Origin of the sequence: Rhizobium metallidurans (assembly GCF_014196505.1) — a bacterium.
GTDB lineage: Bacteria > Pseudomonadota > Alphaproteobacteria > Rhizobiales > Rhizobiaceae > Rhizobium > Rhizobium metallidurans.
Genome location: NZ_JACIDW010000009.1, coordinates 115344 through 170130 on the forward strand (window position 1 = coordinate 115344; position 54787 = coordinate 170130).

Annotated in this window: 60 protein-coding genes (2 of these 60 only partly in view); 32 read left to right on the forward strand and 28 right to left on the reverse strand. The window is 61.1% G+C overall.

Annotation, left to right across the window (positions count from 1 at the left end):
* Together fdhF and GGQ67_RS14925 are read left to right on the forward strand one after the other, a co-directional pair.
* On the forward strand, nucleotides 1-1656 hold the 3' portion of the coding sequence (gene fdhF, locus GGQ67_RS14920; protein WP_183900928.1) for a formate dehydrogenase subunit alpha. 1224 nt of this gene lie to the left of the window's left edge; the window shows 1656 of its 2880 coding nt (coding positions 1225-2880); its start codon lies off the left edge, out of view; it ends in the stop codon at nucleotides 1654-1656.
* Nucleotides 1657-1659: 3 nt separating this feature from the next.
* The gene (locus GGQ67_RS14925) at nucleotides 1660-1917 is read left to right on the forward strand and encodes a formate dehydrogenase subunit delta (protein WP_183900929.1); all 258 of its coding nucleotides are present in this window, start codon (nucleotides 1660-1662) and stop codon (nucleotides 1915-1917) included.
* A gap of 54 nt (nucleotides 1918-1971) precedes the next feature.
* Here GGQ67_RS14925 and GGQ67_RS14930 read toward each other — a convergent pair whose 3' ends face one another.
* The gene (locus tag GGQ67_RS14930; protein WP_183900930.1) at nucleotides 1972-2163 is read right to left on the reverse strand and encodes a hypothetical protein; all 192 of its coding nucleotides are present in this window, start codon (nucleotides 2161-2163) and stop codon (nucleotides 1972-1974) included.
* Between the two features lie 202 nt (nucleotides 2164-2365).
* On the opposite strand from GGQ67_RS14930, the gene GGQ67_RS14935 reads away from it, so the two are divergent.
* Entirely contained in the window at nucleotides 2366-2839 is a 474-nt protein-coding gene (locus GGQ67_RS14935; protein ID WP_183900931.1) for a hypothetical protein, read from the forward strand.
* Nucleotides 2840-2847: 8 nt separating this feature from the next.
* On the opposite strand, the gene GGQ67_RS14940 is transcribed toward GGQ67_RS14935, so the two are convergent.
* Nucleotides 2848-3861, reverse strand: coding sequence for a YeiH family protein (locus GGQ67_RS14940; protein ID WP_246400191.1), 1014 nt, complete (start codon nucleotides 3859-3861; stop codon nucleotides 2848-2850).
* 180 nt (nucleotides 3862-4041) lie between these two features.
* Here GGQ67_RS14940 and GGQ67_RS14945 point away from each other — a divergent pair, with 180 nt between their 5' ends.
* A complete protein-coding gene (locus tag GGQ67_RS14945) occupies nucleotides 4042-4236 on the forward strand; it encodes a hypothetical protein (protein ID WP_183900932.1) in 195 nt (64 codons plus the stop codon).
* A gap of 116 nt (nucleotides 4237-4352) precedes the next feature.
* On the opposite strand, the gene katG is transcribed toward GGQ67_RS14945, so the two are convergent.
* The gene (gene katG, locus GGQ67_RS14950) at nucleotides 4353-6527 is read right to left on the reverse strand and encodes a catalase/peroxidase HPI (protein ID WP_183900933.1); all 2175 of its coding nucleotides are present in this window, start codon (nucleotides 6525-6527) and stop codon (nucleotides 4353-4355) included.
* A gap of 160 nt (nucleotides 6528-6687) precedes the next feature.
* On the opposite strand from katG, the gene GGQ67_RS14955 reads away from it, so the two are divergent.
* The gene (locus tag GGQ67_RS14955; protein WP_183900934.1) at nucleotides 6688-7629 is read left to right on the forward strand and encodes a hydrogen peroxide-inducible genes activator; all 942 of its coding nucleotides are present in this window, start codon (nucleotides 6688-6690) and stop codon (nucleotides 7627-7629) included.
* Between the two features lie 187 nt (nucleotides 7630-7816).
* Entirely contained in the window at nucleotides 7817-8272 is a 456-nt protein-coding gene (locus tag GGQ67_RS14960; RefSeq protein ID WP_183900935.1) for a DUF2721 domain-containing protein, read from the forward strand.
* 50 nt (nucleotides 8273-8322) lie between these two features.
* Here GGQ67_RS14960 and GGQ67_RS14965 read toward each other — a convergent pair whose 3' ends face one another.
* From GGQ67_RS14965 to ltnD, 3 genes are all read right to left on the reverse strand, one after another.
* Nucleotides 8323-9075, reverse strand: a complete 753-nt coding sequence (locus GGQ67_RS14965) for a phosphatase PAP2 family protein (protein WP_183900936.1) — start codon at nucleotides 9073-9075, stop codon at nucleotides 8323-8325.
* A 129-nt stretch (nucleotides 9076-9204) separates the two neighbouring features.
* Complete coding sequence (gene otnI, locus GGQ67_RS14970; RefSeq protein ID WP_183900937.1) at nucleotides 9205-9996, reverse strand: 2-oxo-tetronate isomerase; 792 nt, start codon at nucleotides 9994-9996, stop codon at nucleotides 9205-9207.
* Between the two features lies 1 nt (nucleotide 9997).
* Nucleotides 9998-10912: an L-threonate dehydrogenase gene (gene ltnD, locus GGQ67_RS14975; RefSeq protein ID WP_183900938.1), complete on the reverse strand. Its 915-nt coding sequence runs from the start codon at nucleotides 10910-10912 to the stop codon at nucleotides 9998-10000.
* 193 nt (nucleotides 10913-11105) lie between these two features.
* On the opposite strand from ltnD, the gene GGQ67_RS14980 reads away from it, so the two are divergent.
* The 3 genes from GGQ67_RS14980 to otnC are packed head-to-tail and all read left to right on the forward strand — an operon-like array spanning nucleotide 11106 to nucleotide 14049.
* Entirely contained in the window at nucleotides 11106-12110 is a 1005-nt protein-coding gene (locus GGQ67_RS14980; protein WP_183900939.1) for a LacI family DNA-binding transcriptional regulator, read from the forward strand.
* Between the two features lie 32 nt (nucleotides 12111-12142).
* Entirely contained in the window at nucleotides 12143-13408 is a 1266-nt protein-coding gene (gene otnK / locus GGQ67_RS14985) for a 3-oxo-tetronate kinase (protein WP_183900994.1), read from the forward strand.
* On the forward strand, nucleotides 13405-14049 hold the full coding sequence (gene otnC, locus GGQ67_RS14990) for a 3-oxo-tetronate 4-phosphate decarboxylase (protein ID WP_183900940.1): 645 nt from the start codon (nucleotides 13405-13407) through the stop codon (nucleotides 14047-14049). The genes otnK and otnC overlap by 4 nt, the downstream gene beginning before the upstream one ends.
* Before the next feature lie 44 nt (nucleotides 14050-14093).
* Here the strand turns inward: otnC and GGQ67_RS14995 are convergent, their stop codons facing one another.
* Nucleotides 14094-14243, reverse strand: coding sequence for a hypothetical protein (locus tag GGQ67_RS14995; protein ID WP_183900941.1), 150 nt, complete (start codon nucleotides 14241-14243; stop codon nucleotides 14094-14096).
* 116 nt (nucleotides 14244-14359) lie between these two features.
* Here GGQ67_RS14995 and GGQ67_RS15000 point away from each other — a divergent pair, with 116 nt between their 5' ends.
* Entirely contained in the window at nucleotides 14360-15394 is a 1035-nt protein-coding gene (locus tag GGQ67_RS15000) for an Ldh family oxidoreductase (protein ID WP_183900942.1), read from the forward strand.
* 71 nt (nucleotides 15395-15465) lie between these two features.
* On the opposite strand, the gene GGQ67_RS15005 is transcribed toward GGQ67_RS15000, so the two are convergent.
* Together GGQ67_RS15005 and GGQ67_RS15010 are read right to left on the reverse strand one after the other, a co-directional pair.
* Entirely contained in the window at nucleotides 15466-16428 is a 963-nt protein-coding gene (locus tag GGQ67_RS15005) for a dihydrodipicolinate synthase family protein (RefSeq protein WP_183900943.1), read from the reverse strand.
* A gap of 117 nt (nucleotides 16429-16545) precedes the next feature.
* Nucleotides 16546-17247, reverse strand: coding sequence for a GntR family transcriptional regulator (locus tag GGQ67_RS15010; RefSeq protein WP_283193479.1), 702 nt, complete (start codon nucleotides 17245-17247; stop codon nucleotides 16546-16548).
* A 273-nt stretch (nucleotides 17248-17520) separates the two neighbouring features.
* Here GGQ67_RS15010 and GGQ67_RS15015 point away from each other — a divergent pair, with 273 nt between their 5' ends.
* Both GGQ67_RS15015 and GGQ67_RS15020 read left to right on the forward strand, forming a co-directional pair.
* Nucleotides 17521-17874 carry a PAS domain-containing protein gene (locus GGQ67_RS15015; protein WP_183900945.1) on the forward strand — a complete coding sequence of 118 codons (354 nt, stop codon included), beginning with the start codon at nucleotides 17521-17523 and terminating at the stop codon, nucleotides 17872-17874.
* A gap of 196 nt (nucleotides 17875-18070) precedes the next feature.
* Nucleotides 18071-18808, forward strand: a complete 738-nt coding sequence (locus GGQ67_RS15020) for a Crp/Fnr family transcriptional regulator (RefSeq protein ID WP_246400192.1) — start codon at nucleotides 18071-18073, stop codon at nucleotides 18806-18808.
* On the opposite strand, the gene GGQ67_RS15025 is transcribed toward GGQ67_RS15020, so the two are convergent.
* The 3 genes from GGQ67_RS15025 to GGQ67_RS15035 form a co-directional block, all read right to left on the reverse strand.
* Nucleotides 18792-19031: a DUF6894 family protein gene (locus tag GGQ67_RS15025; protein WP_183900947.1), complete on the reverse strand. Its 240-nt coding sequence runs from the start codon at nucleotides 19029-19031 to the stop codon at nucleotides 18792-18794. The two genes, GGQ67_RS15020 and GGQ67_RS15025, sit on opposite strands and share 17 nt — an antisense overlap.
* A gap of 21 nt (nucleotides 19032-19052) precedes the next feature.
* Nucleotides 19053-19784 (reverse strand): Crp/Fnr family transcriptional regulator, encoded by a 732-nt coding sequence (locus tag GGQ67_RS15030; protein WP_183900948.1) that lies wholly within the window; start codon nucleotides 19782-19784, stop codon nucleotides 19053-19055.
* A gap of 93 nt (nucleotides 19785-19877) precedes the next feature.
* Nucleotides 19878-20267, reverse strand: coding sequence for a response regulator (locus GGQ67_RS15035; protein WP_183900949.1), 390 nt, complete (start codon nucleotides 20265-20267; stop codon nucleotides 19878-19880).
* 191 nt (nucleotides 20268-20458) lie between these two features.
* Here GGQ67_RS15035 and GGQ67_RS15040 point away from each other — a divergent pair, with 191 nt between their 5' ends.
* On the forward strand, nucleotides 20459-20962 hold the full coding sequence (locus GGQ67_RS15040) for a sigma-70 family RNA polymerase sigma factor (RefSeq protein WP_183900950.1): 504 nt from the start codon (nucleotides 20459-20461) through the stop codon (nucleotides 20960-20962).
* A 194-nt stretch (nucleotides 20963-21156) separates the two neighbouring features.
* On the opposite strand, the gene GGQ67_RS15045 is transcribed toward GGQ67_RS15040, so the two are convergent.
* The gene (locus GGQ67_RS15045; RefSeq protein ID WP_183900951.1) at nucleotides 21157-22236 is read right to left on the reverse strand and encodes an alanine racemase; all 1080 of its coding nucleotides are present in this window, start codon (nucleotides 22234-22236) and stop codon (nucleotides 21157-21159) included.
* Nucleotides 22237-22424: 188 nt separating this feature from the next.
* Here GGQ67_RS15045 and GGQ67_RS15050 point away from each other — a divergent pair, with 188 nt between their 5' ends.
* From GGQ67_RS15050 to GGQ67_RS15075, 6 genes are all read left to right on the forward strand, one after another.
* Nucleotides 22425-23267, forward strand: coding sequence for a transporter substrate-binding protein (locus GGQ67_RS15050; protein ID WP_183900952.1), 843 nt, complete (start codon nucleotides 22425-22427; stop codon nucleotides 23265-23267).
* A gap of 98 nt (nucleotides 23268-23365) precedes the next feature.
* Nucleotides 23366-24028, forward strand: coding sequence for an amino acid ABC transporter permease (locus GGQ67_RS15055; RefSeq protein WP_183900953.1), 663 nt, complete (start codon nucleotides 23366-23368; stop codon nucleotides 24026-24028).
* A gap of 5 nt (nucleotides 24029-24033) precedes the next feature.
* A complete protein-coding gene (locus tag GGQ67_RS15060) occupies nucleotides 24034-24693 on the forward strand; it encodes an amino acid ABC transporter permease (RefSeq protein ID WP_183900954.1) in 660 nt (219 codons plus the stop codon).
* A 12-nt stretch (nucleotides 24694-24705) separates the two neighbouring features.
* The gene (locus GGQ67_RS15065) at nucleotides 24706-25476 is read left to right on the forward strand and encodes an amino acid ABC transporter ATP-binding protein (RefSeq protein ID WP_183900955.1); all 771 of its coding nucleotides are present in this window, start codon (nucleotides 24706-24708) and stop codon (nucleotides 25474-25476) included.
* A 27-nt stretch (nucleotides 25477-25503) separates the two neighbouring features.
* Nucleotides 25504-25893, forward strand: coding sequence for a RidA family protein (locus GGQ67_RS15070; protein ID WP_183900956.1), 390 nt, complete (start codon nucleotides 25504-25506; stop codon nucleotides 25891-25893).
* Nucleotides 25894-25968: 75 nt separating this feature from the next.
* Nucleotides 25969-26775 (forward strand): IclR family transcriptional regulator, encoded by an 807-nt coding sequence (locus tag GGQ67_RS15075; RefSeq protein WP_183900957.1) that lies wholly within the window; start codon nucleotides 25969-25971, stop codon nucleotides 26773-26775.
* 14 nt (nucleotides 26776-26789) lie between these two features.
* Here the strand turns inward: GGQ67_RS15075 and GGQ67_RS15080 are convergent, their stop codons facing one another.
* The 4 genes from GGQ67_RS15080 to GGQ67_RS15095 form a co-directional block, all read right to left on the reverse strand.
* On the reverse strand, nucleotides 26790-27119 hold the full coding sequence (locus GGQ67_RS15080; RefSeq protein ID WP_425503790.1) for a RidA family protein: 330 nt from the start codon (nucleotides 27117-27119) through the stop codon (nucleotides 26790-26792).
* Between the two features lie 164 nt (nucleotides 27120-27283).
* Nucleotides 27284-27802: a DedA family protein gene (locus GGQ67_RS15085; RefSeq protein WP_183900959.1), complete on the reverse strand. Its 519-nt coding sequence runs from the start codon at nucleotides 27800-27802 to the stop codon at nucleotides 27284-27286.
* Between the two features lie 286 nt (nucleotides 27803-28088).
* Nucleotides 28089-28493, reverse strand: coding sequence for a hypothetical protein (locus tag GGQ67_RS15090; RefSeq protein WP_183900960.1), 405 nt, complete (start codon nucleotides 28491-28493; stop codon nucleotides 28089-28091).
* Nucleotides 28494-28795: 302 nt separating this feature from the next.
* The gene (locus GGQ67_RS15095; RefSeq protein ID WP_183900961.1) at nucleotides 28796-29677 is read right to left on the reverse strand and encodes a MurR/RpiR family transcriptional regulator; all 882 of its coding nucleotides are present in this window, start codon (nucleotides 29675-29677) and stop codon (nucleotides 28796-28798) included.
* Nucleotides 29678-29982: 305 nt separating this feature from the next.
* Between GGQ67_RS15095 and GGQ67_RS15100 the strand changes: the two genes are divergently transcribed.
* Nucleotides 29983-30867: a metallophosphoesterase family protein gene (locus GGQ67_RS15100; RefSeq protein WP_183900962.1), complete on the forward strand. Its 885-nt coding sequence runs from the start codon at nucleotides 29983-29985 to the stop codon at nucleotides 30865-30867.
* A 102-nt stretch (nucleotides 30868-30969) separates the two neighbouring features.
* Here the strand turns inward: GGQ67_RS15100 and GGQ67_RS15105 are convergent, their stop codons facing one another.
* A complete protein-coding gene (locus GGQ67_RS15105) occupies nucleotides 30970-33405 on the reverse strand; it encodes an autotransporter domain-containing protein (RefSeq protein ID WP_183900963.1) in 2436 nt (811 codons plus the stop codon).
* Nucleotides 33406-33681: 276 nt separating this feature from the next.
* Here GGQ67_RS15105 and GGQ67_RS15110 point away from each other — a divergent pair, with 276 nt between their 5' ends.
* Together GGQ67_RS15110 and GGQ67_RS15115 are read left to right on the forward strand one after the other, a co-directional pair.
* Nucleotides 33682-33906 (forward strand): hypothetical protein, encoded by a 225-nt coding sequence (locus GGQ67_RS15110; protein WP_246400193.1) that lies wholly within the window; start codon nucleotides 33682-33684, stop codon nucleotides 33904-33906.
* 555 nt (nucleotides 33907-34461) lie between these two features.
* On the forward strand, nucleotides 34462-35157 hold the full coding sequence (locus tag GGQ67_RS15115; RefSeq protein ID WP_183900964.1) for a L,D-transpeptidase: 696 nt from the start codon (nucleotides 34462-34464) through the stop codon (nucleotides 35155-35157).
* 319 nt (nucleotides 35158-35476) lie between these two features.
* Here GGQ67_RS15115 and GGQ67_RS15120 read toward each other — a convergent pair whose 3' ends face one another.
* From GGQ67_RS15120 to GGQ67_RS15150, 7 genes are all read right to left on the reverse strand, one after another.
* A complete protein-coding gene (locus GGQ67_RS15120) occupies nucleotides 35477-35908 on the reverse strand; it encodes a MerR family transcriptional regulator (protein WP_183900965.1) in 432 nt (143 codons plus the stop codon).
* A gap of 161 nt (nucleotides 35909-36069) precedes the next feature.
* A complete protein-coding gene (locus GGQ67_RS15125) occupies nucleotides 36070-38151 on the reverse strand; it encodes a heavy metal translocating P-type ATPase (RefSeq protein ID WP_183900966.1) in 2082 nt (693 codons plus the stop codon).
* Nucleotides 38148-38369 (reverse strand): copper ion binding protein, encoded by a 222-nt coding sequence (locus tag GGQ67_RS15130; protein ID WP_210279649.1) that lies wholly within the window; start codon nucleotides 38367-38369, stop codon nucleotides 38148-38150. The genes GGQ67_RS15125 and GGQ67_RS15130 overlap by 4 nt, the downstream gene beginning before the upstream one ends.
* Before the next feature lie 506 nt (nucleotides 38370-38875).
* Nucleotides 38876-39529 carry a DsbA family protein gene (locus GGQ67_RS15135; protein ID WP_183900968.1) on the reverse strand — a complete coding sequence of 218 codons (654 nt, stop codon included), beginning with the start codon at nucleotides 39527-39529 and terminating at the stop codon, nucleotides 38876-38878.
* Entirely contained in the window at nucleotides 39526-39966 is a 441-nt protein-coding gene (locus GGQ67_RS15140) for a disulfide bond formation protein B (protein ID WP_183900969.1), read from the reverse strand. The genes GGQ67_RS15135 and GGQ67_RS15140 overlap by 4 nt, the downstream gene beginning before the upstream one ends.
* Nucleotides 39967-40259: 293 nt before the next feature.
* Complete coding sequence (locus tag GGQ67_RS15145; protein ID WP_183900995.1) at nucleotides 40260-40448, reverse strand: hypothetical protein; 189 nt, start codon at nucleotides 40446-40448, stop codon at nucleotides 40260-40262.
* Between the two features lie 78 nt (nucleotides 40449-40526).
* A complete protein-coding gene (locus GGQ67_RS15150) occupies nucleotides 40527-41150 on the reverse strand; it encodes a TetR/AcrR family transcriptional regulator (RefSeq protein ID WP_183900970.1) in 624 nt (207 codons plus the stop codon).
* 130 nt (nucleotides 41151-41280) lie between these two features.
* Between GGQ67_RS15150 and GGQ67_RS15155 the strand changes: the two genes are divergently transcribed.
* A complete protein-coding gene (locus GGQ67_RS15155) occupies nucleotides 41281-41490 on the forward strand; it encodes a hypothetical protein (RefSeq protein ID WP_183900971.1) in 210 nt (69 codons plus the stop codon).
* 143 nt (nucleotides 41491-41633) lie between these two features.
* Here GGQ67_RS15155 and GGQ67_RS15160 read toward each other — a convergent pair whose 3' ends face one another.
* Entirely contained in the window at nucleotides 41634-43580 is a 1947-nt protein-coding gene (locus GGQ67_RS15160; RefSeq protein WP_183900972.1) for a methyl-accepting chemotaxis protein, read from the reverse strand.
* Between the two features lie 469 nt (nucleotides 43581-44049).
* Here GGQ67_RS15160 and GGQ67_RS15165 point away from each other — a divergent pair, with 469 nt between their 5' ends.
* Nucleotides 44050-45093 (forward strand): SMP-30/gluconolactonase/LRE family protein, encoded by a 1044-nt coding sequence (locus GGQ67_RS15165; RefSeq protein WP_343056518.1) that lies wholly within the window; start codon nucleotides 44050-44052, stop codon nucleotides 45091-45093.
* A 52-nt stretch (nucleotides 45094-45145) separates the two neighbouring features.
* On the opposite strand, the gene rhaI is transcribed toward GGQ67_RS15165, so the two are convergent.
* Nucleotides 45146-46438, reverse strand: coding sequence for an L-rhamnose catabolism isomerase (rhaI, locus tag GGQ67_RS15170; protein WP_183900973.1), 1293 nt, complete (start codon nucleotides 46436-46438; stop codon nucleotides 45146-45148).
* Nucleotides 46439-46521: 83 nt separating this feature from the next.
* On the opposite strand from rhaI, the gene GGQ67_RS15175 reads away from it, so the two are divergent.
* The gene (locus GGQ67_RS15175; protein ID WP_183900974.1) at nucleotides 46522-46680 is read left to right on the forward strand and encodes a YqaE/Pmp3 family membrane protein; all 159 of its coding nucleotides are present in this window, start codon (nucleotides 46522-46524) and stop codon (nucleotides 46678-46680) included.
* A 3-nt stretch (nucleotides 46681-46683) separates the two neighbouring features.
* Here the strand turns inward: GGQ67_RS15175 and GGQ67_RS15180 are convergent, their stop codons facing one another.
* Nucleotides 46684-48780, reverse strand: a complete 2097-nt coding sequence (locus GGQ67_RS15180; protein WP_183900975.1) for a bifunctional rhamnulose-1-phosphate aldolase/short-chain dehydrogenase — start codon at nucleotides 48778-48780, stop codon at nucleotides 46684-46686.
* A 197-nt stretch (nucleotides 48781-48977) separates the two neighbouring features.
* On the opposite strand from GGQ67_RS15180, the gene GGQ67_RS15185 reads away from it, so the two are divergent.
* The 7 genes from GGQ67_RS15185 to GGQ67_RS15215 form a co-directional block, all read left to right on the forward strand.
* Nucleotides 48978-49787, forward strand: a complete 810-nt coding sequence (locus tag GGQ67_RS15185; RefSeq protein WP_112435443.1) for a DeoR/GlpR family DNA-binding transcription regulator — start codon at nucleotides 48978-48980, stop codon at nucleotides 49785-49787.
* A gap of 50 nt (nucleotides 49788-49837) precedes the next feature.
* Nucleotides 49838-50833: a rhamnose ABC transporter substrate-binding protein gene (gene rhaS / locus GGQ67_RS15190; RefSeq protein ID WP_183900976.1), complete on the forward strand. Its 996-nt coding sequence runs from the start codon at nucleotides 49838-49840 to the stop codon at nucleotides 50831-50833.
* 71 nt (nucleotides 50834-50904) lie between these two features.
* Nucleotides 50905-52440, forward strand: a complete 1536-nt coding sequence (locus tag GGQ67_RS15195) for a sugar ABC transporter ATP-binding protein (protein WP_183900977.1) — start codon at nucleotides 50905-50907, stop codon at nucleotides 52438-52440.
* Between the two features lie 9 nt (nucleotides 52441-52449).
* Nucleotides 52450-53451 carry an ABC transporter permease gene (locus GGQ67_RS15200; RefSeq protein WP_183900978.1) on the forward strand — a complete coding sequence of 334 codons (1002 nt, stop codon included), beginning with the start codon at nucleotides 52450-52452 and terminating at the stop codon, nucleotides 53449-53451.
* Nucleotides 53448-54461 carry an ABC transporter permease gene (locus GGQ67_RS15205; RefSeq protein ID WP_183900979.1) on the forward strand — a complete coding sequence of 338 codons (1014 nt, stop codon included), beginning with the start codon at nucleotides 53448-53450 and terminating at the stop codon, nucleotides 54459-54461. The genes GGQ67_RS15200 and GGQ67_RS15205 overlap by 4 nt, the downstream gene beginning before the upstream one ends.
* Entirely contained in the window at nucleotides 54458-54778 is a 321-nt protein-coding gene (rhaM, locus tag GGQ67_RS15210) for an L-rhamnose mutarotase (RefSeq protein ID WP_112973071.1), read from the forward strand. The genes GGQ67_RS15205 and rhaM overlap by 4 nt, the downstream gene beginning before the upstream one ends.
* Nucleotides 54775-54787, forward strand: the beginning of a protein-coding gene (locus GGQ67_RS15215) for an FGGY-family carbohydrate kinase (protein ID WP_183900980.1). 1370 nt of this gene lie beyond the right edge of the window; only the first 13 of its 1383 coding nucleotides appear in the window; the start codon lies at nucleotides 54775-54777; its stop codon lies off the right edge, out of view. Before rhaM ends, GGQ67_RS15215 begins: the two co-directional genes overlap by 4 nt.

Consider the following 54787-nt stretch of genomic DNA (forward strand, 5'->3'; position numbering starts at 1 on the left):
AAGAGCGATGTCGTCGTCATCATCGGCGCGAACCCGACGGACGGACATCCGGTCTTCGGCTCGCGGTTGAAGAAGCGGCTGCGGCAGGGCGCCAAGCTGATCGTCATCGATCCGCGCCGTACCGATATCGTCCGCTCTCCGCATGTCGAGGCGGCCTATCATCTGCCTTTGAAGCCCGGCACCAACGTCGCGGTCATGACCTCGCTTGCGCATGTGATCGTCACCGAGGGCCTGTTCGACGAGCGCTTCATCCGCGAGCGCTGCGACTGGTCGGAATTCGAGGACTGGGCCGCCTTCGTCGCCGAGCCACACCATAGCCCGGAGGCAACCGAGACGCTGACGGGCGTGCCGGCGGACATGCTGCGCGGTGCCGCCCGCCTCTATGCCACCGGCGGCAACGGTGCGATCTATTACGGGCTTGGCGTGACCGAGCACAGCCAGGGTTCGACGACCGTCATGGCGATCGCCAACCTAGCGATGGTGACCGGCAATATCGGCCGTCCCGGCGTCGGCGTGAACCCGCTGCGCGGTCAGAACAACGTGCAGGGCTCCTGCGACATGGGCTCCTTCCCGCACGAGCTGCCGGGCTATCGCCACGTTTCCGACGACGCGACGCGCGATATCTTCGAGAAGCTCTGGGGTGTCAAAATCAGCGACGAGCCGGGCCTGCGTATTCCCAACATGCTGGATGCGGCCGTCGACGGTTCCTTCAAGGGGCTCTATGTCCAGGGCGAGGATATCCTGCAGTCCGACCCCGATACCAAGCACGTGGCGGCGGGGCTGGCCGCGATGGAATGCGTCGTGGTGCACGATCTCTTCCTGAACGAGACCGCGAACTACGCGCATGTCTTCCTGCCGGGTTCGAGTTTCCTCGAAAAGGACGGCACCTTCACCAATGCCGAACGACGCATCAACCGCGTGCGCAAGGTGATGAGCCCGAAGAACGGCTATGCCGACTGGGAAGTGACGCAGAAGCTGGCGCAGGCGATCGGCCTTGCCTGGAACTACAAGCACCCGTCCGAGATCATGGACGAGATCGCCGCGACGACGCCGAGCTTCGCCATGGTTTCCTACGACTATCTGGAAAAGATGGGCTCCGTGCAGTGGCCGTGCAACGAGGCGCATCCCGAGGGATCACCGATCATGCATGTCGATGGTTTCGTTCGTGGCAAGGGCAAGTTCATCCGCACCGAATATATCGCGACCGACGAACGCACCGGCCCGCGCTTCCCGCTGCTTCTGACGACAGGGCGCATTCTCAGCCAGTACAATGTCGGGGCGCAGACACGGCGCACGGAAAACGTTGTGTGGCATTCCGAGGACCGGCTGGAAGTCCATCCGCACGACGCCGAACAGCGCGGCATCCGCGATGGCGATTGGGTAAAGCTGATGAGCCGGTCGGGCGATACGACGCTGAGGGCGCTGATCACCGACCGCGTTTCTCCCGGTGTCGTTTATACCACCTTCCACCATCCGGATACGCAGGCCAACGTCATCACCACCGACTTCTCCGACTGGGCGACCAACTGTCCGGAATACAAGGTCACCGCCGTCCAGGTCTCACCGTCAAACGGGCCGACGGATTGGCAGGTCGAGTATGACGAGCAGGCGCGGCAGAGCCGCCGGATCTCGGGCAAGCTCGAGGCGGCGGAATAAGCGATGTCACACGGCACCCACGACAAGCTTGTCTACATGGCCAACCAGATCGCGGGCTTCTTCGCGACGCAGCCCGATGCCGAGGCCGCGCAAGGGGTGGCCTCGCATATCAACAAGTTCTGGGAGCCACGCATGCGCCGGCAGCTGTTCGAGATCATCGAACACGAGGACAACACGCTCAGTCCGCTGGTGCTGCGGGCGGCTCCCCTGATCAAGAAGCCGGCGCCGGTCGCGCCGCCCAATCCGGAGACGATCGGCTGACGGCATGGCACCTCAGTGTCTGCGGGCCTTGTCTAGAACGCCCTGCCTGCGGCATCAATCCGGCGTTGCCGCCGGATCGCGCTTCGCCTCGCCTGTTCGCGGTGCATGAGATGCGCCGAAGGATCGGACGCGAGCGGCGCTTTGCATGAGCTGGGCGAACGACCGCTCGCTTATTCCGTCCGCCTTGTTCAATTGGGCGATCATCAGATCGTCGAGCACTTCCGAAACCGTAAAATCCAGATCCACTGTTTGATCCTCCGCCAGTAGACAAATCACTATCAGCGGAAAGCGGCGGAGACGTGTACCGGAAAGTCACATCTAGGTTACCCGTTTGACAGTTATGCCGGTGTGCTCGGTCATGGGCGCTCTTTTTCGCGACACGTGTCGTGTACCGAGCTTGCCTCCTGAGGGAGGCTGCTTTAGCTCCTTGGTGGAATGGAGCAGGCAAATGATATTTCTGGTAATTGCGGTCCCGATCGTCGTCGTGTGTTTTCTTCTGGCTCCCCGACCGACATTGATCGCCGTAGCGTGCATGCTTCTGGTGGGCGCCGGCGTTGGCTTCTACGTTTACTTCCAGCAGACCGACCGCAATAGTCTTGCAGCGCTCGTTTCGGGAACAAGTACCGGCGGTCAGGGCTGCCCCGATCCGGCCAAGTCGGTTTTCGTGACGTTGGCGAACGCTTCCGACAGGCAGGTCAACGTGGTCCGCTTCAGGTTGATCGCCAAGCGCTCGGGCCATAGCAGCGAAGTCTATTCGGACTACTTCACGACCGACAAGATCATCGAGCCGCGCAGCGAGTTCGGCAACTGCTGGACGCTCAACCCCTATCGCGGCCTCGACACATTGCCGGGCAAGCCCTCCCCCGCCGATTTCGACTGGTCGGTGGAGATCTCGTCGGTCGATTTCGCGGCCAAGCCATAGCGCACCGGCTATCGGGCTTGCAGAATAAGGAGCCCCACCACACCGAGAAGGCTCAGGGCCGCGAGCGAGAGGATGCCGGCCAATAGAACGCGGCCACCGGAGGCGAACACGGTGCGCATATTCACCGACAGGCCAAGCGCCGCCATGGACACCGTCGTCAGGAGCGTCGATGCCGATTTCGCGGTGTCGACCGCTCCCGGTGGAATAAGGCCGAGGCTGCGCAGGCACATCATCGCGAAGAAGCCGATGATGAACCAGGGAATGAGGCGAGTGGCGGAAAGCCAAGCCCCGCCAGTGCGTTGGCCGCCGTTTTTCAGCCGCAGCAGCAACACCACGGGACCGAGCATGAGAACGCGCATGAGCTTGACCAGCGTGCCGACTTGGACGCTGGCGGCGCCGATGGGCGCGGTGGCGGCCAGAACCTGGGGCACGGCATAAACCGTCATTCCGGCGAACACGCCATATTGCCACTGCGTCATCCCAAAGGCCGAAAACAACCACGGCAGCAACAGGACGACCAGGATTCCAAGCGCCGCGGTAAAGGCAATGGACGAGGCCACGTCATCGAAGTCCGCTCCGATCACGGGAGCAGCCGCGACGATCGCCGAATTGCCGCATATGGAATTGCCGCAGGCAACGAGCGTCGCCAGATGATCCGTCAGGCCGAGCAGGCGACAGATGCTGTAGCTGATGACCAGGGAGAGCATGACAGTGGCGAACACGACGGCGACCATCATCGTTCCCGCATCGACAACCGTCCGGACACTGATCGAAGCGCCAAGGAGCACGATCGCCATTTCGAGCAGGAGTTTGCTCGAAAAGTCCACGCCGGCGCGCAGTGAAGGCGCAAGCCCGACGACACTGTGATAGATCGTGCCGAGCAGAATGGCGAAGACGAGCGCATCCATCAGTTCATAGCCGAATACCGCTTTCTCCGTGAAAGCGATCGCCTGCGACATCAGGGTGACAATGACGCTAACCCCCACGCCGGGAAGAATTTCCACCAAACCAGACCTGCGCAATTGAAACTCTCCGGCATTGATCGTCCGGAGAAAATAAAGCTCCTATTCATTCCTATCCATAGAATAATAAATTACATTTCATTCGACATAAATGAACGGTTCGTGAGCGCTGGCGAGCCATGGAACAAGCGGCGTGCGCGATCATTAACCTCCGATCAGCCGTGACAGGAGACGGAAGCAATGGCAAAGGACGTTACAAATCGCAGGTCGAAGGAACATGTCGACGATGACCAGAATGGTGTGATCGTTGCTGGACCCGAAGCGCATGCGCGCGAGCACGCCGGAAAAGACCCGGCGCACAAGATATCGCCCGAGAAAGACAAGGCCACCGCGAAGCCTGTCGCGGGCGGGCGTGGTTCCGAAAACGCCAGATAGGCTGGCAGGCGCCGAGACGATGCGACGAGAGGCGACCTGTCCAAACGTAAAAACCTCCCGTACGCTATCCGCGCGCGGGAGGTTCCTTTTCAAGGCCTGCTGTAGGCCGTTTCGCTTCAGGCGGTCAGGTCGAAGCGGTCGGCGTTCATCACCTTCGTCCAGGCAGCGACGAAGTCCTTCACGAACTTCTCCTTGCTGTCGTCCTGGGCATAGACCTCCGCATAGGCACGCAGCACGGAATTGGACCCGAAGACGAGATCGGCACGCGTCGCGGTAAAGCGGACGGCACCGGTCTTGCGATCACGGATCTCGTACGAGTTACGACCGGTCGGGACCCAGGAATAGGCCATGTCGGTCAGCGTGACGAAGAAGTCCGTGGTGAGCGCTCCAACCTGGGACGTGAAGACGCCATGGTTCGAGCCGCCATGGTTGGCACCGATGACGCGCAGGCCGCCGACGAGAGCCGTCATTTCCGGCGCCGTCAGACCCATCAACTGGGCGCGGTCGAGGAGCAGTTCCTCGGCGCTGACCACGTAATGCTCCTTCTGCCAGTTGCGGAAACCGTCGGCCAGCGGCTCGAGCGGCGCGAAGCTCTCGGCGTCGGTCTGCTCGGCGGTGGCGTCCCCACGGCCGGCCGCGAACGGCACCTGGATGTCGAAGCCGGCAGCCTTGGCCGCCTGTTCGACACCGTAATTACCGGCCAGCACGATGACATCGGCAACCGAAGCGCCGCTCGCCGCAGCGATCGGTTCCAGCACGGCGAGAACGCGGGCAAGGCGTTCCGGCTCGTTGCCGGCCCAGTCCTTCTGCGGCGCCAGGCGTATGCGGGCGCCGTTGGCTCCGCCGCGATTGTCCGAACCGCGGAAGGTGCGGGCGCTGTCCCATGCCGTGCTGACGAGGTCGGAGACGGCAAGACCGGACGCGGCAATCCTGGCCTTGACCGCCGAGACGTCGTAGCTCGTGCTGGCCGACGGGATCGGGTCCTGCCAGAGCAGATCCTCGGCCGGAACATCCGGGCCGAGGTAGCGCGCCTTCGGGCCCATGTCGCGGTGGGTCAGCTTGAACCATGCGCGCGCGAAGGCATCGGAGAATGCGGCGAAGTCGTCGCGGAAGCGCAGCGAGATCTCGCGGTAGATTGGGTCAACCCTGAGCGCCATGTCTGCGTCCGTCATCATCGGGTTGAGACGGATGCTCGGGTCTTCCACATCGACGGGCTTGTCGGCATCGGCGATCGAGATCGGTTCCCACTGGGTGGCACCGGCCGGGCTCTTGACCAGATGCCATTCGTGCTTGAACAGCATTTCGAAGAAGCCGTTGTCCCATTTGGTCGGCTCGGTTGTCCAAGCGCCCTCGATGCCTGAAACCACGGTATTGCGGCCGATCCCGCGTCCCTTGGTGTTCAGCCATCCGAGGCCCTGGGCTTCCGGGCCCGCCGCTTCAGGATCGGCGCTGAGGTCGGCGGGGTTGCCGTTGCCGTGGCTCTTGCCGATGGTATGACCGCCAGCGGTGAGTGCAACGGTTTCCTCGTCGTCCATGCCCATGCGGGCAAAGGTCTCGCGCATCTGCGCGGCGGTGGCGAGCGGATCCGACTTGCCGTTGACACCCTCGGGGTTGACGTAGATCAGACCCATCTGGACCGCCGCGAGCGGGTTCGAAAGCGTTGCGGGCTTCGCGACATCGCCATAGCGACCATCACTCGGCGCAAGCCATTCCTGTTCGTCGCCCCAATAGACATCCTTTTCCGGCTGCCAGATATCTTCGCGGCCGAAACCGAAGCCGAAGGTCTTCAAACCGGCGACGTCGTAGGCGATCGTGCCGGCGAGCGCGATCAGGTCGGCCCAGGAGATACGGTTGCCGTACTTCTTCTTGATCGGCCACAGCAGGCGGCGGCCCTTGTCGGTGTTGACGTTGTCCGGCCACGAATTCAGTGGCGCGAAACGCTGGTTGCCGGTGTTGGCGCCGCCACGACCGTCGGCCGCGCGATACGAGCCGGCCGCGTGCCAGGTAACGCGGGCCATCATGCCGACATAGCTGCCCCAGTCGGCCGGCCACCACTCCTGGCTTTCGGTCATCAGCGCCCTGAGATCGGCTTTCAGTGCCTCGACGTCGAGCTTCTTCAGCTCCTCGCGATAGTTGAAATCCTTGCCGAGCGGATTGGTCTTGGTGTCGTGCTGGCTGAGAATGTCGAGGTTCAGCGCGTTGGGCCACCATTGCGTGACGGATTTGCCGAGTGCCGTGTTGCCACCGTGCATGACCGGACACTTGCCGGCCGATTGTGTCTTCGTGTCCACGTTAACTCTCCCTAAAATTCGAACTCGGGTTGACGTCGCGTGCCAATTGTTCTTCGCGGGCCAGGGAACCGGCTGTCGGTTCAAGCCCCGAGATAGGGAATAAGCAACTCGCTCGATAAATTCCAATTGTATATTCTAAAGAGTCTGATAGGTTTTAATTATGATTGGCCTGTCCATGAAGCATCTCCGCTATTTCGAGGCTCTGGCAAGGCTTGGGCATTTCGGCCGCGCCGCCGAAGCCTGCGCTATTTCCCAGCCGGCGCTATCCGTGCAGATTCGCGAACTCGAGGAGTTGATCGGCGCGCCCCTCGTGGAACGTGGTGGCAGGCAGATCAGACTTACCAGCCTCGGCGAGGAATTCGCCGAACGCGTGCGCGGCATTCTGCGCTCCGTCGATGATCTCGCGGAACTGGCGCGCGCCACGCGGACAACGCTTGCCGGGCGGCTTCGTATCGGCGTCATTCCGACGATTGCCCCCTATCTTCTGCCAGATGTCATCAAGACTTTGACGCAGCGTTATCCCGGGCTCGACCCGCGCCCGCGCGAGGCGGTCACCCAGCGGCTGATCGAGGATTTGCACGAGGCGAGGCTCGATGCGGCCATCGTCGCCCTGCCCGTCTCCGAACCGACGCTCGAGGAGATCCCGCTCTTCAACGAGGAGTTCGTTCTGGTGCGTCCGCTAGAGGACGCCGGCAAGCCGGTTCCAAGTTCGGAAATGCTGCACGCGATGCGCCTGCTTCTTCTCGAAGAGGGCCATTGTTTCCGCGAGCAGGCGCTGTCGTTCTGCAACATCGCAGCCGCGCCGCCTCGCGAACTCATGGAAGGAAGCTCGCTGACCACGCTGGTGCAGATGGTGGGCGCCGGCATCGGCGTCACCCTGCTGCCGCAGATGGCGGTGCGCACGGAGACACGCTCGGCCGATGTCAGCGTGTTCCGGCTGCTGGAGCCCCGCCCCTTCCGCACGATCGGCATGATCTGGCGCAAGACCAACCCGCTGGTATCGCAATTCGGGCCAATCGCCGAAATCGTCCGCGAGGCCGGTGCTCGCAGAACTTACGAATTCGAGGATCTGTCGCCAGTCACCGCCCGCGGTTATGTTTGATGTGTCCAGTCAGAACTGAAAATCAGGCTCGGCGACGATGCGGAAGACTTGACGGAGACAGGCCGGCCCTTGCCCTGCCAACGGCGTTGGCGGTAGTGTCGCCCGGCATCGCGACGGCAACCCTTGCGGCATGACAGGCCTCTTACGGGGACGCGCGCGTATGGTGCGTGACTTGCGAGGAAGCGTTGTGGATACACCTCCTGTTGTGATCGACTATGCCGGCGTCATCCAGACGTCGCTCGCGCCAGTCTTTCTGTTGGCGGGTACCGCGGCCTTTGTCGGAATCTACGCCACCCGCCTCGGACGCGTCTCGGACCGGTTGAACGAGGTCGTCGAGAAAGACATTCCGGACGACAGGCGGCAGCGGCAACTCATCTATCTTCGCCGGCGCACGCTGGTTCTGGAGATCGCCGTCATTCTCGGTGTCGTTGCCGGCATCAGCACCTGCGGAGCGATCCTCAATCTCCTGTCCGGCGCGCTCGATATCCGCATCCGGCCTTTGAACCTTTTCTGGTTCTTCGGCACTGCTATCGTCGCGCTCATGCTGTCGCTCATCGCCTTCCTGCTGGAATTGATCGCAGCTGGCCGCAGCATCCTCCTCCAGATCCGCGACAACAATCGCGACCCCGGGGTGGGCTCCTAGGAGCCGATTTGCTCCGCACGCGGAAATACGGAATTTCCGACGAGTGAGCTTCAGCCGATACGGATGCCGCCCTTGCGCTCGTCGATCGCCTCCTCGAGAGCCAGCATACCCGCGAAGACGGTGACGGAAACGAGCACGCCGAGCGTGGCGTCGGATGCATAATGAGCCCCGACCACGACGCGAAGGGCGGCGGTCGTGACCGAGGCGATGATCACCGGAGGCGCTATCCATGTGCGATATCGCGGCGGCAACAGAAGGAGAAGGCCGATCAGCCACCCCGCCCCGGACGCCTCGCCGGAGATGAACGAGCAATTCCGTTCGCATGCCCCCCCGAACGATCCCGCTGGCATGAATGTCATCTGCCCACCAAACAGATCTGTTTGCGACGGACGCGGACGGCCGAATTGCTCCTTGAAAAGCAGGCTCGTGATCAAGCCGGCGCTCACACCCAGGCTTGCCAGAGAGAGCCAGAGCCGGCGCACCGGCAGGTAATTACGGACCCTACGCGACACCCCTGCCAAAACCAGGGCGGCCAGGATCGTCGCTGCAGCCACGTAGGGCAAAGCGTAAAGGGTCCAGCGAAGGGTTCTCGCCCAGGTCTCGGCGCCGATGGTGAAGGACCCGCACGAGTTCCCCGGCGATAGTTCCATGCAGAGCGGGCTGCTGAAGAACAACGCCGAAATTCTGATGTCGATCATCGGCCATGCGTGAAAAATCGCCAGCAGCGAGAACCATAGCGCCACCAGGATGAAAAACGCCTCCGCGTATGTCCGCCGACGGGCAGCGATTTGCAATGTGATCATGGTCGGCTCTCTTCGCCAAAAGATATGCCGGCCATATTTCGTCATCGCCTGACGTGAACCTGAACGCGCGCTCCCAATTGCTTACGAACTGGTCACGAATCCGTAAGCAGTACGTGTGAGCACACAGTGTCAGAGCATTCCTGCATGTCGGGAGCCGAGCTTCCTCGTCCATCCAAGCCCGGCGACCGTTTCCCCCGCCGGCCGGTACTCGCAACCGACATAGCCCTGGTAACCGAGCTCATCGAGCGCCGCGAATATCGCGAAATCGTCGAGTTCGCCGGTTCCCGGCTCGTTGCGCTTCGGCACGGAGGCGATCTGCACGTGCCCGATGAGAGGCATCGCCCGTTCGAGGCCGACTAGCACGTCGCCATGGATGATCTGCCGGTGATAGACGTCGAACTGCAGCTTGACGTTGCGATGGTCGAGATCGGAAATGAAGCCGATGGCGCGATTGAAATCGTTCAGGAAATAGCCGGGCATATCGCGGCCGTTGATGGGCTCGATCACCAGGCCGATACCCTCCCGCGCCGTCGCGTCCGCGGCATAGGTCAGCGCGTCACGGTAGGCGGCGATGGCAGCCGTATCGTTCGCATCGGCGATCCCCGCCATCATGTGCAGGAGCGGCGATCGGATGGTCTTGGCGTAGTCGATCGCCTTGCGCACTCCATCGCGGAACTCGTCGCGGCGTTCCGGCAAGGCCGCCAGGCCACGCTCGCCCGTGGCCCAATCGCCCGGCGACATGTTGAACAGTGCCTGCTTCAACCCGGCCGCGTCCAGCTTCTCGGCGATGACACCGGCGGGGTGATCATAGGGGAAAAGATATTCGACGGCCTCGAAGCCCGCATCGGCGGCGGCCTGGAAACGGTCGAGAAAAGCGTGCTCGTTGAACATCATGCTGAGGTTGGCGGCAAGACGCGGCATATCAGACCTCCTTGTCCATGCCGGGCAGCTGCAGTCCGGCGATCGAAGCCAGAAGGCGGGCGACGGAGGAATCATCGTCCCGCCCCATGCCGACCGCCTCCGTCATGACGAAAAGCTGCAGGGCGGCGCTGGCGATCGGCAACGGGAATTTCCGTTGGCGGCCGATGTCGGAGACGATGCCGAGATCCTTGGTGAAGATCGAAACGGCGCTGTGCGGCGTATAATCGCCGGCAACCACATGCGGAATGCGGTTTTCGAACATCCAGCTGTTTCCAGCCGACTTGGTGATGACGTCGAAGACCCGGGATATGTCGAGCCCGAGGCTCTTGGCGAAGGTGATCGCTTCGCAGGCGACGGCGATATGGACGCCGGCAAGAAGCTGATTGACGATCTTGAAGGATGAGCCGACACCGACGTCGTCCCCGAGTTCGTAGACTGTCGCCGCCATGGCGTCCAGCGCCGGCCGCGCTGCGGCAAAGCTCTCGGGCGAACCGGACGCCATGAAGGTCAGCGCGCCGGCATCGGCCTTGACGGAGCCGCCGCTGATCGGCGCATCGAGATAAAGGACGCCATGTTCGCCGGCTCTGCGCGCGAATTCCTTGGCCTCCGCCGGGGAGATCGTGGCCGACGATATCACCACGGAACCAGGCGTCAGCGCGGCAACGGCGCCTTCGGGGCCAAACAAAACAGCTTCGGTCTGCGCCGCATTGATGACGACGACAACGACGATCCCCGCACCCCTCATAGCCGCGGCCGGCGTGGCGAACGGCGTGCCGCCCGCTGCCTCGAGGCTGCCCAGAGCCGCCTCGCTGATATCGCAGCCGGAGACGGTGTGGCCGGCACGTAGCAGCGCGCGCGCCATGCCAAGCCCCATCGAGCCCAATCCGACGACTGCCACGTGGGTGGATCCGGCCATTGGCGATTGTTCCTTTCAAATCCGCGTATCAATATCGCCCTAGACAGGCGAAAGCCTCGAGAGCAGCGCCAGAATGAAGAATCTCAGCGCTAACATAAAAAAGTAATCACATCCTCTAGCAATCTTCAAGCGGAATATGTTAGCGCTGAGATAACGAAGGATGCGACGGGCGTCGCCATGGAAGGGAGGCCATATGACGCAATATGAAGTTCCGACCCTGGCGCATGTGGCCAAGCTCGCCGGTGTCAGCGAAAACACGGTGTCACGCGTCATCCGCAACAAGGGACCGATCGCGGAGGACACGCGCAACCGCGTCGTCAAGGCGATCGAAACGCTGGGTTATGTTCCCAACCGCGCGGCGGGATCGCTTGCCTCGTCCGGCTCCCTGCTGATCGGCGTCCTCTTGCCGTCGCTGTCGAACGTCGTCTTTCCCGAGGTGCTGCAGGGCATCCATGCGGCCCTCGCCACGACCGCCTACCAGCCGATGGTCGGCGTGACGAATTACGATGCCGGCAAGGAACAGGACATCCTTTCCTCGCTGCTCGCATGGCAGCCGGCCGCGATCGTGACCACCGGCTTCGACCACACGGAAGCGACGCGGCGCATGCTGAGCAACAGCCGCGTGCGCGTGGCCGAGCTGATGGATATCGATGCCGAGCCCATCGACGTGGCCGTCGGTCTTTCGCACCGGCAGGCCGGATACGCGACCGGGCGCCACCTGATCGAGCGCGGTTACCGTCGCATCGGTTATGTCGGCCATGACTGGGGGGCCGACCGGCGCGCCCGGCTGCGGCATGATGGCGTTTGCCAGGCGCTGTCCGAAACCGGTCTGACATTGCGGGCCGAAGAACGCTTCGACGGCCCGAGCTCGACGATGGCGGGCCGCGATACGCTCGCGACATTGCTGGCGCGCGCCCCCGATATCGACGCCGTCGTTTTTTCCAACGACGACATGGCCGTCGGCGGTTTCTTCCATTGTCTTGCTGCCGGCATTGTCGTGCGCAAACAGCTTGCCCTCTTCGGCTTCAACGGCCTCGACATCGGTCAGGCACTGCCGATGCCGCTTTCGACGGTACGATCCAACCGGTTCCTGATCGGCAAGACGGCCGTCGAAAGGCTTCTGGAAAGCCCCACGCGGCCCGAGCAGCGCGTGGTTATCGACACTGGCTTCGACATTATCGAAGGCGCGACGGCCTGACGAATGTCTCTATATCTTGGGAGTGAGTGAACATGCTTTTAGGCGCGGTGGCGGATGATTTGACGGGAGCGACGGACCTTGCTCTGACCCTGTCTCGGGAGGGAATGCGAACGGTTCAGGTGGTCGGCATTCCGCCTGCCGATTTTAACTATGGAGACGCGGAAGCCGTCGTCGTCGCGCTGAAATCGAGAACGATTCCGGCAGCCGAAGCGGTCGCCTTATCTCTCGACGCCTGCCGTCGCCTGATCGCAGCCGGCGCCGAGCAGATCCTCTTCAAATATTGCTCGACCTTCGATTCGACGCCTGATGGCAATATCGGCCCGGTCGCGGAAGCCCTGCACGCGCATTTGGGCGACGCGCTCACGCTCGCCTGCCCCGCCTTTCCCGCCAACGGCCGGACGGTCTATCGCGGTCATCTCTTCGTCGGCGACATGCTGTTGTCCGATAGCCCGATGAAGGACCATCCGCTGACGCCGATGACCGATTCAAACCTCGTTCGGGTGTTGCAGCGGCAGACGTCGCTCAAGGTCGGACTGGTGAACCGCGACGTGGTGGGCAAGGGTAGCGATGAAATCGGAGCGGCCTTCCGGCAGGCGTCGGATCGGGGTGAAGAGATCGTCGTCGTCGACGCCGTCACCGACGACGATCTGCGCGCGATCGGACGGGCGGCGGCCGGCATGCGGCTGATCACCGGCGGTTCCGGCATCGCGATCGGGCTGCCCGAAAACTTCCGCCGCGCCGGCAAGTTGCGCCCGGATCGCGCCGAGAGCGGCATCGCCGCGCCGCAGGGCAAGGCCGTGATCCTCGCCGGCTCGTGCTCGGCGGCCACTCGCCGCCAGGTTTTGGTGGCGATCAAGGCCGGGACGCCGGCGCTGAAACTCGATCCGCTCGACATCGCGGCCGGTCGAACCACCGTGGATGCGGTCGTCGACTGGGTGACATCGATCACCGGCGCCATTCCACTTGTCTATTCCAGCTCCGAGCCGGAGGACGTGAAGCGGGCGCAGCAGGCACTCGGGCGTGACTGGGCGGGCGAATTGGTGGAGCATCTGCTGGCGGAGGCAGCGTTCCAGCTGACACGTCGGGGCTATTGCCGTTTTCTGGTCGCGGGGGGCGAAACCTCCGGCGCGGTCGTCAACCGGCTTGGCGTCCAGGCGCTGTTCATCGGCCCCGAGATCGATCCGGGGGTCCCATGGACGGTGAGCATCGGCCGCGAGGAGCCGCTCGCACTCGCGCTCAAATCCGGAAACTTCGGCGGCGACGACTTCTTCTTGCGGGCATGGGATCTGGTGCGATGACGGCGATCATTTCTGAAGAAACGAAATTGCGGGACGAGATCGTGAGCGTTGGGCGGTCCCTGTTCGACCGGTCGCTGACCTTCGGCTCGACGGGCAATATCAGCGCGCGGCTGAGCAATGGCGACATGCTGATGACGCCCACCAATGCCTCGCTCGGCAGCCTCGATCCGGCACGCCTCTCCCGCTTCTCGGCGGAAGGTGTGCATGTCGATGGCGACAAGCCGACGAAGGAAGCGTTCCTGCACCAGTGCATGTATTGCCAGCAGAAGATGAGCGGCGCCGTCGTGCATCTGCATTCCACCTACGCGGTCGCCGTCAGCATTCTCGACGTCGTCGATCCGACCGACGTGCTGCCACCACTGACGGCCTATTACGTGATGCGCGTCGGCAAACTTCCGCTCGTCGAATACTTCCCTCCCGGTGACCCCGCGCTCGCCACGGCGGTCGCGGAGAAAGCCAAGGACAGCCATGCGGTGCTCCTTGCCAACCATGGCCCCGTGGTCGCGGGCAAGACGTTGCGCGAAGCGCAATACGCGACCGAGGAACTCGAAGAGACCGCGAAGCTCCACCTCTTGCTTCGCCCCCACAAGGTCAGGCCACTGACGGCGGTTCAGAAAGCCGAACTGTTGTCCCGGAGGTAGCTGTAGGCCGGCAGCGCAATAGCGCGCCTACAATGCCTGATCATCTAGTTCGCGAGTGCGATGCTCTCGCGGCGGATGAAGCGGCTGGGGATCACGCTGCGCAGGTCCGAAGCCACCTCGGACTTCTCCATCCGAACCTCCTCGTCACGGTGGGCACGACGTTGAAAGCCGGCCGCCTCCTTCTTGATAATCATATCGGCATGATTGCGCGGTTGGCGCCTTGCTGCAATCTTGTCGACTTATTGTATTTTACATATTTCAAGTTCGAGATTATGAATGGCACGTTGATGCGACGATAAGGAACAGCGCCATGGAACAGGTCCAGATAAGCAAGAATGAACTGAATGACCGTGTCGTGGCCATTCTGCTCAAGGCCGGGATCAGCGACTTCCAGGCGAAATCGGTTGCCGACGTCATTGTCGCTGGCGAGGCTGACGGATGCAAGTCGCATGGCATCTATCGGCTGGATGGTATCTTGCGTACGGTCAAGGCGGGCAAGGTAAACCCTGTGGCCGCGGCGCATGTCATGAGTAGCGAGGCCTCGGCGATCATCAAGGTCGACGCCGGCGGCGGTTTTGCCAACCCGGCTTTCGAACTCGGTTTGCCTCATCTTGTCGAGCGCGCGGCCAAGTTCGGCATTGCCGCGCTGGTCATCAACGACTGCACGCATTTTTCGGCGCTCTGGTGGGAAGTCGAAGCCCTCACCCGTGAAGGCCTGGCCTGCCTTGCCATGTGCCCGAGCTATGCGACCGTCGCGCCGACAGGTGGCAGCAAGCCGCTGCTTGGCACCAATCCCTTCGCCTTCGGCTGGCCGCGCAGCCAGACCTTCCCCTATGTCTTCGACTTCGCGACCTCGGTCGCCGCGCGAGGAGAGATCGAGCTCCATCGCCGCGCCGGCAAGCCCCTTCCGGAAGGCTGGGCGATCGATGCCGATGGAAACCCGACGACGGAGCCGGAGGCAGCGCTGGCCGGTGCCATGCTGCCTTTCGGCGGCCATAAGGGCTCCTCGATCGGCACGATGATCGAACTTCTCGGCGGTATCATGATCGGCGATCTGACGAGCTCCGAAGCACTCGACTACCTCGGCACCACCACGCTTCTGCCGCTCCATGGCGAACTCGTCATAGCGATGTCTCCCCAGGCGTTCGCAGCCGGCCGCGCCGGCGACCCCTTCGCGCGCGCCGAAGTGCTGTTCGATGCCATTGCCGGCAGTGGCGCGCGACTGCCGTCGCAGCGCCGGTTCACGGCGCGCCAGAAGTCCGATGCCGAGGGGATCACGCTGACGGCTTCGGAAACAGAACATCTCGAGCGCCTGCTGGACAAGGGGCTCGACGCCGTCGCCTGACCGCGACCTAAAGGCACAAACGAAAAAGGGCCCCGTTGGAGGCCCTTTTTTACTGGCGACGTTGTGTAAACCTATGCCTTGTAGGTCTGAACCGCGCCCGGCAGCTTGCTCCACTCGGCGTACCAGGTGTCGAACAGCTTCAGCTGGGCTTCGACGTAGCCGCGCTGGCTCTCCGAAAGCACGTCCGTTTCGTTGAAGTGCAGCGTGTATTCCCTGTCGCCCTTGAGCACCATCATGTGCTTGAAGAACAAGACGAGTTCGGGGCCTTCATCGAAGGAAGAAAGAACCGCGAGGGCCGATTCCAGTTCCAGCGCGCGCTGGCGTGCCTCGACATCGCCCTTGGCAGCGCCGTTCGCCAGATTGCACATGTGAAGCACTTCCTTGGGAAGCACGCAACCGATACCCGTGATCGCGCCGGTTGCGCCGCAGTTGACGAAGCCGTGGAATACGGCCGTATCGACGCCGATCATCAGCGACACGTCATCGTCGCGGCTGGTGATGTTTTCAGCCGCATAGCGCATATCGGCGGCGCCGCCGAATTCCTTGAAGCCGACCAGGTTCTTGTGCTCTTCGCGAAGCGCGAAGAACAGGTCGGCGCGCGTGGCAAAGCCGTAATAGGGGCTGTTGTAGATGACGGCCGGCAGGTCGGGGGCCGCCGAAAGGATCGCCTTGAAGTGGTTCTTCTGGGCGGCGACGACGGAGCCGCGCGACAGTACGCGCGGGATGACCATCAGGCCCTGAGCGCCGATCTTCTGGGCGTGGGCGGCATGTGCAACCGCGGAAGCCGTATTCACGGCACCTGTGCCGACGATAACAGGAATACCGGCCTTGACCAGCCGTTCGACGCCCTCCATGCGCTGCGCGTCCGTCAGCAACGGCCAGTCGCCCATGGAGCCGCAATAGACGACGGCGGACATGCCCGTGGCGATGAGCTGCTTGGCCTTGCGCACCAGCGCGTCAAAATCGGGCGTGCGGTCGTCCTTGCAGGGCGTCATCAACGCGGGGATCACACCGGAAAAAATGCTGGCCTTCATGTCGCTCTCCATGGGCGGTTTACCGGGTCATCAACCGTACGTCTCGCGCACGCTACCCTTGGTGAAAAGGAGTATCATTTAAAATACTTCTTGTCGACAAGGAAAATGCATCGCCCGTCAGAGCGCGATGTCCAGCTTCTGGTTGCGCGCGAACATGCGCTGGACCTGCTCGACGATCTGCTCACCATGTATCTTTCCCAAACGGTCCGCGGCCTCCAGGTCACGCCCCTCGATGGCGGCGATGATCTCGTCGTGCTCGTCCACGAAGCGTTGCGGAAACTGCTCCTCGTAGGAATTGTAATAGAGCCGCAATATGCGTCGTCCCTCGTCCAGCAGTCGCCGAAAGAGTCCGGTGAAATAGGGGTTTCGCCCAGCTTCGGCGATCGCCGTGTGAAAGGCCGCGTTGACCGCGATCATCTCGCGCAGATCCCTGGCCTCGACCGTCGCCGCATACTGGTGGTGCAGTTGACGGATCGCGACGAGGTCGGCCGCGTTGTGGTTCTGCGCCGCCAGCCTGGTCGTCACACGGTACATCAGGACAAGCGCGTCGAAATAGGTATTGAGGTTCAGGAGATCGATGTTTGACACCAGCGTGGAGCGGTTCGGAAGCGTTTCTATCAGCCCCTCGCCGGCCAGCCTGACAAGCGCCTCGCGGATCGGCGTTCGCGACATCTGGAAGCGCTCGGCGAGCAGAACCTCATCCACCGGGCTGCCGGGCGCGAGCTTCAAGTCGAGGATCTCGTCGCGCAAAATGTCGTAGACGAGCTTCACGCCCGAACCGCGGCGGCGCTCGACTACATCCTTGGTGGCCTGTTCGATCATGGCAGATCCCCGAATATCAAAGTCGAAGCTTACTATAGCCGAAAAGCGAAATTGAACAGACGTGGTCAAGAGAGCCTGGGTTGAGGGAGAGCAGAACTGGTCGAATTGAAACGAAGGAGACCCGACTAGAACTCTAAATTTCCGATCAAAAATGTACGTTTCATGACGATCGCTGGCAAAGCAAGGTGACTTGCTCCAGATATCTACGCGAGCACCCTTGAGTTGAGTAGCTTGCATTCACTGGTGCCAACGCGAAAGGCGCATCATACGATGAATTCCACCGAAACGACGGATGAGCCCGGCATCTGGACCTGGTGCCTGGAAAGAAATGTTCTCTACGCGGATACCGCCCTTGCCGGGCTTTTCGGCCTTGACGCAGACGAAACGCTGGTTGGCCTGCCTGTCGACCGATATGTGGAGCGTATTCACCCCGACGACAGAGGCCGTGTCGCCAAGGCCATGTCGGAGGCGGTCATCGGCGGCATGCCCTACTTCGAGGAGTATCGCGTCAAGGACGGTTTTGGCGAAACAAGGCACGTGATCGCGCTCGGTCGATGCTTCCGCGACAGATCCGGAAATCCTGTTCATTATGCCGGAATAACCTATCCGCTAGACGCCCTCTGAGGCCGCCCCGACGACCGGCGCCAGACGCATCCTCCGCTATCAACATGACAGAGCAAGTTTTGTAGAAGCAATGGCTTAGCACCCACGTCCGCGCAATTGTCGAAACCGCACAGACGCTTTAACGCTATGGAATACCCAAGCCTTTCCCGCCTATTGTCGGCGCCGGGTCCGATGGATCGGCGACTCGGGGATGGCAATGGCAGGCTTTGAAATGACGGATATCAGGAACAGGATCTTACGCGCCCTTCCTGAAAACAGTCTGTCTGCCCTGATCCCGCACTTGAAGGCGGTGGAACTGCCCTCGCGAAAAGTCCTGGTACAGATCAACGAGCGGCCGCTGCATGCCTATTTCATCGAGAGCGGCCTGGCATCGATGATCGCGATGAGCACGGACGGCGAAAGCGTCGAGGTCGGTCATATCGGCTTCGAGGGCATGTCCGCCGCCCACATCGTGCTGGGAGCGGACACGACGCCGAACCGGACGTTCATGCAGGTCGCCGGATATGGGTACGCCCTGCCGATAAACCGATTGCGGCAGGCCGCCGACGGCGATGCGCTGCTTCTCGAGCTGTTGTTGCGCTACAACCATTATGCCGCGTTGCAGCTCGCCAACTCCGCCCTGGCCAACGCCCGTTACAGCATCAACGAAAGGCTTTCGCGCTGGCTGCTGATGGTGCACGACCGGCTGCGGCGTGACGATCTGCCGCTCACCCACGAGTTCCTGGCGCTGATGCTTGGTGTACGTCGTTCCGGCATCACCAACGAACTGCATATTCTCGAGGGCATACACGCCATCAGGGCTACCCGCGGAAACGTCCGCATTCTCAGCCGGGAGAAGCTTGAAGCGATAGCGGCGGGCAGCTACGGCACGCCGGAGCAGATCTACGAGGATCTGTTTCGCAAACCATTGAACGGACCTATTCCGCCTCGCTGATCGCTTGGCGAAACGGAACCGTCAGCACGATTGTACCGTCGGCGTCGCGCACCTCGATCGATCTCGATGATCTATCGCGCCCTTGCCGGATGGCATGCGCCATCAGGTCTCGCGCGTTGGCGATCGCTTCCGCAGTCGCGGCTCCAAGATCTGCGCAGTCAGTACCTTCCAGATCCTCGATCTTGCTCTTCTGGCCGACGACATGGAAGTAGTAGAGTGACATCAGCGTGATCCGATCGGGAGACTACATGACGGGCTCGTCGACCGCGACGAGACGCGCATACTCGCGTTCCGACAATCCATAGCTATCGCCGGCGATTTGCATCAACTTGCCTCGGTCGAGGATCCTGATGTTGCCGCGCGTGGCCTTGATCGCGTGGAGGCCTTCGGCGATGTGCAACTGGTCGGTCACGCCGGAGCGCCGGACGCCAAGCATCAGCGCCAGGAATTCGTGCGTCAGCGGGAGATCGTCGGAATCGACCCGGTCGTGCGACATCAGCAGCCAGCGCGCCAGCCGCGCCGGTACGTCATACCGGGCATTTGCCAGTGCCGATTGGGCGACCTGGATCGACAGGTACTGCATGAAGCGCAGGAAAAGATCGCGTGCATCCTCGTTCGCAGCGAGAGCCTTGTTGAACACCACGACGGGAATTCTGATCCCCTCTCCCGCCACCTGCATGTAGGTGCTGGTCGGTGTGCGATCGGCCTTGAGGATGACGTGCCCGCCGGCCATCGCCTCCCTGCCAAGATGTCCAACCTCGACGCTCTGCCCGCTCTCGCTTTTGGCCACGACCGATGCGATGCCGGACTCAACGAAATACACGAACTCGGTGCGGCGATTGGGTGTGATCAGGGAATGGCGCAAAGGCAAATCCATGCGCTCCATATGCGGTTGCAGCGTCCGATAGGCCGCCTCGGGAAGTCGCTTGAGAAGGTGGTTCGTCACCTTCAAGCGGTCGATCGTCATGAATGACATGCCGGCTCCTCCGCGAACTCTTCGACTGAACTCAACCCGCGACAACAGCCAAAGTTCCCGGAAAGCACCGTGACACCATGAGGCTGATACGAGCTAGCGGATGGTCGCCGGCTCGGCGAGGCCGCAGGCACGCGTGATCGCCATCGCAAGCATTCTTTGATCCGCCGGCTTTGTAAGCCACTCGCAGGCCTTGAGCATGTCGTTGTCTGCGTCGGGATCCGGCGAACGACCAGAATAGACCACTGTGGGGACAGTTAGGTCGGCGAGAGTGCGGATGAGCTCATCTGCGATCTCATCTTTCAAATGATAGTCGATGATAGCGATAGCGGGTGCCACGGACTTTAGCCAGGACATAGCCGCATCGATCTTGGAAAAGGTCACGACCTCGTCATATCCAAGTTCTTGCAGCGTCTCCTCAAGTTCAAGCACGATAAACAGCTCATCCTCGACGATCAACGCGGTCTTCTTGTCTTGCGCGTTCATCGGGATGAACTGTAGCGCCTGGCATGAGTTACAATCGCAGCAAGCTTCAACGTACGGTTCCGCACAGTGATCGGTTGTAGAAAGGCAGCGCCGTCCGAAGCGTTGCGCACCATTGTCGAAACCGTACGGAGAAGCGGCAAAACGGAACAAAGCCGTGCCGGCGCGCTTCCTTTCCCATTGGAGGACGCGACATGATCTATCAGCAGATGACGAATTCCTTCGAGGAGGATGTCGTCGACCTCATTCCCGCATTGAATTCCTTCGCCAGGACATTCCACCGCAGCCAGACCGATGTCGATGATCTCGTTCAGGAAACATTGACGAGGGCCCTTGGCAACATCGACAAATTTCGCCCCGGCTCCAATCTCAAATCGTGGCTTTTCACGATCATGCGCAACCTGTTTTGCTCGCGCTTCCGGATCGGCAAGCGCGAGATGGTCGGATTGGAGGAGTGCGTTTCGGACGCCGGCAGCGTGGCCGCAGATCAGGAATGGCGGATACGGGGCCACGAACTGGAGCGCGCCTGCGGCGGGCTGAAAGAGCCCTTCAAATCCGCTTTCGAATTCGTCTTCATCGACGGCCGCACCTATGAAGAGGCCGCCGAGCACTTTCACGGCGCTACCGGTACCGTCAAAAGCCGCGTCAACCGCGCCCGCCAGCGCATCGCCGCGGAGTGCGGAGAGGCAGTAGCTTAGGCTCCGGCGACACTACAGCGGCTGCAGTTCCAGAGATCGGCGCTCGGATACCAAAGGTGGCGACGGGCACTCGTGTCTCTTCTAACCCTCTCATCCTGGCTTCCGTCACCCTGCACGCTATACGCTGGACGTTCTCAACCCGGACCGTTGTCCTTCCCGTGTCTGCAAGGCATCGATCTGCTTGCCTTTCCACATCAGACCAAGCGGCCGCGCGCTGCAACAGTCCAGCGTTCCGGCGCCTCACCGCCTTCATCGACGACAAGAATCTCGTCGACCATGTTGGTGACCACGCAAGCATGATTGGGCACGATCCTGACCTTGTCACCGACCGAAAGACCGATTGGGCCGGTGCTGACAAGCCTTCCATGCTCTTCCGAAAGCTGATCGATAGCGATGTCGTCACGACCGAGCACGTGGCCATAACCGGCAAGGCCGAGAAGATCGGAGGTCAGTGTTTTGGAACCCGCGTCGATCACCGCACGATCCACCGCCGGAACGGAGATGACGGTCGCGACCACCGTCAGCGCGCAATCTTCCCAGCCGCAGGCGCCGCGTGACACAAGCGAGCGGTCATTATAGACATAAGTACCTGGCCTGTATTCGGTCGTGACGGGCGCATCGGCCGCATGCATCATCGACGGTGTTCCACCCGAAGTGACGACCGGCACGGAGATTCCATTTTCCTCGATGCCCGCCTTGGCTTCCCTCATGAACGCCTCCACTGCCGCTTCGGCGCCGATCGGCGGATAGGTCATGAGGCCGCCAAACACGAGGCCCGGCATTCCGGCTATGAGCTTCGCCAGCGAAACGGCTTCATGGGGTGAAGCCACGCCGCAGCGGTTTGCCCCGGTATTGCACTCCACGAGAACCGCAAGCGGCGCGCGCGAATCCTTGAAGGCGGCGGAGAGCCCCTCGACGACCGTGCGGCTGTCCGCGACGACCGACAAATTCACCTTCTCCGATAGCGCGCGCAGGCGCTGCAGCTTGGCTTTCCCGACAATATTATAGGTGATGAGGACGTCGGTTATGGCTTTGCTGCCCTGCACCATGGCCTCGGCCTCGGATACCTTCTGGCAGGTGATTCCGCACGCCCCTGCCTGCAGCTGCATCTCCGCGATGGCTGGTATCTTGTGTGTCTTGATATGAGGGCGCACCCGCAGCTTGTGGGAATCCGCATACTGCTGAAAACGTTCAATATTCTTTCTTGCCACGACCAAGTCGACCAGCACTGCCGGCGTATCGATTTCAGTCAGAACGGCGGCTTCAATTGACACCGGATTACCCTCGACGAAAAAATGCTGCACTGCCGAAAAAACAGTCAGCGGCGTGAACTGCGTATTTTTTAGCTGCCTCTATTGACAATTCATTGCCGATCGAGCTTTCTATGTCAATCCAATAAAGCAGACACATGTCCGGTATATTGGACACCAGGTCGCCGTACTTGTCAAAAAAGGGGAATGTCATGACAGTTTCTTTCCGCGCCAGCCTTGTTGCACTGGCTGCAGCCACGCTTCTTTCCACGCCGGTGCTCGCCGCCGACGGCAGCAAACTCGATGAGGTGCTGGCTCGCGGCAAGCTCATCGTTGGCACGGGCAGCACCAACGCCCCGTGGCACTTCAAGAGCGCCGACGACAAGCTTCAGGGCTTCGATGTCGACATGGGTCGCATCATCGCCAAGGCCCTGTTCGGCGATGCGGAAAAGATCGAATACGTCAATCAGTCGTCCGATGCCCGCATCCCGAACATCACGACCGACAAGGTTGACATCACCTGCCAGTTCATGACCGTCACCGGCGAACGCGCCCAGCAGGTCAACTTCACCATTCCCTACTATCGCGAAGGCGTGGGCCTTATGTTGAAGGCTGACGGCAAGTATGCCGATTATGCCGCGCTCAAGGCCGCCGGATCGTCCGTCACGATCTCGGTCCTCCAGAACGTCTACGCGGAAGCCATGGTCCGTGCGGCCCTTCCCGAGGCGACCGTCGATCAGTATGATTCCGTCGACCTGATCTACCAGGCGCTCGAATCCGGACGCGCCGATGCGGTCGCCACCGACCAGTCCTCGCTTGCATGGTACATGACGCAGAACCCCGGCCGCTACAAGGACGGCGGCTATGGCTGGAACCCCCAGAGCTATGCCTGCGCGGTGAAGCGCGGAGATCAGGATTGGCTGAACTTCGTCAATACAGCCCTGCATGAAGCCATGACCGGCGTCGAATTCGACACCTATGCCAAGTCCTACAAGACCTGGTTCGGCAAGGACCTGACCCCACCGCAGATCGGCTTCCCGGTCGAGTTCAAGTAAGTCGAATACACCTATTCATGCACGTCCGATGACGATGCGGAGCGGGATCTCATCCTGCTCCGCTAGCCATCCGTTTCGCCTGCCGGAAGGCCGATCCGATGAATTACACGCTGAATTTCGCCGCCGTATGGCGCAACTTTGACGGACTGATAAACGGCCTGGTGCTGAGCCTCGGTCTGGCCGTCGTCTCCATCCTGATCGGCGCAGTGATTGGCCTCGTCGTGGCCTTCGCATTGATGTCGAAAAACCCTGTGGCGGCGATGCCCGCGCGCCTTTACGTAACGATCATCCGCAATCTGCCGATCCTCGTCCTGGTCCTCTTCGCTTATTTCGCCTTGCCGCAGATGGGCGTCAGGCTCGACAAGATAAAGAGTTTCGTACTCGTCCTTTCGATCTACTCCGGTGCCTATCTTGCCGAGGTTTTCCGCGCCGGTCTCCTGTCGATCCCGCGCGGACTGACCGAGGCGGGCCTTGCGATCGGGCTGACATCCACGCAGATCCGCAAGTCGATCATTGCGCCGCTGATGTTCCGCAACGTACTGCCCTCCCTGTCATCCACGGTTATCTCCCTCTTCAAGGATACGTCGCTCGCCGCCGCCATCGCGGTGCCGGAACTGACCTTCGCCGCACGAAAGATCAACGTCGAAAGCTTCCGCGTCATCGAGACCTGGATGGTCACGTCGGCGATCTATATCGCAACCTGTTTCCTCATCGCCTTCGGCATGCGCTTCATCGAGCGTCGCCTGGCCCTGCCGAGGTAATCCCGATGTCCCAGTCCTTCCTCGACCAGCTCTGGATAGCCCGCTTCGTCATTTTGAACGGGCTTGGCATGACGGTCTCCATTTCGATCCTCTCCATCATCGCGGGTTCGGTTCTCGGAATTTTCGTGGGCCTTGCGCTCGCCTATGGCAAGTGGCCGCTGCGCCTTGTCGTACGCGCCTATACCGACATCATCCGAGGGACGCCGGTCCTCGTTCTGGTTCTCGCGAGCTATTACATCTCGGCTGCGGCGGGACTTGACTTGAAGCCCTTCTCGGCCGGCGTACTGGCGCTGGCAATCTTCTGTTCGTCGCACGTGGGTGAAATCGTCCGAGGCGCGCTTCAGGCCATTTCAAAGGGCCAGACCGAGGCCGCCAAGGCGATCGGCCTCACCTTCGGACAGACCTTCACTTCCGTGCTGTGGCCGCAAGCAATGCGCCAATGTCTACCCGCCTGGGTCAACACCGCCGCGGAAATGGTCAAAGCCTCCACCCTGCTTTCGGTGATCGGCGTCGCGGAATTGCTGCTGCGAACGCAGGAGATCATCTCGCGCAATTTCATGAGCCTCCAGTTCTACTTCCTGGCCGGAGCGCTCTACTTCGTTGTCAACTTCGCGATCGAGCGCTTCGGCAAGTATGTCGAGCGCAAGACTGCCCTGCCATCCTGAGGAGGCCGAGCCATGGCCAAGACAATTCTGGAAATCAACGGCCTGCGGAAGACCTACGGCCAGAATGAGGTTCTCAAAAGTGTCGACTGCTCGGTCGAAGAAGGCGAAGTGATTTCGATCATCGGTTCCTCCGGCTCGGGCAAGACGACGATGCTGCGCTGCGTCAACATGCTGGAGGAATTCCAGGGCGGAACCATCCGCCTCGACGGGGAGGAAATCGGCTATCACGTCGAGGGCTCGACCCGGCGTCGCAAATCCGAAAAGGAAATCGCCCGCCAGCGCGCGCTGACCGGCATGGCCTTTCAGCAGTTCAATCTCTTCCCTCACATGACGGCCGCTGAAAACGTCATGCTCGGCCTGATCAAGGTCAAGAAGATGAAGAAGCCCGAAGCGCGCGCCATCGCCGAGAAATGGCTCGATCGCGTCGGTCTTGGCGCTCGCACGAACCATTTTCCAGGCCAGCTTTCGGGCGGACAGCAGCAGCGTGTGGCGATCGCTCGCGCAATCGCCATGTCGCCGCGCCTGATGCTGTTCGATGAAGTGACCTCGGCGCTCGACCCGGAACTTGTCGGCGAAGTGCTGCAGGTCATCAAGGGTCTGGCCGCCGACGGCATGACTATGCTGCTCGTGACCCACGAGATGCGCTTCGCCTACGAGGTTTCATCAAGGGTCATTTTCATGAACCAGGGCGTCATCTGCGAAGAAGGTGATCCGAAGGAGATGTTCGTCAAACCGAAAACCGAGCGGCTAGCCGAGTTCCTGAAAACCTCGAGCTTCAACTAGAAGAAACAAGCAGAAAGAGAAAACACAATGACGATCAAGCGTTACGGCACCGGAGAAAAAGGCGCCGGCGGCCAGCCGTTGCCCTTCGCGCGCGCCGCCGAAGCCGGCGGCTGGCTCTATGTCTCCGGCCAGGTGCCGATGGAGAAGGGCGAAATAGTCCCCGGCGGTATCGTCGCGCAGAGCCACAAGGCCATCCAGAACATGATCGCCATCCTCAACGAAGCAGGATACGAGGTTGAGGATATCGTGCGCATCGGTGTATGGCTCGATGATCCGCGCGACTTTTGGAGCTTCAACGGTGTCTACGCCGAATACTTCAACGAGAACCCGCCGGCCCGTGCTTGCGTTCAGTCCCACATGATGGTGGATTGCAAGGTCGAAGTCGACTGCGTGGCTTACCGCGCGGACCGCGCATAACGTTAATTTCGAGACAGCCCCATCGTAGCGCCCGGCGCGTTGCGATGGGGCCTGATTGTCAGATTGGAGACACGCATGGCTGAGTCCGCCTCGGATACGGCAACGCGACGCACACGGGGGCTGGATCGCGCTTTCGAGATCCTGGAATTCCTGCGCGTGAAGCGACAGCCCATGCGGCCCAACGAGATCGCGTCCGAGATCGGCGCACCGCGCTCATCGATTTACGAGCTCGTCAACCTGCTGCTCAGCCATGGCATGCTCGATTATTACCAAGACGATGGCCGCGTGTATCTCGGCCGCCGCCTTTATTTCCTCGGCACGGCCTATGCCGAACAGTTCGACCTGATGCGGGAATGCGACCGCATGTTGATCCGGCTGGCGGAAGAGACGCGCGAGACCGCGCAGATGTGCCTGCTGGAAGGGCGAAAGTATACTGTTGCCATGATGCGGGAGGGCATTCGTCCGTTCCGCATCTCATCAAACGTCGGTGAACTGGTGTCGATCGCATGGACGGCGTCAGGCCGTCTTTTGGTGTCGCATCTTTCCGATCAGCAAATCCTCGACCTGATCCCGCCCGAAGATTTTGTCCTTCCGAACGGACGCCGGCTCGACCCGGCCGATTTCATCGGCCAGGTTCGCAGCGCCGCGAAGGATGGTTACTTCACTTTCAACAGCGAGGTCGAGAATTTCACTCATTGCTTCGCTGTGCCGATCCATCAAGCTGATGGCGCCTGTATCGCGACCTTGTGCCTCGTCGCTCCGCGAGAGGACGGGCTGCGCAATCGCGATGCCTACCTCGACAGCTTGCTCAGAGCCGCTGGTGAAATTTCAGAAAAGCTCGGCTTCCAAATCGATCGAACGAGGCTTGGAGCAACCGCTTAGCCTCCGATCAGCCGTTACTTCGCGGCGATTGCCGTCATTTCCACGAGCAGTTCAGGACGGGCCAGACGCGCTTCGACGGTTGCGCGTGCCGGCGCGTGGCCCTTCGAAACCCACGCATCCCAGGCTTCGTTCATCTCTTCGAAGCCGGACATGTCGGCCAGATAGATATTGACGCTGACGAGATAGTCCTTGGTGACGCCCGCGCTGCGAAGCGTGTCCTCCAAATCCAACAACACCTCCTCCGTCTGGAGCCTCACACTCTTGCCACGCGTCGCCTCGGCGACATGACCCGACAGAAAGATCAAGTTCCCCACGACAACCGCATCACTCCAGCGATCGGTCAATCCTATTCTCTCGATCATTTTGAACTCCACGCTGATGTTGACGGTATGAGGTTAGTCGGGTTGCGCGGACGATCTACAGGCCTCTGCGACTTGTGACAACACCAACCTGGCGCTGCCGCAGAGCCGTCATGGTCGAATGCCCAAAGAACGTGCGGTGCCCAGAACTAGATAAGGCTGATCCCCTTGATCGCCAACCAGCTGGGAAGGAGCATGACCGGAACCCAAACGATCGCCGAGACGACATTTGCGACCTGAAATCGAAACATGTCCATCCGCATCATCCCCGCCATGAACGGAACGGTGCAACGCAGGGGGCCCAGGAAGCGACCCATGAATACCGACAATGGACCGTAGCGACGGAAGAACGCTCTTGCCTTCGCGGCCCGCGCTCGGTGCTTCTTTCCCCATGGACTATAGATGATCCGCCGCCCCGACGTGCTGCCGATCCGGTATGACACGATATCTCCCAAGACGGCGCCGAGGATCGTGGCAGCCACCATCGGTATTGCGTCGATCGCCCCGGAGGCGACCAACGCCCCGGCAACGATGAACAGAGGCGTCGCCGGCACGAAAAATCCGATGACAAAGACGGACTCCGCGAACGCAATCAGTCCCATGATGACCGGAGCCCAGCTCTGATTGGCCTTTATGAAGTCTATGATAATTGAAACTAGAGTGTCCAAGTGTCGATCCTGATTCGCGCCACGAAACTAGTCGTGCCGAACTGACGAAAGCCTGACACAGATAGGGTGAGGCCGCGCCGACGAGATTATTGGTTTTCCGTCTGCCTGGCGCCGGGTCCTTACGTGACGCGAGCCAGACGGAGTTGGGAACGGTTGGTGCAGCGCCCTAAATCACAACCAGCGGACAAACCACGAAGGTGTGCACGCGACGGCATCATCAGGACGCTTCACGGCGACTTGCTAAACAAGGCAGTCGCGAGATAGCCTCTGGCCAGCTGACTACGCCCTAGCGCAAACGCCCGACGATACGGCCAAGAATCATGGCCAGCATCGGCAGCATGAAGAGGGCGACCATGCCCAATCCCCAGACGATGACGATCAACGGCTTCACTATCATGGAAGCCAAGCCATATGCCTGTGAGATAAAGCCGCTTGAACCGACGAGCTTCACCGTCTCGCCTGCTTGCTTGCCGCCCCATGTTTCAGCGACACCGGCGCCGCCGTCGACGACTGTGGTCGCCGCTCCCGCGGCCCAGGCAAGGATAGGGTCAGCCATCACATAGCCAACCCACGCGACTGAGGACCATCCCGCCATCAAAACCAGGATCAAAAGCCAGACAAAGGGCTTGACCCGGGTCGGTCGTCGGTTCCCGTTTGCCGGGCTGGAATTCGGGCTCTGGTAGTAGTTCATGATGCACTCCTGGTTTGCGCGGCTTTGGCCGCGCGCGGCCCGTGTTGGTCAGACACGGGCACGTCAATCAAAAAAACGGCGCGGGAAGGGCCCGTGCGAAGTCCCCGTGCCGAAATGCCGGGCCCTGCATTGCCCGGATACCGTTCGCGGTAGACGCTTTGTTCTCGATCATATCGCTGAACCTTTCGCTCAAGACACCCTGATACGCCACTGAACTGCAAGGTGGGTTCTCATGTAACTAGAGGGTCAAGGGAGTGCGACAAATTTGACCAGCGGCGACGATTGCCGCCTTCTTGGCCCCGTCAAACGCGCTTGGCCGACAACACGTCGAATGTCTTTGCGATCGTCGCGGTGGATCGTTCGTAGTCGGCCAATGCCAGGCAGGCAATCAGCGCATCGACGACAGCGAGTTGGGCGATGCGGCTGGTCATCGCCTCCGTTCGAAATTGAGTTTCCCTGGCCAGCGTGTGCAAGACGATGTCGGTATATGCCAGTAGCGGCGTCTTGCCGAAATTCGTGATGGCGATGGTCGTGGCTCCCGCTTCCTTGGCCAGCCGTGTCGCGGTCAGTGTTTCGACCGTGCTTCCGGAATGGGAAATCGTGATGACCACCGTCGACGGATCGGCAAGCGATGCCGTGATCGCTTGCACATGGCTATCCACGCTCGCCCGCGACATGATGCCGATCCGCAGCAGCCGATAGTTCGCGTCCTCGGCGATCGGCGCAGCACTGCCGATGCCGAACACCTCCACCCGGCTCGCCTTGCGGATGGCCTCGACCGCCTGGGCGATCGCCGAAACGTCCAACGCCTTCTGCGTATCCTGCAATGCCTGGAGTCCCGATTGAAAGATCTTCTCGATCACGGTCCCGGTGGAATCGGCTTGGGTCAGATCTTCGTGGATGAATTGTACGGGCTGAACCAGATCGCGGGCGAGCGCCAGCTTCACCTGCTGGAAACCCTTGGCGCCAAGCGACTGGCAAAAGCCGATGACGCTGCCTTCGCTTGCCTCAGAGCGCTCGGCGACTTCCGTCACCGACATGTTGACGACATCCGCGGCGTTCAGCGCAATGAAGTCGGCGATCCGACCGGCCGCAGGCGTGAGGTCCTTCCGCACCGCGCGAATTCGGTCGACGACGCCGGAAAGTTCCTGAGCCTGGGCGGGTCTTCCGCGCTCGAATGCCATCGGGTTCTTCCTTCTCAGGTTGTTCCGCTGCGAGCGCCATGCCGGCCGGATGAGGCCGCCATGCACCTTTGGAAACCGCGCGATGCTTACCAAAATTACCTCGATGTCAAAGAGATAGCCTTTGGCATGCAAATCCAGATGAGTCGCGTTCAATTCTCGTCTCATGGGTCGAACATCAGATGAGGAATCCTCAATGTCAACGATAAAACTACTGAGAGTTATTCATCAAACTGTCATGCAGGCTGTCTAATCGTGCTGGCAGCGGCGGGCCGAGCTCATCTTCAGCCCCGATCAGGAGACCTCTTTTGAAGATCGCCATCATCACCGATATCCATCATGGCCCCCTCTCCCATACCAAGGACGAGAGCTGGGATGGACTTGCCCATGTTCGCTCGTTCGTTGCTCGCGCTGTTGCCGAGAAAGTGGATCTGCTGCTCGATCTCGGAGACCGCATTTCGGATACGAACCATGAGACCGACCACCGCGTCGCATCGGAATTGGCCGATATCTTCAAGACCTATCCAGGCAAGCGGATCCACATCCTCGGCAATCACGACGTCGACAACCTCACCGTCGCCGAAAACGAGGACATCTTCGGCCAGTCGATGGCGAGCAGCGTGCACGATCTCGGCGACATCCGCCTGATCGCCTGGCAGCCAGGTGTCAAGATAGAGATGGGGATCGGCCTGCCCAAGGCAGAGCCGGCGCTGGAGTGGCTGGTGGAGGCACTGAATGCCGACGAGCGTCCGGCAATCATCGCGACGCATGTTCCCTTGTCGGGACATTCGCAGACCGGCAACTACTATTTCGAGCGCAACCCCCACTACTCCAGCTATCCCGACCATGCCGTGGTGCGCCGCGCTGTCGAGGCAACCGGCAAGGCCGCCCTCTGGCTTTCCGGCCATGTCCACTGGAACACGGTCAACAATGTCGGCAACGTCCAGCACATCACCATCCAGTCGGTCAGCGAGCGTTTCACCACGCATCCAATCACGGCTGCCGCCTATGCAGACGTCGAGATCAAGGACGGCCAGTTCACCGTCGACGTCTTCGGCAACGATCCCTTCCATGTTCGGCTGCCGTTCCGCAAATCCGGCGACCGTCCGTGGATGGCGCCGTGTGGCCCTTTCACGGAAGCGGACAGCCAGCGCGAGATACGCCAGCGCGAATGGGAATTGAGCCGAGCTTGATCATCTCGGCCGGCGCACCTCTGTCGAGCATGCATAAATGGCCGCAGTCGCGGCCGTTTTGCGGCCGGCGTGACCGGTCTCGATCAACGCAAGACCGGCGTCTTAAAACGTCACGATAAACTTTCCACTCACGCCCTGATCGACAGCATCCCCGGACAAGGCCGCATTGTAGGACAGGCCCACCTTCATGGTGTCGGAAACAAGCGCGTCGAAGCCCAGTTCGATCAGCGCCGCATTTCTGGTTGCGGCCAGCCCGGTCACGCCAAAGGGAGAACCACCGGAAAAGGCGACGTCGGTGACCGGCGAAACATCACCGAATGCATACCGCCAACCGATCATCCCCCTGGCTTCGACCATGAGGTCGTCGATGGAAAAGGCAGACGTGGCGCGCAATCCAAGCGTGGTGGTCCCGACGTTGTCGTTGCCATCGTCCACCTTGAGTGCCGCGCTCCCTCCGGTTTCGGTGAACCCATCGGAATTTACATTGACGTATGCGGCGCCGAGGAATGGTTCCAGCGTTGCTTCGCGCAGCTCGATCTTGTACCCGGCTTCACCGAATATCTGCGCCGTCGCCGCCGAATAGCGGCCCGAGAGACGCTCATTGAACCCTGCGAACACGACATCGCGTGTCGTGTCGACGTTATGCCAGGCATAGGCGATGCCACCTCTTATAGTGACCTTGCCAAGATCGACCCCTACATAGCCCGCAATGGACCAGTCGTCGCTGCCGGCGCGGGCGCGACGGCCATCATCGTCGAAAGACGATCTGCTATAGCCGCCGGCGAGGCCGATCCTGACGGTATCGCTCATTTCGCCATCGCCGCCGAGAAAGAAGCCGCCAATGGAACGGTCTAGCGCGGATGCCTCCGAGGTTGCGTCACGGGTGGCCCATGAGCCCACGCCTTGAAGCCAGAAGCCGTTTGCGACCTCATCGTTCCGCGCTGTCTGGCCGGCCCCATAGAGCCGGTCGTTGATCGCATCACGCACGAAGCGGCTGTCGTCGATCATCGAGGAGCGGATCGACGCGTAGCTCTGGCCCGAGAGCTGATCGAGGGCCGTGTCGATATTCGTCGGAGAGACCTGCCCCACGATCGCGTCGAAAACAGGATTGCCCGAGCCCAATGACTGCACGCCGGCCCCCGTACCGATCCTTGCAAAGGTCTGCGCCGCGATGGCGGACACGATGGGCTCTCCGTTATAGGTCACGTCGAGATAGCCGCTGGAGGCATCGTAGGCGAAGGCGAGGTCGGCCAGCGGGAGCTGTTGCGGCGTATTGGCGAAGAGACCGGCGACGCCGCCAGTGGCTGTGATCAGCGTATAGCGGGCCGGACCAAAGAAGGAGCCGACCAGATCGAGTGACGAGCCGCTGATCGTGGCCACGCCGTTGACATCGAGAAGATCGCTTGTGCCAGTGAGGCCGAGATAGCCTATGTCCGCGCGGTAGGTCGAGCCGGGCGCCAGCAGCAGATTGCCCGCGATGGCGAGCACGCCGATATCGTGGCCTGAACTGCCGGGGGAGATGAAGCCGCCAGCGTTCACCGTCGTCGACGGCAACGTGCTGTCAAAGCCGGCGATCGTGCCGCTCGAATTGACCGTAAGCGAACTCGAGCTCGACAGGTCCATGCCGTTGATCGCCAGAACCCCACCATTGACGATTGTCGCGCCGGTGTAGGCCGCCGTTCCGGAAAAGATCTGTGTGCCGGCGCCGGTCTTGACGATGCCGAGCGGACCGGCGGAGAAGCTGCCAAGAAACGCGACCTGCCGCCACGCCGCCGTATCGATGGTCAGTGTCGCCGCCCCGCCAAGAGAGGTGCCGACGCTTCCGGCACCCGAGAGTGAGCCGATCGTCGCCACATGTCCCAGCAGGTCGAGGTTTCCGTCAACGGTAAAGCCACTCGTTGGAGACAGCACGTTATCTGCGCCGGCCTGCAAGGTGGCGGCGGACCTGATCGTCGTATCTCCGGTATATGTGTTTATTCCGCCAAGGGTGAGCACGCCGCTTTGCAGCGTCAGCGCGCCGTTCCCCCTGATCGCACCTGACATGGTCGTGCTGCTCGCTGCGATTGCCAGTTCGCCGTCTGAAATCAGCACGCCGCCGAGCAATGTCGCTCCGGTCGAAAATCCCAGAAAGGTTGAACCACCTGTCTGCAAAGCATCCGCCCGCACGGCCCCGTCGCCGCTCAAGCCGCCGATGATCGCACCGCCGTTCGCGATCGACAGATCACGGCCGATGATGCCGGCGCCACCCGCGCCCGCTGGCCCGGGCGTACCAAGAGCGCCGCCCGATCCACCGGCTCCGCCCGCACCGCCGGTCACGGTCGCCCCCGCGCCGATCGTGACCGCGGTCGGAACAGACGCAATCAGCCCCGCGCCGCCCTCACCACCGGCGCCGCCCACGGACCCAACCCCACCGCCAGCCGCACCACCGACGCCGCCTGCCCCGCCCGAGAGCGTGGTGCCAGGCGCGACGTCGTAAGGGATGCGCTGCTCCTGCGCTCGCGGATAGACCGGGACGAGAAATGAGGCGGTGCAGAGCACGAGGACTATCTGAGTGTGGAGGCAACGGCGCGAGTGCGCCCCGGCGACATCCTCGCCGTGGCCAGCCTTGCGATGACGAAATAAGCGCCAGCGACTGATAATGGACGTGTTCCCTCTGCCCAGAATCTCAGCGTATGCAAGTATTTGCGAATTGTCTAATGAATTTGGGCTGAAGTCGTTGTCGGCGTCCGTGCAACCCGGCGCGGGTGCCAGCGCAATCCGGTTCGAGCTTTAGTGGCCCGTGGCGCTGGCACTATGTCACAGGACTGCACGGGATTGCAGCAAGAGTTGGGGCTGACCTATTTTTTCGTCCGCCACGATCTCGGCGTCATCCGCTATATTTGCGACGAGGTCGCTGTGATCTATCGCGGGAAGCTGGTTGAAAGCGGACCGGTCGAGGATATCTTCGAGCGGCCGACGAACGAGTTACACGCATGCTTCTGGAGGCGATGCCGGTCCCGATCCGGACCGCTCACCATTCCGGCAAAAGTAACCGCCTGAGTTATCAGGCGTCGGGATGATCTGTCGGTTCCCGGCCCTTCATCGGCAGTTAGAGCTGGCGCGGCACGACGCGGCCCGGCTTGGGTCCTGGAGATCGACGAGAAGGTGCTGATCGACGTGGTATCGAAGGACGCGGCCACCCGTTTGGAGGCGATGTAGCCGTCAAGGCTTGCTACCGCGACATCAAGGCGCATGTGGCCGTTGTGCATCTCCCGTAAAAAACGATGCGATTGTGTTGAGAAAACAGCAGTTTTCGCTTGAAGCTAAACCCACTAGAGCTCTTAGCAATAGCGCGATCGAAATTTCGCATTTGGACATCTCGTTGGACGATTCTTCAGCACATTTGCCAGCTCCGCTTTCCACTGCCGGCTTGTATCAAGTTGCAGAGGAAGAGATCCAATACGGCCGCCTGCGCATAGTTTCGATGAGCGGTTTTCATTGGCCGCATCCCATGGAGTGACGAACAGGGTTTTCCACGAGAAAGCCGAGTTTTCTGACGGCCGGAGACGGCTTGTCGCTCACGAAATCCAGATCCTACAGGGTTCCACTTTGATCATGAACGAAAAATCTCTCATCACTCGCCGCGGCCTGCTGCTCGGCATGACGACGGTTCCTCTCGCCCTGTCAGGCTGCACCAGCGTGCCTGCGCAAGCCCCGATCCCCGCGGCTCAGCCGCGACCGGTTGGCCCTCCCAGCGAAGCCGAACTTGCGACCCGCTACGCCGCCATGGAAGACGGCGGTTTCCAGCTTCCCGCGATTCCCTACAAGCAGATCGAGCCGCGCCTCTACAGGCAGCGCGTGGAGAACACGACCGGCGAACAGCCTGGAACTGTAATCGTGGATGTGCCATCCCGTTACCTCTACGTCGTGGAGCCGGGCGGCACCGCGATGCGGTATGGCGTTGGCCTGGGCCGCGCCGGCTTCGCGTGGAGCGGTGAAGGCGTGATCCAATGGCGCCAGAAGTGGCCGCGCTGGAAGCCGCCGGCGGAAATGATCGCGCGCCAGCCGGAACTCGCCAAGTTCTCGGTCGAAAACGGCGGCCAGGAGCCGGGTCCCGACAATGCGCTCGGTGCTCGTGCGCTTTACATCTTCCAGAATGGACAGGACACTCTCTATCGTCTTCACGGCACCAAGGAGTGGTCATCGATCGGCAAGGCGGTTTCTTCCGGCTGCGTTCGCCTGCTCAACCAGGACGTCATCGACCTCTACACCCGGGTTCCGTACAAGGCGAAGATCATCGTTCGCCAGTGATCAAGGTGGTCTGCCGATCTCCGGCAGACCGTCGACAATATCGTGTCAGCGTCGTCTAGCCGAATGTTGTGCGCGGCGCTCGCCTGACAAATTTCAGGGGAGTTTGGCGCCACGGTCGCGGTCGACCGATAATCAGACCAAAGCCGGCACGGGCTCTACCCGTGTCGGCGCTTCTTTTTCCGGCAGCGTCATAAAGCAAGAAAACGGCGATCTTTCAGATTAGCCTGGCACTTTAGCCACCTGCCTCTGAACGTAGCACTTGAAGCCTGTGGCAATCGCGGCGCGGTTCTTTCAGGTGTTTCTCGCTCGCGGCCTGGCGTCAATGCGCCGCGGAGACCTCGGGATCACGTTCGGGAGACAGCGTCTCGATAATCCGGCATTCAGCGACAGTTCCGCAGGAACACATCGCCAACATTCGGTCGAGTTCGGTTTGCAATGCTCTCAGATCGGCGATCTTGCGTTGAACCTCCACGAGATGTTCTCTCGTAATCGCGTCGACGGCTTCGCAGGAGCGATCTTTCTCGTCGGACAAATCAAGCAGAGCCCGGACCTGATCGAGCGAAAAGCCCAGATCCCGGGCCCTTCGAATGAAGCTTAAACGGTTGAGGTCCGATCGCCCATAAGAGCGGTAGTTTCCCGCGGTTCGCTCCGGCACTGGCAAGAGACCGCTCTTTTCATAAAATCGGATCGTCTCGACCTTCGTCCCCGTCATTTTGGCCAAGGCGCCGATGGCAAGCGAACGGTTCTTCATTTTTCATATCCCTGTAGCTGATACATGGTTGTACCGCTGAAGGGAGCCTTGGACAATCCGGCCGATCGGAGGATTTCCACAGCCACTTCGGAATATCCACCGCTCAACGCAACATGCGGCGCGCCGAGTACCGGCGCGCCGCATGTCCAATCGATCCGTAACTACTTCTGTTTGATGAGGCGGGACGAATTGGCCAGAATACCGATATCGGGCACCGCCTGAAGCGACGCTGCGACGATCGGCGGGATGACACCGGTGGCCGCCAGCGAAAGACCGGCGAGATTGTAGAGCGCGGTGAAGGCGATATTCATCTTGACCACGCCCATCGTCCTGCGAGCGATGCGGAAGACATCGGCGATCAGGCCCCAGTCCTCGCGCATCAGCACGATATGAGCGGCCTCCATCGCGACATCAGTGCCACCGCCCATGGCGATGCCGACTTCCGCCTGGGCGAGCGCCGGCGCGTCGTTGACGCCATCGCCGACCATGACAACGCGGTGACCCTTCGCCTGGTTTTCCCGGACCACGCGGATCTTGTCCTCAGGCAGCAGATTTGCCTGGAACCCGATGCCGAGCGGACCGGCAATCGCCGCCGCGGTCCGCTCGTTGTCCCCGGTCAGCAGTTCGATACGCGTGATGCCGAGCTTGCGGATTTCGTCGATCGCCTTGCCGACTTCCGGACGCACCGTGTCCATGGCCGCGAGTATGCCGGCGGGACGACCGTCGATCGACATGATCAGCAGCGTTTTTCCTTCCGATTCAAGGCGTGCGACCGCGCTATCCTCGTCGAACATCGGAACGAGGCGGCGATTGCCGATCTCGATCGTCCGGCCGCCGATGACGGCACGGATGCCCTTGCCGGGGATGGCCTCGAAGCGTTCCGGTTCGCCTGCCCGCAGTCCCTTGTCGCGGGCATGCGCACGAACGGCCTCCGCCAGGGGATGTTCCGAATGCCGCTCGGCCGTCGCGGCGAGCTGTAGCAGTTCGCTTTCCGTGGTGCCGTCGAGCGAGACGATATCGGTGACGTTCGGCTTACCCGTGGTCAGCGTTCCCGTCTTGTCAACGAGAACGACGTCGGCCGACTTGATCGCCTCGATATATTTGCCACCCTTGATCAGCAGGCCGCGCTTGGCTGCCGCGCCGATGGACGCCATCATGGCGATGGGTGTCGCAAGCGCGAACGAGCACGAGCACGCAACGACGAGCACCGCAACCACGGCCATGACATTGCCGCTGATCACGTAGGTGAGCGCGGCGATCGCCGCGACGATCGGCAGGTACCAGCCGCTGAACTTGTCGGCGATGCGCTGTACTTCGCCGCGATTGGCTTCAGCTTCCTCGACCAGCTTGACCGTGCGACCGAAGGTGGTGTCACGGCCGACGCTCTCCGCACGCAGCTTGACATAGCCGAGCTTGGCTATGGTCGCGGCAAACACCTTGTCGCCCGTTTCGGCTTCCACCGGCATGCTTTCACCGGTGATCGCCGCCTGGTCGAGTGTTGCCTGACCTTCGAGGATGATCCCGTCGACCGGGACGCGCTCGCCGGGACGCACGACAACGATGTCGCCAACCACGACCTGCTCGACCGCCACCTCGATTTCGTCTCCATTGCGTTCGACGCGCGCCTTGGTGGGCGCCATCGCCTGCAGTTCACGCAACAGACCACGGGCTTTCTCGCTGGTGAAACGCTCGATGTAGACGCCCACCCGCATCAGGAAGACGACAACGGCGGCCGTGTCCCACTGACCTGTCACCAGCGCCGCGGTGGCGCCGACCGTCATGAGTGTATGCGCCGTGATCTCGAGGCGCAGCAGAGACTTGAAGACGTCGAGGAAGATCGTGGCTCCAAAAGCCAGGACGATCAGCGTACCCACCCAAAGCGGAACCAGCTCGGTGACGGCTGCGAACACGCCAAGCGCCTCGCCACCGACGACCAGCAGCAGAATGACCCCGAACAAGATGCCGAGCGCCATGAAAAGCTGCTTCTGAAGGTTGTTGCCTTCCTTGACGTAGTAGGGAACGTCCGCGGATTTCGGCGCGGGAACGGTGAAGCCGACCTTCAGGACCGTTTCCTTCAGCTTGTCACGGCTGACAAGTTTCGGGTCGAGATCGATGATCGCCTTCTCCGCGTTGAGGAGCACCTCGACGTTCTCGACGCCGGGGAGTTTCTTGAGCGCTCTCTGGACCTTCTTCGCGCAGGCGGCGCAATCCATGCCGCCGATGGGGAGCTCGAGCGTACTCATCGCGGCACATCAAAGCCTGCATCTTCGACGGCCTCGAAGATGGTCGCTTCTGAAATCTGTTCGGGATAGAGCGTGACGCTGGCGCTGTTGCTCGCAAGCGAAACCTTGACCTCCTCAACCCCAGGCAGGCCACCGACAGTGGCCTCGATCTGCTTGACGCAATGGCCGCAGTCCATGCCCTCGATTTTGAATTCGATCGTCTTGGTCGTTCCGGACACCATATTTCTCCTTCTGCATCAGCTCACGTCGAGCTTGTGAAGGCAATGTGGTGTCTGTAGTAACTACAGGGTCAAGGGCCTTTGATTTTTTCTTTGCAGAATTTCCGGGCGATGGTCTCTTTGGCCGCTTTGCAATTGAAGCACCCAACGCGTGGCGGCCTGAACGAGCCTCGCCGGACGGCTTCCGCACCCTCCCCGGCCGTGAGAATCCGAGATATCTCCGTCCCTCCGCCTCGTCGAGCGAGCTACCCATTATATTGATGTGAAGGACGTGGGCATGAGCTTGGGATGTGGGAGCGTCTTCTCGCGCTCCGCCTGCGGCCCGATGAAGATTGCTTCAGACGTTGCCGCAGCGGCGTAGAGTTTGCCCGGGATCACGGCGCGATGCGGTGATCAAATTAAGCGGCGCCGTAAATGTCTTCCAATTTACGGCGCCTGATGTGTGCCTGATCTTAGATCGACAACGACAGCGCCGGCAACGGCGCTGTCGTTCGACGACTGTATTTCTAACTTCCCTTTGACTTGTCGACCTCGCTCTTGACGAGATCCATCAGGCCTTGCGGGCCAAAATTGACGAGTGGCTTGCCGTTCACGAAAAAGGTCGGCGTCTGCTGGACGTTGTTCGACTTGACATCAGCGGTATCAGCCTGGAGCACCTGCTCGACCTCTGGCTTGACGCTGTAAAGACGAGCGCCCATCAGTTCCAAGCCCGCATCACCGGCGATCGCCCATGCCTTCTTCAAATCAGGCTGGCCGTCCACGGCCCACTCCGGCTGCCTTTGCATCAAGGCGGCCAAGACAGGTTCGAACTTGTTCTGATTGCGAGCAGCCTCGAGTATTCGGACTGCTTCGTCGGACCCTTCATGAAACGGTGTGTATCGAAGAACGACCCGAACGTCATCGGGGTAGGTGGCGAGAATATTTTTCACCAGCGGGAAGAACGCCCTGCAGGCCTCGCAGGAAGGATCGAAGAATTCCACGATGGTGACCGGCGCTTCCACCTTGCCCAGGACAGGCGAATGGGGGCGGACGAGTGTATCCGCCGGCGCGACGACAGCCGCCGCGACCTCCTGTTGCGTGGCGGAATAATAGTAGGCACCGCCTCCAAACAGAGCGAGCGCGCTAAGCGCCGTAGCGGTGACGACAAGCAGGCGTTTCATCGAACGGTTTCCCTTCGGCCAATAAGGAGAAGAATTGAAATTGCTGAAAATGCGAACAGTGACAGCACCGGTAGCGGCACCACATTGAAGATTGTCATCTTCGCGTCACTGCAAGACGGGCCCTTGCCACAGGGAACGATAGCCTCCGGAATGAAGCCATAGTAGAGAAGCACATGGTAGCCGGCGACCAGCAGGCCCGCGCCACTGAGAGGCAATGCGTAACGCCAGACATTACGATCCGCCTGTATTACGGCAACCGCCAAAACCAGTGCCAGCGGAAACATGAATGCGCGCTGGTACCAGCACAGAATGCACGGCGCCTGGCCCATGATCTCACCGATGAAAAGCGCGCCGAGGGTCGCTGCGAGTGCAATTGCCCATGCTAAGAAAAGCGTCGACCACCCGCCCTCTTCTTGTCGTTCTGTCGAAATGCTCATGAAATGTCCGAATAATGCATACTCTTTAATCATGCACCCTCAACCAACTAAAGGGTCAAGTGGGCATTTTCCCGAATAGCGACGCATCGAAGGAAAACAGCATTTTTTGATGCTTTTCCACAGACAGTGTGGAGCCTAGCTCGCGCTTGAATGGCTGTTGAAAGCACACCAGCGATCGGCCGCACTACATTCGAGCGGGGAATCTGCGGCAAACCTGTTAGAGACCGCCCGGCAAAGGCCATGTTCACATCACGGTCGATGCAACGATTATACGACTTTACTGGAGGTCGGCATCATCCGGCGCGGGAGTGTTCGAGCATATCGATCTCCGCCGAGATTTCGTCTATTCTTGAGCGCAACTCACAGTCCGTGCCGTCGTTGACATCCTCGTCGCCGAAGCAATCTCGTGCATCATAGAGTTCAAGCTTGGCTTCAAGCTCCGCCCGTTTGGCATACAGGCGATGGAGATAAATGTGATTCATCGTCTCGCTCAACCGTGTTTCCACATCTGGTTGAAAACGAGCTCCCCTCATTAAAGTTCCAAGCTTCGGAGCCCGCGCTCAAGCGAAGGCGGCGACAGCGGCGTTGCAGGCTTTGGAAAAATGGCCACAACAGTTGTCCTTGCCCATCGACTGACGGGTGACGCGGGCGCCTTCCAGAAGCAGGGTCAAGGTGTCGGCCAGCAGCTGCGGTTCGCGCGCGCCGGCGGCGAGACAGAGCGCTTCCAGCCTGTCGCGCTGCTCCGCCTTATGGCGCTCGATAACGCCATAGGCGGGGTGACCCTCCCCTTTGAGCTCGATCGCCGCATTGGCCAGATCGCAGCCGACGTGATCGCCGCAAAGGCTCTGTGTCCTGAGCTCGATCCAAGCAAGCAGTTGCGCGCGTGCGTCATCGGGATGCGTGGCTTCCAGCTCGCGCCAGATCGCCTCGGCCTTCTCGGAGGCGCGGCGCAGGGTTTCGCATACCAGCTCGTCCTTCGACCCGAAGTGCCGATAGAGCGTCATCTTGTTCGTGAGAGCACCTTCGGCAATCGCATCGACACCGATGCCGCGAATCCCGTGCTCCCGGAAAAGCTCCGCCGCGGTCGAGACGATACGTTCCCGGGGAGGGATTTTTTCATCGGTGCCCGCTGGCAGGAGAGCTGTCGAAGTTTTTGATTTTTCTGCGGACAATGTCCTTGACATCCATGTGACCGATCGGTAACAAATGCATTGTTACTTACCGGTAACACCACTTTTCGCGGAAGTCAATGCCGAGAGGGCAGCGCAGCCGGAGTGGAACACGGGCGACCGCCCACGAAAGGAGGACTGAGCCATGAGAAAGACCAGAGACGACCTGACGATATCCGAAGCCCTTCGCGACCCCCTGATCGCCATGGTGATGCGCGCCGACGGCGTGAAGCTTGAAGATTTCAAGCGACTTCTGGAGACTGCGGCGGTGAAACGCGAACAGCGCGTCAACCCGGTCAAGAAATTCATCGACGTCATCAAGACCAATCCGGCTGCGGTTTGCAGCTACTGCTGACGCCTTGGGCTTCCCTGCCCCCGAAAGCCGTCGCCTTAATGGCGGCGGCTTTTTTGTCTTGTCATGATTGATGTGATTGGACGCAGCGCGGCGTGCATCACGAAAAACGGAGCCCACTGGGCTCCGTTTGCAAGCGATCCGGATCAGAACTCGGACCATTCAGGCTCTTGCTTGACCGCGGCGTTGCCTCGGAACGCGTTGGTCAGCCTCTGGCCCAGCTGTCGCGCCGGCGACGCGACGGGACCGTGGTTGCCCGTCATCGCCGTCGGCCTGGCAAGGCTCGGCCGCGCCTGGTCGGCAACGGTGCCTCCGTCCAGCTTGAACTGGGACATCAGCTGGGACAGCGCCGTGGCTTCCTGCGCGAGGCTGTGGCTGGCCGCGGTCGTTTCCTCGACCATGGCGGCGTTCTTCTGCGTGCCTTCGTCCATGGCGTTTACCGCGGTGTTGATTTCCTGCAGGCCAAGCGACTGCTCGCGCGACGCCTCGGCGATCGCGTGAACGTGGCGGTTGATCTCCTGGACTTCGGCGACGATCGCATCCAGCGCCTTGCCGGCCTGGCCGACGAGTTCCACACCGGACTCCACCTGGGAGCCCGAAGCGGTGATCAATGCCTTGATCTCCTTGGCGGCGCGCGCCGAGCGCTGCGCAAGCTCGCGCACTTCCTGAGCAACGACGGCGAAGCCCTTGCCGGCGTCGCCGGCACGGGCGGCTTCGACGCCGGCGTTCAGCGCGAGGAGATTGGTCTGGAATGCGATATCATCGATCACGCCGATGATGTTGCTGATCTCGTTCGAGGATTGTTCGATAAGATGCATCGCGGTTACGGCGTTGCGAACGACCTCGCCGGAGCGTTCGGCGGCCTCGCGCGTCTTGGCGACAAGCTGGCTGGCATCGTTCGCGCGTCCGGCCGCGTCCTTGACTGTCGTCGTGATCTCCTCCAGCGCCGCGGCCGTTTCCTCAACGGAAGCAGCCTGCTGCTCGGTACGCCTGGAAAGGTCATCGGCGGAGGCGCGGATCTGGCTCGACCCTGCGCTGATGGCGCTCGCGTTGGCGCCGACCGCCTGGAGCGCGTTGTTGAGCTTGGAGACCGCGGCGTTGAAGTCCTGACGAAGCGTGTCGAGGTCACCGGTAAACGGTGTATCGATCTGGCAGTTGAGGTCGCCATTGGCGAGATCGCCCAGCGCGCCGCCAAGGGCCTTGACCGCCCGATGCAGGTTGGCTGCCTCAGCTGCCTTCTCCGCCTCGCGCTCAAGGCGCTCGCTATCGCTCATCGAACGGGTGGCCTCGGCCTGCTGTTCGATACGCATCCGGTCGATTGCGTTGGTGCGGAACACGGCGACGGCGGCTGCCATCTGGCCGATCTCGTCGCGCCGGTCGAGGCCATGCACGTCTTCGCCGGTCTCTCCGGAAGCAAGTGTTTCCATGCGTTGACGAAGCTTCGCCATCGGTGTCGTCACACCCTTCTGGGCGATGATCATTGCAAGCGCGATGGCCGCGACGACGCCCAGAGTAAGGCCGACAAGGGTACGAAGGATGGTCGATGAAACGGACGCTGACAGTCCGCTGCCGCCCTCGGCCAGCAGATCGGCCATTGCCTTGTTGTTCGCGCCGAACTTGGGTGACAGGCTGACGATCATGTCGTCGAGCTTTGCGGCGAGTTGCTGCGTCTCGGCCGCATTACCGGCGGCGCGTGCGGCGAGAAGCTGATCGCCGAGCGACTTCAGGGCGTCCGCGCCGGCAAGCAGTTCGTCGATCGCGGCCTTGCGGCTCGCAACCAACTCCGGAACCTGAGCAAGACGTTGGCGGGCGCCGGCGAATTCGGTCGCGAAGCGCTTGGAGATGTCGTTGAAGGCAGCGGAGCCGGGCTCCTGCGCGACGGCGCGGCTCAGCCACGTCGTGGATGTCCAGATACCAGCTGCCGCGCGGGCGCTGAAGGTCGCAGCCTGACTCTCGTTCTGAAGAAAGCCGGTATACTGCTGATTGGCGGCGCTGAATCTATCGGTGAGATAGAGCAGGCCCGCCATGGAAACGAGGCCGAGCATGGCGATAGCAATAAGGAACTTGGTTTTTATCTTAAGGTTTTTCAACATGATGCACCTTGTAAATCGGGATGAGACTGAACGGCGACGCCTGCGAATGAGTGCAGGTCAAACGCAAGTGAAATGAATTCTGAAACTTTGGGACAACGCATCATGCGCGGTGGATCGACTGCTCATCTCGATCCGGCGACCTCAACCTAGGCGCTTACCCTTAAGGAAATCTGACTTTTGAAAACACATCCGGATAGAATCGACCACGGATTTGAATTTTGTCAAAGTCTTCCGCCGATATCTCGTAAGTATATATTTATTCAATCTAATTTTTCGATTCATGTTGTTCACAAGGAAGCGACGCGGGCTGTGGTTGTACGGTGACCACTGGTTAACCAGTTGGGCAAGTGCCTGAAGAGTATTGTTGCGGCACACGCATAGGTCACCCTACATGGGCGCGATCATTACTTTGATCGCGAGCCGCCACCGTGGCGAGCCGATTTGAAACAAGTCATATTGAGGATGCTTAGTGGTTTACACACGCCGTAACATCATTGCCATGTCCGGAGCCGCGCTGGCCGGGGCCGTTCTGCCGAAGGCCGCGGCCGGACAATCGATCGATTTCAAGCCGAACGCGCGCTATCCCGATCCGGCCATCGAAATCCTGGATCCAAGCTTCACCAAATACAGGCTGGGAAGCAGCTCGGTGGAACAGCTCGCCACCGGGTGCCGCTGGTTGGAAGGTCCCGTCTGGTTTGGCGATGGCCGCTACCTGCTCGTCAGCGACATCCCGAACAACCGCATCATGCGCTACGACGAAGCCACCGGCGCATGGGGCGTTTTCCGCAGCCCGTCCAATTTCTCGAACGGCAATGCGCGCGACCGGCAGGGGCGCCTGCTCACATGCGAACATCTGACACGCCGCGTGACACGCACCGAATACGACGGAACGATTACGGTGCTTGCCGACAACTACAAGGGCAAGAAGCTGAATTCGCCCAACGATATCGTTTGCAAGTCGGACGGCTCCATATGGTTCACCGACCCGCCTTTCGGCATCTCCGGCGAATGGGAAGGCGAAAAGGCGACGCCGGAATTGCCGCACTCGGTCTACCGCATCGCGCCGGACGGCTCGCTCGGGCTGGTGACGGATGAGCTCAAGGGTCCTAACGGACTGGCATTTTCGCCCGACGAGAAGAAGCTCTATATCGTCGAGGGTCGCGCGCAGCCGTTCCGTATCATCTGGAGCTACGATGTCGGCAAGGACGGCTTCACGCTCAGCAACAAGACGGCGCTCGTCACCGCTGATGACAATGGTGGCCTCGATGGCTTCCGGGTGGACGTCGACGGCAATCTGTGGTGCGGATGGGGAAGCAACGGCACCGCCGCCGCCAAGCCGGAACAGCTGGATGGCGTAAAGGTCTTCAATTCGGCTGGCAAGGCCATCGGCTTCATCCGCCTACCGGAGCGGTGCCCGAACCTCGCATTCGGCGGATTGAAGAAGAACCGCTTGTTCATGGCAAGCAGCCACTCGCTCTACGCGCTCTACGTCGAGACGCGCGGCGCGGTGTGATTGAAACTCGAGCCGTCGCGGCTATCGCGACGGCTCGACCAAGCCTCAGACCTCAAACGATGCCGCCGCTGCCGCCGACCGACGCCGGGCGCTCGGCGGCGACCTTCTTGCGGTATCCGCTGGCGCGGTATGTCGCGATCGGATCGATGGCGCCACCAGCACGGCGACGGGCTTCGGCGAGGATCGGCTCGACATCGGTGCGATAACCGCGCTTCAGGGTTTCGGTCGCCATCAGCGCGTCGTTCTCGTCCTGGAAGCCGGAAAGCGCCTTGCGGTCGACGATCAGCGCCTGCGCATAGGCGCGGCGGATTTCGTTGGCGCTGTTGATCAGGCTTTCGATCGGATCGGTGACATTGTGCGACTGGTCGATCATGTGGGCCGGATTGAAGTCGTTGGCGCCGCGCTGCTCGGCCTCGACCAGTTCGTTGAACACGAGGAACAGGCGGTAAGGCTCGATCGAACCGGCATCGAGGTCGTCGTCACCATACTTCGAATCGTTGAAATGGAAGCCGCCGAGCTTGCCGAACTGGATCAGCCGGGCCACGATCATCTCGATATTGGTGTTCGGCGCGTGGTGGCCGAGGTCGACAAGGCAATGCGCCTTCGGGCCGAGCGTCTGGGCGATCAGGTAGTTGGTGCCCCAGTCCTGCACAACCGTCGAATAGAAGGCCGGCTCGTACATCTTGTGCTCGGAAAACAGCTTCCAGTCGTCGGGCAGCGCCTTGTAGATGTCGGCCATCGAGGCGAGGTAGCGTTCAAAGGCCTTGGTGAAGTTGCTCTGGCCCGGGAAGTTGGAACCGTCGCCGACCCACACGGTCAGCGCCTTGGAGCCGATCGCCTTGCCGATCTCGATGCACTCGATGTTGTGCTCCACGGCCTGCGCGCGGGTTGCCGCGTCGGTGTGGCTGAGCGATCCATACTTGTAGGAGTGGGCCTGGCCGGGCGCGTCGGAAAAGGTGTTGGAGTTCATCGCGTCGAAGCCGAGGCCGAGCTGATCGCCCTTTGCCTTCAATTCCCTGACGTCGGTCTTGTCCCACGGAATGTGGAGCGAGACGTTCGGCGTGGCGCGCGTCAACTCGTTGATGACGGAGCAATCGTCCAGCTTGTCGAAGATCCCGCGTGGTTCGCCAGTGCCGGGAAAACGGGCAAAGCGCGTGCCGCCGGTGCCGACACCCCAGGACGGAACGGCGACGAAGAACTCGGAGACGCGGCGCGTGATCGCTTCAATGTCGACGCCACGGCGCGAAAGATTGGCGCCCAGCGCCTCGTAATCGGATTTGAGCGCGGATGCGCGCTTGTCGTTTTCCTGCGCAATCACATCCTGCGCGATTTTAGGCTCGGCCATCGGTTCCTCCCTCTTCGCATCGAACCAAACGGCTCCTGTCCGCGTTTCGATGCGTGAAATGCTAAATCAATGACGAGGCGACCTTGGACATCATACGCATTCTTTTCGCGATCATCCTGCCACCTGTCGGCGTATTCCTGCAGGTCGGAATCGGCCTGCATTTCTGGCTAAACATACTGCTGACGCTGTGCGGATACGTTCCGGGGATCATCCATGCGATATGGGTGATCCTGCGGAAGTAACGATCAGCGCGGGAAGCTCTGCGCGTTTCCGGCATCGACGTTGATGATGTTGCCGGTGGACTTGGCCGAGAGATCGGACGCCAGGAAATAGATCGCTTCGGCGATATCCTCCGGGAAGACGTTGAGCTTCAGCATGGAGCGCTTGCGGTAGTGCTCCTCCAGCTCGTTGATCTCGATCTTCGACGAAGCCGCACGCTGTTCGCGCCACTCGCCGTTCCAGATCTTCGATCCGCGCAGGACCGCATCCGGGTTGACGGTGTTGACGCGAATGCCGGCTTCCGCGCCTTCAAGTGCCAGGCAACGCGCGAGATGGATCTCGGCGGCCTTTGCCGTGCAATAGGCTGCGGCGTTCGGCGACGATGCCAGGCCGTTCTTGGAGGCGACGAACACGACGTTGCCGCCGAGGTTCTGCTTGCGGAACAGGCGGAAGGCTTCGCGTGAGACGAGGAAATAGCCGGTCGCCAGAATGTCGATGTTCTTGTTCCACATCGAAAGCTCGGTGCTCTCGATCGGCGCGGACGACGCGATACCGGCATTCGAGACGAGGATGTCGACGCCGCCGAATTCGACGCAGGCTTCCGCGAAGGACGAGATCACGCCGTCTTCCTTGGTGACATCCAGCTTGACGCCGCGAACGGCATCGGCGCCGAACTGCTTGGCGAAATCGGCCTTCGTGCTGTCGAGCGCTTCCTGGTCGATATCGGCCAGCACCACGCAGGCACCCTCGCCGATCAGGCGCGCGGCCGTCGCGCGGCCGATGCCGCCGGCGCCGCCGGTGACGAAGGCAACCTTGCCGGCCAGGCTCTTCGGCTTCGGCATGCGCTGAAGCTTGGCTTCCTCGAGCAGCCAATATTCGATGTCGAAGGCTTCCTGCTCCGGCAGGCCCTGATATTCCGAAACGGTCGATGCACCGCGCATGACGTTGATGGCGTTGACGTAGAACTCGCTGGCGATACGCGCCGTTGCCTTGTCGCGGGCAAAGGACAGCATGCCGACGCCGGGAACGAGGAAGATGACCGGGTTCGCATCGCGCATGGCGGGCGAATTGTCATGCTTGCAGTCGTTGTAGTAGCGCGCGTAATCGGCGCGGTAGTCTTCGAGCGCCTTGTCGAGACCGGCGACGATCGCGTCCACATCCGGCTTCGCCGGATCGAAATCGACGATCAGTGGGCGGATCTTGGTGCGCAGGAAGTGGTCGGGGCAGCTGGTGCCGAGCGCGCCGAGCGGTGCCAAGTTCTTCGAGTTGACGAATTCGAGAACGGCGTCCTGATCGTCGAAATGGCCGAGCTTGCGCTCCGCCTTGCCGATGCGGCCGCGGATTTCGGGCATCAGGCGCGCGGCGATGGCCCGACGCTGTTCAGCGGCGAGGCTCTGGGTTGCGGCGCCGCCAAAGATCGTCTTGCCTTCGGTCTTTTCGGCGAACCAGACGATCGCCTTGTTGATGATCTCGAGCGTCAGCTCGTAGCAGGCCTTGGCGTCGTTGGCCCAGGTGAAGAGACCATGGCTTTCGAGCACGACACCCTTCGAATTCGGGTTCGCCTTGACGAAGGCTTCGAGGTCGAGGCCGAGCTGAAAGCCCGGGCGGCGCCAGGGCAGCCAACCGATCTCATCGCCGAAGATCTGCTTGGTCAATTCCTTGGAATTCTTCGAAGCGGCGATCGCGATGATCGCATCGGGATGCATGTGATCGACATGCGTAAAGGGCACGAAGCCATGCAGCGGCGTATCGATCGAAGCGGCACGGCCGTTGAGGTTGTAGGTGCAATGCGGAAGGAAGCCGACCATGCGGTCTTCGTCCTCGACGCCCTTGTAGATGCCTTTCAGCGAGTCCAGCTTGTCCTGGTAGAGGGTGGCGAAACCGTCGAGCTTGATGGTGCCGACGTCACCGCCCGAACCCTTGACCCAGAGAACCTTGACCTTCTCGCCGGTCAAGGGGTCGGTTTCCATGACCTTGGCCGACGTGTTGCCGCCGCCATAGTTGGTGATGCGCTTGTCGGCGCCCAGCAGGTTAGAGCGATAAAGCAGCTTTCCAGGCTCATCCAGCCCTGCAGCGTACGAGTCATCCCAACGGTTATCCAGAAGCCGGACGGTTGCCGCCATGTCATCCTCCCATGTAAATTCTTCAGGGCTCGAAATGAGTCATACGCCCTTTGCGGTGACGGTATCGCTCATCAAAAGCGGCATTGTCAATCGAAAACGATCAAAAACGATTATGTTGCAGCGCAGTATGAAAAAATATGATCGTTTGTGATTGACACATTATCACAACTGCGGAATAAACGATGCAGGAGGAACCCATGCACGAACGCGAACGCCATCGCATCATATTGAGCGCCGTACAGGAAAAGTCGGTCGTGACGGTTCAGGATATTTCCGAGCTGACCGAGGCTTCCGAGGCGACGATCCGGCGGGATATCGCGGCGCTTCATGTGCAGGGAAAGATCCGGCGCGTGCGCGGCGGAGCCGAGGCCGTGCATCCGCCGCAGCTTGGCAATCTCGCCGGCAGGCCTTTCCGGGTTTCAGAATCAGTCAACTCCGATAAGAAGCGTGCAATTGCGCGCGCGGCCGTCGATCTCTGCGATCCCGGCGACGCCATCATCATCAACGGTGGAACGACCACCTTCCAGATGGTGCATTTCATGGCGGCGCATCGCATGCAGGTGATGACCAATTCGTTCGCTATCGCCGAGCATCTGGTCAAGCACTCGAAGAATACGGTGACTGTGCCCGGCGGCGTGATCTATCGCGAGCAGAGCCTGATCCTGTCGCCCTTCGACAATGATGCGATCCGCAATTTCTATGCGCGGCGCTTTTTCATCGGCGCGCAGGGCGTTGGCCCGCTCGGCATCATGGAGGCGGATGCGCAGATCATCCAGAGCGAGCAGAAGCTGATGCATCAGGCCGACGAACTGATCGTCATGGTCGATTCCAGCAAGTTTCATCGCCGCTCGAGCCTCATTCTGTGCCCGCTCGATCGCGTCACGACCGTGATCACGGACGAGGGCGTTTCCGACGAGGCGGTGCGGATGATCGAGGATGCGGGCGTCAAGCTCGTCGTTGCGAGCATGGTCTCGCAGGCAAGGGAGGATTCCTCGTCGGTCGCCTGAGCGGTGCCGGCAGGATGTAGTCAAGTCAATCAACGTGGGAGGAAGAAAGCATGAAATTCGCAAAGACACTGGCGGTGGGCGTCGCCTTTGCAGTCGCATTGATGGCCGGCGCAGCCAGCGCCAAGGACATCAAGATCGGCCTCGTGGTCAAGTCGCTCGGCAACGGCTTCTTTGAAGCCGCCAACAAGGGCGCCCAGGAAGCAGCCAAGGAACTCGGCGGCGTGGAAGTGATCTACACCGGCCCGACCTCGACGACGGCCGAAGGCCAGATCGAAGTCATCAACTCGCTGATCGCGCAAGGCGTCGACGCCATAGCGATCTCCGCCAACGATCCTGACGCCGTCGTACCGGCCCTGAAGAAGGCCAAGCAGCGCGGCATCAAGGTCATCTCCTGGGATTCCGGCGTCAACAAGGACGGCCGTATCCTGCAGCTGAACCCATCGTCGAACGAACTGATCGGCAAGATGTGCCTGACGCTCGTCAAGGACCACCTGGAAGGCGGCAAGGGCGACTTCGCGATCCTGTCGGCGACCACCACCTCGACGAACCAGAATATCTGGATCGGTGAGATGAAGAAGCAGCTCAAGGACTTCCCCGGCCTGAACCTCGTCACCACCGTCTACGGCGACGACCTCTCCGACAAGTCCTATCGCGAAGCCGAAGGCCTGCTGAAGTCGAACCCGAACGTCAAGGTCATCGTCGCTCCGACGACGGTCGGCGTTCTGGCCGCTTCCAAGGTTGTCGAAGACAAGGGTCTCGTCGGCAAGGTCTACGTGACGGGCCTCGGCCTGCCGTCGGAAATGGCCGGCGCGATCAAGTCCGGCGCTACGAAGGAGTTCGCGATCTGGAACCCGATCGACCTCGGTTACTCCGCCACGCAGATCGCCTATCGCCTCGTCAAGGATGAAGCGACCGGCAAGCCGGGCACGGAAATCGAAGCCGGCCGCATGGGCAAGATCAAGGTCGATGAAAACGGCGAAGCCGCCATGGCGGACCCCTTCGTCTACAACGCGTCGAACATCGACCAGTTCTCGAAGGTTTTCTAAGCCTTTCGTGGACGGACCAAACCCGGCGGCACAGCCGCCGGGCCTTTCCCAATGAACACTGGTAAGCGCTGATGAACAACGCCCTTCAACACCCTGTTGCAAGCGTCGCGACAAACGACGTACCCGCAATTCTCGAGATGCGCGGCATTTCGCAGATCTTTCCCGGCGTGAAGGCGCTCGATAACGTCAGCATCGCGCTCTATCCCGGCAAGGTCACCGCGCTGATCGGCGAAAACGGCGCCGGCAAGTCCACCCTCGTCAAAATCCTGACCGGCATCTACCGTCCGAACGAGGGCGAAATCCTCGTCGACGGCAAGCCGACGACGTTCGCCAACGCGCAGGCCGCGATCGACGCTGGTGTCACCGCGATCCATCAGGAAACCGTGCTCTTCGACGAACTGACGGTTGCCGAAAACATCTTCCTCGGCCATGCGCCACGCACACGCTTTCGCACCATCGACTGGAAGCTGATGAACAGCCGCGCCAAGGCGCTGCTCACCTCGCTTGAAAGCAATATCGATCCGACGATCCGCCTGAAGGACCTCTCGATCGCGCAGCGCCACCTCGTGGCGATCTCGCGCGCGCTGTCGATCGAGGCCCGCATCGTCATCATGGACGAGCCGACCGCGGCCCTGTCACGCAAGGAGATCGACGATCTCTTCCGCATCGTCGAAGGCCTGAAGGCTCAGGGCAAAGCGATCCTTTTCATCAGCCACAAGTTCGACGAACTCTACGAGATCGCCGATAACTTCGCGGTCTTCCGCGACGGCCGCGCGGTCGGTCACGGCAATCTGAAAGCCACGCCACAGGACGAAATCGTCCGCATGATGGTCGGCCGCGATGTCGAGAACGCGTTCCCGAAGATCGACGTCGCGATCGGCGGACCGGTGCTGGAGGTTGAGAAATACTGCCACCAGACCGAGTTCCGCAATATCTCGCTGACGCTGCGCAAGGGCGAGATCCTCGGCATCTACGGCCTGATCGGCGCCGGTCGCTCCGAGCTCTGTCAGTCCCTGTTCGGCATCACCAAGCCGCTGTCGGGCAAGCTCACGCTCGACGGCCGGGAGATCAGCATCAATTCGCCGCTCGACGCCATCCGGGCCGGCATCGTCTACGTGCCGGAAGAGCGCGGCCGCCATGGCCTGGCGCTCCCCATGCCGATCTACCAGAACATGACGCTGCCCTCGCTGGGGCGCACCTCGCGCAAGGGTTTCCTGAAGGCGGCCAATGAGTTCGCGCTGGCGCGCAAATATGCCGAGCGGCTCGATCTGCGCGCTGCGGCGCTTTCGGTTCCAGTCGGAACGCTGTCGGGCGGCAACCAGCAGAAGGTCGTGATCGGCAAGTGGCTGGCGACCATGCCTAAGGTCATCATTCTCGACGAGCCGACCAAGGGCATCGATATCGGCTCGAAGGCGGCGGTGCATGGCTTCATCAGCGAGCTCGCCGCCGAGGGCCTCTCCATCATCATGATCTCATCGGAACTGCCGGAGATCATCGGAATGTCCGACCGGGTTCTTGTCATGAAGGAAGGCCTGTCGGCCGGCCTTTTCGATCGCAAGGACCTGACGCCGGAAACGCTGGTGCGCGCCGCCACCGGCAATGCTTGAGGATAGCTCATGTCCAGACTCTTGAGAAAACGCGAAACGCTGCTCTTCATCATCATCGCCGTGATGATCGCCGCCTTTTCGACCCGTGCCGATGGCTTTGCGACGCCCGGAAATCTCGCCGGCATCTTCAACGACACATCGATCCTGATCATCCTGGCGCTGGCGCAGATGACCGTCATCCTGACGAAGTCGATCGATCTATCGGTTGCCGCCAACCTGGCTTTCACCGGTATGGCGATCGCGATGCTCAACGCCGCGTACCCGGATCTGCCGCTGATCGTGCTCATCCTCACCGCGATCCTGATCGGCGCGTCGCTTGGCGCCATCAATGGCTTCCTGGTGTGGGCGCTCGAGATTCCGCCGATCGTCGTGACGCTTGGTACGCTCACCATCTATCGCGGCATGGCCTTCGTCCTCTCGGGCGGCGAGTGGGTCAACGCGCACCAGATGACACCGACCTTCCTCAATGTTCCCCGAACCGTCGTGCTTGGCATGCCGGTGCTGAGCTGGGCGGCGATCATCATTGTCCTTCTGATCTATATCGTGCTGAAGTACACACAGTTCGGCCGTTCCACCTATGCGGCCGGCGGCAATCCGACCGCGGCCGTCTATGCCGGTGTCGATGTCGGTTGGACCAAGTTCCTTGCCTTCGTGCTGTCGGGCGCGCTTGCAGGTCTTGCCAGCTATCTCTGGGTTTCGCGCTATGCGGTCGCCTATGTCGATATCGCCAACGGCTTCGAGCTCGACAGCGTCGCGGCCTGCGTCATCGGCGGCATCTCGATTGCCGGCGGCGTCGGATCGGTGCTTGGCACCGTGCTCGGCGCGCTTTTCCTCGGCGTGATCAAGAACGCGCTTCCCGTCATCGGCATTTCGCCCTTCACGCAGATGGCCATCTCGGGCACCGTCATCATTCTCGCCGTCGTCTTTAACGCAAGGCGCGAGCGCAACCGCGGCCGCATCATCCTGCGCGACAAGGCCGCCGCGGAAACCCCAGTAGAGGTGTCAGCATGAGCACCGTCGTTTCCTCGCCCGCTGAAAAGCGAGTTATCCCAGATCGCCTCGGCACGCCATTCAAGCGGATCATGTCCAGCTGGGAAGTGCTGCTTTTCGGCGTGGCCGTCCTGATCTTCATCTTCAATTCGCTGGCATCGCCCTACTTCCTCGATGCCTGGAACCTCTCGGACGCGACGTTCAACTTCACCGAAAAGGCGATGATCGCGTTTGCCATGGCGCTGCTCGTCATCTCCGGCGAAATAGACCTCTCGGTCGCAGCCATCATCGCGCTGGCCTCCACAGCCATGGGCGCCGCGGCGCAAGCCGGTGTCGGCGCGCCTGGTCTCGTTGCCATCGGCGTTGGCGTCGGCCTGCTTTGCGGCATGTTCAACGGCTTCCTCGTCTCGGTGATGAAGCTTCCGTCGATTGTCGTCACGATAGGCACGATGAGCCTGTTTCGGGGCATTTCGTACATCGTGCTGGGCGATCAGGCATACGGCAACTATCCCGAGGATTTCGCCTTCTTCGGGCAGGGATACGTCGTCTGGGTCTTCTCCTTCGAGTTCGTGCTGTTCATCGTGCTGGCGATCCTCTTCGCCATCCTGCTGCACGCCACCAACTTCGGCCGCCAGATCTATACGATCGGCAACAACGACTTCGCCGCGCGCTTCTCGGGCATCCCGGTCGAGCGAGTAAAGTTCATCCTCTTTATGCTGACAGGGATGATGAGCGGCATCGCCGCCGTGTGCCTGACCTCGCGGCTTGGCTCGACGCGCCCGTCGATCGCGCAAGGCTGGGAACTCGAAGTCGTCACCATGGTGGTTCTCGGCGGCGTCTCGATCCTCGGCGGTTCCGGCAAGATCGGCGGCGTCGTCATCGCCGCCTTCGTCATGGGCCTCGTCACCTTCGGTCTCGGCCTGCTCAACGTTCCCGGCATCGTCATGTCGATCTTCATCGGCCTGCTGCTGATCATCACCATCGCGATCCCGATCATCGCGCGCCGCATCAAAACCATGAGCTCGAAATGACGCTGGAAAAACACGCCTTCAAGATGACGCTCAATCCCGGCATGGAGGCCGAGTACATCAAGCGCCATGACGAAATCTGGCCGGAGCTGGTCGAACTGCTGCACCAGTCCGGCGCCAGCGACTATTCGATCCATCTCGACCGCGAGACCAACACGCTGTTCGGCGTGCTGACGCGGACAAGCGACAATACGCTGTCGAGCCTGCCGGAGCACCCCGTGATGAAGCGCTGGTGGGCGCATATGCGCGATATCATGGCCACCAATCCTGATAATTCACCTGTCCAGACCGACCTCGTCACCGTCTTCCATATGCCATGACGTCAAGCC

What these genes read in the sequence shown, in the direction of transcription:
- GGQ67_RS14925 (WP_183900929.1), top strand. Translation starts at nt 1,660, where the DNA reads ATGTCACACGGCACCCACGACAAGCTTGTCTACATGGCCAACCAGATC.
- GGQ67_RS14935 (WP_183900931.1), top strand. Translation starts at nt 2,366, where the DNA reads ATGATATTTCTGGTAATTGCGGTCCCGATCGTCGTCGTGTGTTTTCTT.
- GGQ67_RS14945 (WP_183900932.1), top strand. Translation starts at nt 4,042, where the DNA reads ATGGCAAAGGACGTTACAAATCGCAGGTCGAAGGAACATGTCGACGAT.
- GGQ67_RS14955 (WP_183900934.1), top strand. Translation starts at nt 6,688, where the DNA reads ATGATTGGCCTGTCCATGAAGCATCTCCGCTATTTCGAGGCTCTGGCA.
- GGQ67_RS14965 (WP_183900936.1), bottom strand. Translation starts at nt 9,075, where the DNA reads ATGATCACATTGCAAATCGCTGCCCGTCGGCGGACATACGCGGAGGCG.
- otnI (WP_183900937.1), bottom strand. Translation starts at nt 9,996, where the DNA reads ATGCCGCGTCTTGCCGCCAACCTCAGCATGATGTTCAACGAGCACGCT.
- ltnD (WP_183900938.1), bottom strand. Translation starts at nt 10,912, where the DNA reads ATGGCCGGATCCACCCACGTGGCAGTCGTCGGATTGGGCTCGATGGGG.
- GGQ67_RS14980 (WP_183900939.1), top strand. Translation starts at nt 11,106, where the DNA reads ATGACGCAATATGAAGTTCCGACCCTGGCGCATGTGGCCAAGCTCGCC.
- otnK (WP_183900994.1), top strand. Translation starts at nt 12,143, where the DNA reads ATGCTTTTAGGCGCGGTGGCGGATGATTTGACGGGAGCGACGGACCTT.
- otnC (WP_183900940.1), top strand. Translation starts at nt 13,405, where the DNA reads ATGACGGCGATCATTTCTGAAGAAACGAAATTGCGGGACGAGATCGTG.
- GGQ67_RS14995 (WP_183900941.1), bottom strand. Translation starts at nt 14,243, where the DNA reads ATGATTATCAAGAAGGAGGCGGCCGGCTTTCAACGTCGTGCCCACCGT.
- GGQ67_RS15000 (WP_183900942.1), top strand. Translation starts at nt 14,360, where the DNA reads ATGGAACAGGTCCAGATAAGCAAGAATGAACTGAATGACCGTGTCGTG.
- GGQ67_RS15005 (WP_183900943.1), bottom strand. Translation starts at nt 16,428, where the DNA reads ATGAAGGCCAGCATTTTTTCCGGTGTGATCCCCGCGTTGATGACGCCC.
- GGQ67_RS15015 (WP_183900945.1), top strand. Translation starts at nt 17,521, where the DNA reads ATGAATTCCACCGAAACGACGGATGAGCCCGGCATCTGGACCTGGTGC.
- GGQ67_RS15020 (WP_246400192.1), top strand. Translation starts at nt 18,071, where the DNA reads ATGGCAGGCTTTGAAATGACGGATATCAGGAACAGGATCTTACGCGCC.
- GGQ67_RS15025 (WP_183900947.1), bottom strand. Translation starts at nt 19,031, where the DNA reads ATGTCACTCTACTACTTCCATGTCGTCGGCCAGAAGAGCAAGATCGAG.
- GGQ67_RS15030 (WP_183900948.1), bottom strand. Translation starts at nt 19,784, where the DNA reads ATGTCATTCATGACGATCGACCGCTTGAAGGTGACGAACCACCTTCTC.
- GGQ67_RS15035 (WP_183900949.1), bottom strand. Translation starts at nt 20,267, where the DNA reads ATGAACGCGCAAGACAAGAAGACCGCGTTGATCGTCGAGGATGAGCTG.
- GGQ67_RS15040 (WP_183900950.1), top strand. Translation starts at nt 20,459, where the DNA reads ATGATCTATCAGCAGATGACGAATTCCTTCGAGGAGGATGTCGTCGAC.
- GGQ67_RS15050 (WP_183900952.1), top strand. Translation starts at nt 22,425, where the DNA reads ATGACAGTTTCTTTCCGCGCCAGCCTTGTTGCACTGGCTGCAGCCACG.
- GGQ67_RS15055 (WP_183900953.1), top strand. Translation starts at nt 23,366, where the DNA reads ATGAATTACACGCTGAATTTCGCCGCCGTATGGCGCAACTTTGACGGA.
- GGQ67_RS15060 (WP_183900954.1), top strand. Translation starts at nt 24,034, where the DNA reads ATGTCCCAGTCCTTCCTCGACCAGCTCTGGATAGCCCGCTTCGTCATT.
- GGQ67_RS15065 (WP_183900955.1), top strand. Translation starts at nt 24,706, where the DNA reads ATGGCCAAGACAATTCTGGAAATCAACGGCCTGCGGAAGACCTACGGC.
- GGQ67_RS15070 (WP_183900956.1), top strand. Translation starts at nt 25,504, where the DNA reads ATGACGATCAAGCGTTACGGCACCGGAGAAAAAGGCGCCGGCGGCCAG.
- GGQ67_RS15075 (WP_183900957.1), top strand. Translation starts at nt 25,969, where the DNA reads ATGGCTGAGTCCGCCTCGGATACGGCAACGCGACGCACACGGGGGCTG.
- GGQ67_RS15090 (WP_183900960.1), bottom strand. Translation starts at nt 28,493, where the DNA reads ATGAACTACTACCAGAGCCCGAATTCCAGCCCGGCAAACGGGAACCGA.
- GGQ67_RS15095 (WP_183900961.1), bottom strand. Translation starts at nt 29,677, where the DNA reads ATGGCATTCGAGCGCGGAAGACCCGCCCAGGCTCAGGAACTTTCCGGC.
- GGQ67_RS15115 (WP_183900964.1), top strand. Translation starts at nt 34,462, where the DNA reads ATGAACGAAAAATCTCTCATCACTCGCCGCGGCCTGCTGCTCGGCATG.
- GGQ67_RS15120 (WP_183900965.1), bottom strand. Translation starts at nt 35,908, where the DNA reads ATGAAGAACCGTTCGCTTGCCATCGGCGCCTTGGCCAAAATGACGGGG.
- GGQ67_RS15125 (WP_183900966.1), bottom strand. Translation starts at nt 38,151, where the DNA reads ATGAGTACGCTCGAGCTCCCCATCGGCGGCATGGATTGCGCCGCCTGC.
- GGQ67_RS15135 (WP_183900968.1), bottom strand. Translation starts at nt 39,529, where the DNA reads ATGAAACGCCTGCTTGTCGTCACCGCTACGGCGCTTAGCGCGCTCGCT.
- GGQ67_RS15140 (WP_183900969.1), bottom strand. Translation starts at nt 39,966, where the DNA reads ATGAGCATTTCGACAGAACGACAAGAAGAGGGCGGGTGGTCGACGCTT.
- GGQ67_RS15145 (WP_183900995.1), bottom strand. Translation starts at nt 40,448, where the DNA reads ATGAATCACATTTATCTCCATCGCCTGTATGCCAAACGGGCGGAGCTT.
- GGQ67_RS15150 (WP_183900970.1), bottom strand. Translation starts at nt 41,150, where the DNA reads ATGTCAAGGACATTGTCCGCAGAAAAATCAAAAACTTCGACAGCTCTC.
- GGQ67_RS15155 (WP_183900971.1), top strand. Translation starts at nt 41,281, where the DNA reads ATGAGAAAGACCAGAGACGACCTGACGATATCCGAAGCCCTTCGCGAC.
- GGQ67_RS15160 (WP_183900972.1), bottom strand. Translation starts at nt 43,580, where the DNA reads ATGTTGAAAAACCTTAAGATAAAAACCAAGTTCCTTATTGCTATCGCC.
- rhaI (WP_183900973.1), bottom strand. Translation starts at nt 46,438, where the DNA reads ATGGCCGAGCCTAAAATCGCGCAGGATGTGATTGCGCAGGAAAACGAC.
- GGQ67_RS15180 (WP_183900975.1), bottom strand. Translation starts at nt 48,780, where the DNA reads ATGGCGGCAACCGTCCGGCTTCTGGATAACCGTTGGGATGACTCGTAC.
- GGQ67_RS15185 (WP_112435443.1), top strand. Translation starts at nt 48,978, where the DNA reads ATGCACGAACGCGAACGCCATCGCATCATATTGAGCGCCGTACAGGAA.
- rhaS (WP_183900976.1), top strand. Translation starts at nt 49,838, where the DNA reads ATGAAATTCGCAAAGACACTGGCGGTGGGCGTCGCCTTTGCAGTCGCA.
- GGQ67_RS15195 (WP_183900977.1), top strand. Translation starts at nt 50,905, where the DNA reads ATGAACAACGCCCTTCAACACCCTGTTGCAAGCGTCGCGACAAACGAC.
- GGQ67_RS15200 (WP_183900978.1), top strand. Translation starts at nt 52,450, where the DNA reads ATGTCCAGACTCTTGAGAAAACGCGAAACGCTGCTCTTCATCATCATC.
- GGQ67_RS15205 (WP_183900979.1), top strand. Translation starts at nt 53,448, where the DNA reads ATGAGCACCGTCGTTTCCTCGCCCGCTGAAAAGCGAGTTATCCCAGAT.
- rhaM (WP_112973071.1), top strand. Translation starts at nt 54,458, where the DNA reads ATGACGCTGGAAAAACACGCCTTCAAGATGACGCTCAATCCCGGCATG.